Source organism: Cellulomonas aerilata, from assembly GCF_007991755.1.
GTDB lineage: Bacteria > Actinomycetota > Actinomycetes > Actinomycetales > Cellulomonadaceae > Pengzhenrongella > Pengzhenrongella aerilata.
The window spans coordinates 1-57224 of sequence record NZ_BJYY01000012.1 but is presented as its reverse complement, the minus strand read 5'-3'; the positions used below and the strand labels follow the sequence as shown (position 1 = coordinate 57224).

The 57224-nt window shown below is 74.4% G+C and carries 49 protein-coding genes, 1 pseudogene and 1 riboswitch (1 of these 51 running past the window's edge); of the genes and pseudogenes, 31 read left to right on the top strand and 19 right to left on the bottom strand.

The features are described from left to right. The 3 genes from qcrA to ctaE form a co-directional block, all read right to left on the bottom strand. Positions 1-165, bottom strand: the beginning of a protein-coding gene (gene qcrA, locus CAE01nite_RS07235; RefSeq protein WP_146902147.1) for a cytochrome bc1 complex Rieske iron-sulfur subunit. It extends 861 nt beyond the left edge of the window; the window shows 165 of its 1026 coding nt (coding positions 1-165); it begins with the start codon at positions 163-165; the stop codon falls past the left edge of the window. Further along, positions 162-941, bottom strand: a complete 780-nt coding sequence (gene qcrC / locus CAE01nite_RS07230) for a cytochrome bc1 complex diheme cytochrome c subunit (RefSeq protein ID WP_146902144.1) — start codon at positions 939-941, stop codon at positions 162-164. The genes qcrA and qcrC overlap by 4 nt, the downstream gene beginning before the upstream one ends. An 82-nt stretch (positions 942-1023) precedes the next feature. Then, the gene (gene ctaE / locus CAE01nite_RS07225; RefSeq protein WP_186816452.1) at positions 1024-1671 is read right to left on the bottom strand and encodes an aa3-type cytochrome oxidase subunit III; all 648 of its coding nucleotides are present in this window, start codon (positions 1669-1671) and stop codon (positions 1024-1026) included. Between the two features lie 300 nt (positions 1672-1971). Here ctaE and CAE01nite_RS07220 point away from each other — a divergent pair, with 300 nt between their 5' ends. Together CAE01nite_RS07220 and trpD are read left to right on the top strand one after the other, a co-directional pair. Then, the gene (locus tag CAE01nite_RS07220) at positions 1972-2409 is read left to right on the top strand and encodes a response regulator (RefSeq protein WP_146902138.1); all 438 of its coding nucleotides are present in this window, start codon (positions 1972-1974) and stop codon (positions 2407-2409) included. Next, the gene (trpD, locus tag CAE01nite_RS07215) at positions 2406-3446 is read left to right on the top strand and encodes an anthranilate phosphoribosyltransferase (RefSeq protein ID WP_146902135.1); all 1041 of its coding nucleotides are present in this window, start codon (positions 2406-2408) and stop codon (positions 3444-3446) included. The genes CAE01nite_RS07220 and trpD overlap by 4 nt, the downstream gene beginning before the upstream one ends. Before the next feature lie 64 nt (positions 3447-3510). Here trpD and CAE01nite_RS07210 read toward each other — a convergent pair whose 3' ends face one another. Further along, a complete protein-coding gene (locus CAE01nite_RS07210) occupies positions 3511-3792 on the bottom strand; it encodes an Lrp/AsnC family transcriptional regulator (protein WP_146902132.1) in 282 nt (93 codons plus the stop codon). 535 nt (positions 3793-4327) lie between these two features. Beyond that, a pseudogene (locus CAE01nite_RS07205) lies at positions 4328-6013 on the bottom strand (DEDD exonuclease domain-containing protein); the annotation flags it as partial. A gap of 174 nt (positions 6014-6187) precedes the next feature. Here CAE01nite_RS07205 and CAE01nite_RS07200 point away from each other — a divergent pair. Continuing rightward, positions 6188-6442, top strand: a complete 255-nt coding sequence (locus tag CAE01nite_RS07200) for a hypothetical protein (protein WP_146902126.1) — start codon at positions 6188-6190, stop codon at positions 6440-6442. A gap of 86 nt (positions 6443-6528) precedes the next feature. Here CAE01nite_RS07200 and CAE01nite_RS07195 read toward each other — a convergent pair whose 3' ends face one another. Beyond that, a complete protein-coding gene (locus CAE01nite_RS07195; protein WP_146902124.1) occupies positions 6529-8343 on the bottom strand; it encodes an AMP-dependent synthetase/ligase in 1815 nt (604 codons plus the stop codon). A 193-nt stretch (positions 8344-8536) separates the two neighbouring features. Here CAE01nite_RS07195 and CAE01nite_RS07190 point away from each other — a divergent pair, with 193 nt between their 5' ends. Continuing rightward, the gene (locus CAE01nite_RS07190) at positions 8537-9481 is read left to right on the top strand and encodes an ROK family glucokinase (RefSeq protein WP_146902122.1); all 945 of its coding nucleotides are present in this window, start codon (positions 8537-8539) and stop codon (positions 9479-9481) included. Positions 9482-9498: 17 nt separating this feature from the next. Here CAE01nite_RS07190 and CAE01nite_RS07185 read toward each other — a convergent pair whose 3' ends face one another. Then, positions 9499-10053, bottom strand: coding sequence for a hypothetical protein (locus CAE01nite_RS07185; RefSeq protein WP_146902119.1), 555 nt, complete (start codon positions 10051-10053; stop codon positions 9499-9501). Between the two features lie 68 nt (positions 10054-10121). Here CAE01nite_RS07185 and CAE01nite_RS07180 point away from each other — a divergent pair, with 68 nt between their 5' ends. The 3 genes from CAE01nite_RS07180 (at position 10122) to CAE01nite_RS07170 (ending at position 13664) form a co-directional block, all read left to right on the top strand. Continuing rightward, positions 10122-10928, top strand: a complete 807-nt coding sequence (locus CAE01nite_RS07180) for a lysophospholipid acyltransferase family protein (protein ID WP_246131060.1) — start codon at positions 10122-10124, stop codon at positions 10926-10928. 136 nt (positions 10929-11064) lie between these two features. Next, complete coding sequence (locus tag CAE01nite_RS07175; protein ID WP_146902116.1) at positions 11065-12282, top strand: pyrophosphate--fructose-6-phosphate 1-phosphotransferase; 1218 nt, start codon at positions 11065-11067, stop codon at positions 12280-12282. Positions 12283-12338: 56 nt separating this feature from the next. After that, positions 12339-13664, top strand: a complete 1326-nt coding sequence (locus CAE01nite_RS07170) for a class II 3-deoxy-7-phosphoheptulonate synthase (protein WP_246131081.1) — start codon at positions 12339-12341, stop codon at positions 13662-13664. Positions 13665-13771: 107 nt separating this feature from the next. Here the strand turns inward: CAE01nite_RS07170 and pknB are convergent, their stop codons facing one another. Together pknB and CAE01nite_RS07160 are read right to left on the bottom strand one after the other, a co-directional pair. Next, the gene (pknB, locus tag CAE01nite_RS07165; RefSeq protein WP_246131059.1) at positions 13772-15766 is read right to left on the bottom strand and encodes a Stk1 family PASTA domain-containing Ser/Thr kinase; all 1995 of its coding nucleotides are present in this window, start codon (positions 15764-15766) and stop codon (positions 13772-13774) included. Between the two features lie 41 nt (positions 15767-15807). Next, the gene (locus CAE01nite_RS07160; protein ID WP_146902107.1) at positions 15808-17235 is read right to left on the bottom strand and encodes a lytic transglycosylase domain-containing protein; all 1428 of its coding nucleotides are present in this window, start codon (positions 17233-17235) and stop codon (positions 15808-15810) included. A 179-nt stretch (positions 17236-17414) separates the two neighbouring features. On the opposite strand from CAE01nite_RS07160, the gene CAE01nite_RS07155 reads away from it, so the two are divergent. Then, complete coding sequence (locus CAE01nite_RS07155; RefSeq protein ID WP_146902104.1) at positions 17415-17849, top strand: Rv2175c family DNA-binding protein; 435 nt, start codon at positions 17415-17417, stop codon at positions 17847-17849. Between the two features lie 61 nt (positions 17850-17910). Here the strand turns inward: CAE01nite_RS07155 and CAE01nite_RS07150 are convergent, their stop codons facing one another. Then, positions 17911-19020 carry a polyprenyl synthetase family protein gene (locus CAE01nite_RS07150; protein WP_146902101.1) on the bottom strand — a complete coding sequence of 370 codons (1110 nt, stop codon included), beginning with the start codon at positions 19018-19020 and terminating at the stop codon, positions 17911-17913. Between the two features lie 73 nt (positions 19021-19093). Next, a complete protein-coding gene (locus CAE01nite_RS07145; protein ID WP_146902098.1) occupies positions 19094-19672 on the bottom strand; it encodes a hypothetical protein in 579 nt (192 codons plus the stop codon). Between the two features lie 138 nt (positions 19673-19810). Here CAE01nite_RS07145 and CAE01nite_RS07140 point away from each other — a divergent pair, with 138 nt between their 5' ends. The 3 genes from CAE01nite_RS07140 (at position 19811) to CAE01nite_RS07130 (ending at position 23432) form a co-directional block, all read left to right on the top strand. Further along, positions 19811-21055 (top strand): DUF4192 domain-containing protein, encoded by a 1245-nt coding sequence (locus CAE01nite_RS07140; RefSeq protein ID WP_146902095.1) that lies wholly within the window; start codon positions 19811-19813, stop codon positions 21053-21055. A gap of 151 nt (positions 21056-21206) precedes the next feature. Continuing rightward, positions 21207-21638, top strand: coding sequence for a universal stress protein (locus CAE01nite_RS07135; protein ID WP_146902093.1), 432 nt, complete (start codon positions 21207-21209; stop codon positions 21636-21638). Between the two features lie 129 nt (positions 21639-21767). Next, positions 21768-23432, top strand: a complete 1665-nt coding sequence (locus CAE01nite_RS07130; RefSeq protein ID WP_146902090.1) for an RNA polymerase sigma factor — start codon at positions 21768-21770, stop codon at positions 23430-23432. 91 nt (positions 23433-23523) lie between these two features. On the opposite strand, the gene CAE01nite_RS07125 is transcribed toward CAE01nite_RS07130, so the two are convergent. Further along, positions 23524-23802: a hypothetical protein gene (locus CAE01nite_RS07125; RefSeq protein WP_146902087.1), complete on the bottom strand. Its 279-nt coding sequence runs from the start codon at positions 23800-23802 to the stop codon at positions 23524-23526. A gap of 269 nt (positions 23803-24071) precedes the next feature. Then, positions 24072-24146, top strand: a riboswitch (cyclic di-GMP riboswitch). Between the two features lie 15 nt (positions 24147-24161). Here CAE01nite_RS07125 and CAE01nite_RS07120 point away from each other — a divergent pair. Further along, the gene (locus CAE01nite_RS07120; protein ID WP_146902084.1) at positions 24162-24362 is read left to right on the top strand and encodes a hypothetical protein; all 201 of its coding nucleotides are present in this window, start codon (positions 24162-24164) and stop codon (positions 24360-24362) included. Positions 24363-24524: 162 nt separating this feature from the next. On the opposite strand, the gene CAE01nite_RS07115 is transcribed toward CAE01nite_RS07120, so the two are convergent. Further along, positions 24525-24779, bottom strand: a complete 255-nt coding sequence (locus tag CAE01nite_RS07115) for a DUF7455 domain-containing protein (RefSeq protein WP_146902081.1) — start codon at positions 24777-24779, stop codon at positions 24525-24527. 245 nt (positions 24780-25024) lie between these two features. On the opposite strand from CAE01nite_RS07115, the gene CAE01nite_RS07110 reads away from it, so the two are divergent. Both CAE01nite_RS07110 and CAE01nite_RS07105 read left to right on the top strand, forming a co-directional pair. Continuing rightward, entirely contained in the window at positions 25025-27154 is a 2130-nt protein-coding gene (locus CAE01nite_RS07110) for a DNA gyrase/topoisomerase IV subunit B (protein WP_146902078.1), read from the top strand. Between the two features lie 49 nt (positions 27155-27203). Next, the gene (locus CAE01nite_RS07105) at positions 27204-28304 is read left to right on the top strand and encodes a GNAT family N-acetyltransferase (protein ID WP_146902075.1); all 1101 of its coding nucleotides are present in this window, start codon (positions 27204-27206) and stop codon (positions 28302-28304) included. 43 nt (positions 28305-28347) lie between these two features. Here the strand turns inward: CAE01nite_RS07105 and CAE01nite_RS07100 are convergent, their stop codons facing one another. Further along, on the bottom strand, positions 28348-30861 hold the full coding sequence (locus CAE01nite_RS07100; protein WP_146902073.1) for a DNA gyrase/topoisomerase IV subunit A: 2514 nt from the start codon (positions 30859-30861) through the stop codon (positions 28348-28350). Positions 30862-31063: 202 nt separating this feature from the next. Here CAE01nite_RS07100 and CAE01nite_RS07095 point away from each other — a divergent pair, with 202 nt between their 5' ends. From CAE01nite_RS07095 to CAE01nite_RS07080, 4 genes are all read left to right on the top strand, one after another. Next, positions 31064-33937 carry a bifunctional acetate--CoA ligase family protein/GNAT family N-acetyltransferase gene (locus CAE01nite_RS07095; RefSeq protein WP_146902070.1) on the top strand — a complete coding sequence of 958 codons (2874 nt, stop codon included), beginning with the start codon at positions 31064-31066 and terminating at the stop codon, positions 33935-33937. Positions 33938-34055: 118 nt separating this feature from the next. Then, positions 34056-34631 carry a DUF5998 family protein gene (locus CAE01nite_RS07090; RefSeq protein WP_146902067.1) on the top strand — a complete coding sequence of 192 codons (576 nt, stop codon included), beginning with the start codon at positions 34056-34058 and terminating at the stop codon, positions 34629-34631. Then, on the top strand, positions 34628-35833 hold the full coding sequence (locus tag CAE01nite_RS07085) for an alkaline phosphatase family protein (protein ID WP_146902064.1): 1206 nt from the start codon (positions 34628-34630) through the stop codon (positions 35831-35833). Before CAE01nite_RS07090 ends, CAE01nite_RS07085 begins: the two co-directional genes overlap by 4 nt. A gap of 10 nt (positions 35834-35843) precedes the next feature. Next, a complete protein-coding gene (locus CAE01nite_RS07080) occupies positions 35844-36491 on the top strand; it encodes a thymidine kinase (protein ID WP_146902061.1) in 648 nt (215 codons plus the stop codon). A 42-nt stretch (positions 36492-36533) separates the two neighbouring features. Here the strand turns inward: CAE01nite_RS07080 and sepH are convergent, their stop codons facing one another. Next, the gene (sepH, locus tag CAE01nite_RS07075; RefSeq protein ID WP_146902059.1) at positions 36534-37652 is read right to left on the bottom strand and encodes a septation protein SepH; all 1119 of its coding nucleotides are present in this window, start codon (positions 37650-37652) and stop codon (positions 36534-36536) included. Positions 37653-37793: 141 nt separating this feature from the next. On the opposite strand from sepH, the gene CAE01nite_RS07070 reads away from it, so the two are divergent. The 3 genes from CAE01nite_RS07070 to CAE01nite_RS07060 all read left to right on the top strand — a co-directional run bounded on the left by CAE01nite_RS07070 (position 37794) and on the right by CAE01nite_RS07060 (position 39821). Continuing rightward, complete coding sequence (locus CAE01nite_RS07070; protein ID WP_146902056.1) at positions 37794-38459, top strand: trimeric intracellular cation channel family protein; 666 nt, start codon at positions 37794-37796, stop codon at positions 38457-38459. Then, positions 38456-39325, top strand: coding sequence for an inositol monophosphatase family protein (locus tag CAE01nite_RS07065; RefSeq protein WP_246131058.1), 870 nt, complete (start codon positions 38456-38458; stop codon positions 39323-39325). Before CAE01nite_RS07070 ends, CAE01nite_RS07065 begins: the two co-directional genes overlap by 4 nt. Before the next feature lie 196 nt (positions 39326-39521). Then, positions 39522-39821 (top strand): DUF4193 domain-containing protein, encoded by a 300-nt coding sequence (locus CAE01nite_RS07060; RefSeq protein WP_146902053.1) that lies wholly within the window; start codon positions 39522-39524, stop codon positions 39819-39821. A 108-nt stretch (positions 39822-39929) separates the two neighbouring features. Here CAE01nite_RS07060 and CAE01nite_RS07055 read toward each other — a convergent pair whose 3' ends face one another. After that, positions 39930-40418 (bottom strand): DUF3093 domain-containing protein, encoded by a 489-nt coding sequence (locus CAE01nite_RS07055; protein WP_146902051.1) that lies wholly within the window; start codon positions 40416-40418, stop codon positions 39930-39932. Positions 40419-40568: 150 nt separating this feature from the next. Between CAE01nite_RS07055 and dut the strand changes: the two genes are divergently transcribed. From dut to CAE01nite_RS07035, 4 genes are all read left to right on the top strand, one after another. Then, entirely contained in the window at positions 40569-41036 is a 468-nt protein-coding gene (gene dut, locus CAE01nite_RS07050; protein ID WP_281285568.1) for a dUTP diphosphatase, read from the top strand. Positions 41037-41138: 102 nt separating this feature from the next. Then, a complete protein-coding gene (locus CAE01nite_RS07045) occupies positions 41139-41942 on the top strand; it encodes a DUF3710 domain-containing protein (RefSeq protein WP_371862890.1) in 804 nt (267 codons plus the stop codon). A gap of 12 nt (positions 41943-41954) precedes the next feature. Continuing rightward, complete coding sequence (locus tag CAE01nite_RS07040; RefSeq protein WP_146902045.1) at positions 41955-42329, top strand: OB-fold nucleic acid binding domain-containing protein; 375 nt, start codon at positions 41955-41957, stop codon at positions 42327-42329. Between the two features lie 148 nt (positions 42330-42477). Then, positions 42478-43137 (top strand): DUF3159 domain-containing protein, encoded by a 660-nt coding sequence (locus tag CAE01nite_RS07035; protein ID WP_246131057.1) that lies wholly within the window; start codon positions 42478-42480, stop codon positions 43135-43137. On the opposite strand, the gene CAE01nite_RS07030 is transcribed toward CAE01nite_RS07035, so the two are convergent. Continuing rightward, positions 43070-43744, bottom strand: coding sequence for a potassium channel family protein (locus CAE01nite_RS07030; protein WP_146902042.1), 675 nt, complete (start codon positions 43742-43744; stop codon positions 43070-43072). The genes CAE01nite_RS07035 and CAE01nite_RS07030 overlap by 68 nt on opposite strands. Beyond that, positions 43744-44391, bottom strand: coding sequence for a potassium channel family protein (locus tag CAE01nite_RS07025; RefSeq protein ID WP_146902618.1), 648 nt, complete (start codon positions 44389-44391; stop codon positions 43744-43746). The genes CAE01nite_RS07030 and CAE01nite_RS07025 overlap by 1 nt, the downstream gene beginning before the upstream one ends. An 85-nt stretch (positions 44392-44476) precedes the next feature. Between CAE01nite_RS07025 and CAE01nite_RS07020 the strand changes: the two genes are divergently transcribed. From CAE01nite_RS07020 to CAE01nite_RS06995, 6 genes are all read left to right on the top strand, one after another. Next, positions 44477-46480 (top strand): APC family permease, encoded by a 2004-nt coding sequence (locus tag CAE01nite_RS07020; protein ID WP_146902039.1) that lies wholly within the window; start codon positions 44477-44479, stop codon positions 46478-46480. A gap of 139 nt (positions 46481-46619) precedes the next feature. Continuing rightward, a complete protein-coding gene (locus CAE01nite_RS07015; protein WP_246131056.1) occupies positions 46620-47870 on the top strand; it encodes a class I SAM-dependent RNA methyltransferase in 1251 nt (416 codons plus the stop codon). Between the two features lie 101 nt (positions 47871-47971). Beyond that, positions 47972-48157, top strand: a complete 186-nt coding sequence (locus CAE01nite_RS07010; protein ID WP_246131055.1) for a translation initiation factor 2 — start codon at positions 47972-47974, stop codon at positions 48155-48157. Between the two features lie 241 nt (positions 48158-48398). Further along, positions 48399-51263: an aconitate hydratase gene (locus CAE01nite_RS07005; protein WP_146902033.1), complete on the top strand. Its 2865-nt coding sequence runs from the start codon at positions 48399-48401 to the stop codon at positions 51261-51263. 126 nt (positions 51264-51389) lie between these two features. Further along, a complete protein-coding gene (locus CAE01nite_RS07000; protein WP_146902030.1) occupies positions 51390-51848 on the top strand; it encodes a DUF1801 domain-containing protein in 459 nt (152 codons plus the stop codon). Positions 51849-52150: 302 nt separating this feature from the next. After that, the gene (locus tag CAE01nite_RS06995; RefSeq protein ID WP_146902027.1) at positions 52151-55996 is read left to right on the top strand and encodes an endo-1,4-beta-xylanase; all 3846 of its coding nucleotides are present in this window, start codon (positions 52151-52153) and stop codon (positions 55994-55996) included. A 146-nt stretch (positions 55997-56142) separates the two neighbouring features. Here CAE01nite_RS06995 and CAE01nite_RS06990 read toward each other — a convergent pair whose 3' ends face one another. Continuing rightward, positions 56143-57030 (bottom strand): aminoglycoside phosphotransferase family protein, encoded by an 888-nt coding sequence (locus tag CAE01nite_RS06990; protein WP_146902024.1) that lies wholly within the window; start codon positions 57028-57030, stop codon positions 56143-56145. Positions 57031-57224: the final 194 nt, after the last annotated feature.

Genomic DNA, 57224 nt, shown 5'->3' with positions numbered 1-57224 from the left:
GACGGCGAACAGCAGGACGACCTGGCGCTCGGCTCGCTTGTTGGCGGCCGGGTCGGTGTCGGTCCGGCGCAGGCGGTGCGGCCCGTGGCCCGGGTCGGTGAACGTGTCCGGGAGGTTCGCGCCGCCGTAGGTGGTGATGTCGGTGGGCGAGGGGTGGGTGCTCACGAGGACTTGGCTCCGATCCAGACACTGCACGCGATGAGCAGACCGATACCGATGACCCAGGCCCACAGGCCCTCGGTGACCGGTCCGAGCGCCCCGAGCTCGGCGCCACCGGGGCTGCCGACGCGCTGGGCGACGATGTAGGAGATGACGTCGCGCTTCTCGTCGGGCGTGAGGTTCGCGTCGTTGAAGACGGGCATGGCCTGCGGCCCGGTGACCATGGCCTCGTAGATGACCTTCGGGCTGCTGTCCCACAGCGACGGGGCGAACTTGCCCTCGGACAGCGCACCGCCGGCGCCGACGGCGTTGTGGCACATCGCGCAGTTGGTGCGGAAGATCTGCATGCCGTTGGCCTCGTCGCCCTGCTCCGGGTCGATCTGCTCGGCCGTGGGGATGGCCGGGCCGGGGCCCAGCGAGGCGACGTACGCCGCCAGCTGCGCGACCTGCTCGTCGGTGAACTGCGGCGGCTTGGCGAGGGCCTGCGGCCCGTTGTTCTCCATCGGCATGCGGCCGGTGCCGACCTGGAAGTCCACCGAGGCGGCGCCGACGCCGATGAGCGACGGCGCGTCCTGCGTCCCCTCGGCGCTCATGCCGTGGCAGGTGGCGCAGTTCGCCTTGAACAGGTCGGAGCCGGTCTGGATGTCACTCTCGCTCGCCTCGGCCGCGCCGGCCGGGGTGGGCGCGAGTGCGGCGTACAGGCCGCCGGTGACCAGCAGCGCCAGCAGGAGGAGCACGACCGGGGCTGACCGGTGGTGCCTGCGGGCTGCAAGTGCCTTCACGGATGGGTCCTCGTCTCGCTGATCGGGGAGGTGGGGCGGTGGGGCGGCACGGTCGGCGTGTGGCCGGTCCGTGACCAGGCGCTCAGCGCAGCAGGTAGATCACCGCGAACAGGGCGATCCAGACGACGTCGACGAAGTGCCAGTAGTACGACACGACGATCGCCGTCGTGGCCTCGTGGTGACCGAAGCGCTTGGCGCTGAACGAGCGGCCCAGGAGGAAGAGGAAGGCGATCAGACCGCCGATGACGTGCAGACCGTGGAAGCCGGTCGTGAGGTAGAAGACCGAGCCGTACGGGCTCGAGGAGATGGTCAGGCCCTCCTGGACCAGCTCCGCGTACTCGTACAGCTGGCCGCCGATGAAGAAGGCGCCCATGAGGTACGTCAGGGTCATCCACTCGTTCATGCCCCAGTGGCCCACGGCGAAGATCGACCCGGTACGCCGGGGCTGGAACCGCTCCGCCGCCCACACGCCGAGCTGGCACGTCACCGACGACAGGACCAGGACGGTGGTGTTGATGGCCGCGAAGGTCAGGTTGAGCATCTCGGTCCGCTCGGCCCACACCTCCGGGACCTGTGCGCGGAGCGTGAAGTACATGGCGAAGAGGCCGGCGAAGAACATCAGCTCGCTGGCGAGCCACACGATCGTGCCGACCGACACGGGGTTCGGTCGGTTCACGCTCACGTGGACGGAGGTGCTGGAGGCAGCCGTTGCGGTCGACACGTTGCCCATTATGGGGGAGAAGCTGTGAAGAAGAGCGCCAGTGCGGCGGCGCGCGGGGCGGCAAATGTCACACCGTCACGCGCATCCGTGCCCGTCGGCTGCGCCGTAGTCGTGGACGACGGTCCGCTGCCTGCCGGGCGGGTGCCCCGGCGGCCGCGTCGACGGGTGGGCGGGCACGGGCGCGACCGGCGCCGTCGCGCACCGGACGCGGGTGCGGGCACGTGCGCGACCGGCTCCGTCGCGCACCGGACGCGGGTGCGGGCGTGCCAAGATGCCAGCCACACGCGTACGTCGAGGATCGGAGCGGGCATGACCAGCGAGCTCACCGGGGTGACCGGCGCGGCGTCCTCCCAGCGGGCACCGCGCGTGCTGCTGTACAGCGACGACGTCGACACCCGGGCGCAGGTCCGGCTCGCGGTCGGCCGACGCCTGTCCAAGGGCGCGCCGGACATCGAGTGGGTCGAGGCCGCGACGCACACCGTCGTGGTCGAGACCGCGGACGCCGGTGGCCTCGACCTGCTCATCCTCGACGGCGAGGCGGCGAAGTCCGGCGGCATGGGTCTGTGCCGCCAGCTCAAGCACGAGGTGTTCAGCTGCCCGCCCGTGCTGGTCCTGACCGGCCGGCCGCAGGACGCGTGGCTGGCGTCCTGGTCGTTGGCCGACGCCGTGCTGTCCCACCCCCTCGACCCGGTCGAGCTGCAGCGCGTCGTCGCCCGCCTCGTGGGCCGGCAGGTGGCCCAGGGATGACGCCGCCGACCTGGTCCGGGATCCTCGCCGGTCTCGTCGCGGGGCAGGACCTGACGGCCGAGGAGACGTCCTGGGCGATGGCCGAGGTGATGACCGGCAGCGCGTCGCCGGCGCGCCTCGCCGGGTTCCTGGTCGCCCTGCGAGCCAAGGGCGAGACGGTCGAGGAGCTCACCGCCCTGGCCGACACGATGCTCGCGCACGCGGTGCGCATCGAGGTGCCCGGCCGGACGGTGGACCTGGTGGGGACCGGCGGGGACCGCGCGCACACCGTGAACATCTCCACGATGGCGGCGCTCGTCGTGGCGGGCACCGGGACGACCGTCGTCAAGCACGGGAACCGGGCGTCGTCCTCGTCGTCCGGGTCCGCCGACGTGCTGGAGGCGCTCGGCATCCGCCTGGACCAGCCGGCGCACCGGGTCGCCGAGATCGCCGGCGAGGTCGGCATCACGTTCTGCTTCGCCGGGGCGTTCCACCCCTCGATGCGGCACGCGGCCGTCGTGCGCCGGGAGCTGGGCATCGCCACCGCCTTCAACTTCCTCGGGCCGATGACGAACCCGGCCGCCCCGGCGGCGACGGCGGTCGGCGTCGCGGACGCGCGGATGGCGGCGCTGATGGCCGGCGTCTTCGCGTCCCGGGGGACCGACGCCCTGGTCTTCCGCGGTGAGGACGGCCTCGACGAGCTCGCGCCCACCGCGACGTCGCGCGTGTGGGAGGTCCGCGACGGCGGCGTGACGGAGTGCGTGCTGGACTCGGTCGCGGACCTCGGTCTGCCGCCGGCCACGGTCGGCGACCTGCGCGGCGCGGACGCCGCCCACAACGCCGGCGTGGCGCGCCGGCTGCTCGACGGCGAGCGCGGGCCGGTCCGCGACGCGGTGCTGCTCAACGCGGCGGCGGCCCTGGTCGCCGACGGCTCGGTCGTCACGGCGCGCGGGACGTTGACGGAGCGGCTGGCGGCCGGCATGGAGGTGGCCGGTCGCGCGGTGGACGAGGGGGCTGCGGCGACGGTACTGGAGCGCTGGCGCGAGGCGAGCGCCTGACCGTCCGGGCGGGGTGGCGGGCTGCCGCCGAGCCGGCGCCCGGGGCGACGGCCGGCGACGTGCCTCAGTCCTCGAGCCCGAGCGAGAACGCCTGCTCGAGGTCGTGCTTGGAGTAGGTCCGGAAGGCGATGTACGTCTGCGTGCGCAGCACCCCGGGGACCTTGCTGATCTTGTCCGCGATGACGTCCGCGAGAGCGTCGTGCTCGCGCACCCGCACCATCGCGATGAGGTCGACCTCCCCGGTGACGGAGTAGACCTCGCTGACCCCGGTCACGTCCGCGATCCGCGCGGCGACCTCGGGGATCACCCCGGCGTCGACGTCGATGAGGACCATGGCTGTCAGCATGCGAGTCCCTTCGTCGTGCGCCGCCGCCCGGCGGACCGCACCATCATGCCGCGCCGGTGCCCGAGGCACCGACGGGGTCGGACCCCACCGGGAGGTCCGGCACGCCCTCCGGCACGCCCTCCGGCAGGCGGTCGGGCACGGCACGGAGCGTCGGCAGCACGCTGTCCGCGACCTGGTCGACGGGATCACGGGCGTCGGCGGACGCCGGCTGGACGGCAGGCACCCCGGACGCCGGCTGCGCGGCGGGAATCTCCGACGCCGGCTGGACGGCAGGAACCCCGGCCGAGGCGGACGCCGACACCGCCGCTGCTACGGCCACCGCGGCGATCACCGACGCGGCGGCAGGGGCTGGTGCAGCGGCAGAGGCGGGCCTGGTTCCAGGGCGCGGCGCGGCGCGGAGGGCGGGCGTCGCGTCCGAGGCGGCCGCTGCGTCGGGGGCGGCCGCCGAGCCGGGAGCGGCCGCTGCGATCGCCGTCGGCGCCGGCGACGAGGCCGTCACGGTCCACGACGCCGACGTGGCCGGCGGTGCGTCCTCCATGGCGCAGGCGACCGCCTGCGCGACGCGTCCGGTCTCCGTGAACGCCTGCGCCCCACGCACGGGGCAGCTGCGGGCGGGCACCTCGGCCACCTCGGGCCGGACGTCGACCAGTCGGACGCCGGGGGAGTCCAGCCACTCCAGCACCAGGTCGGTCTCCTCGGGGTGCGCGGCCGGCGCGGGGGCGACGGGCGCGGGCACGTGCTCGGCGGTCAGCCGCAGCGACTCGATCGCCGGACGCGGGTCGGTGCGCGCGTCCACCGCCGCGGTACCGGCCAGGCGTCCGTGGCGCACGAGGACGATCTCCCAGCCGCCGCGCTCGGCCCGGCGGGCGGCCACGAGCTCCTCGCAGGCCGCCAGCGGCATGAGGCGCTGCACGCGCGCCGCGCCCCGCAGGAAGGTCTCGAGCCGGTCCCGGACGTCGGCCGCCTCCTCGAAGCGCTCCTGCGCGACCAGTCGTGCGATCCGGGCGGCGTGGCTGTCCACGACCGGCCCGGGGTCCGTCGTCATGGCGGCGTGGACGCGCGCGGCCGCCTCGGCGTCGAGCATCTCCGGCGCCCGGGTGCCCGGTGTCCGCGCGCCGAATGCGGAGTGCAGCGCGTCGACCGCCTGCTGGGCGGCACCGCGGGAGCTGAACGGACCGATGTGCGGTGCGCCGGGGACGACGTCGCGCACGACCTTCAGCCGGGGGCTGGCGCCGTGCACGAGCCGGACCCACGGCATCCGCTCCGGGAACCGCGACCGGCGGTTGTAGCGGGGGGAGTGCTCGGCGATGAGCCGCAGCTCGCGCACCCGCGCCTCGAGCGTCGTCGCGCAGACCACGGGTGTCACCGCGTGCGCGATTCGGACCATCTCCGTCATGCGGCCGCGCTTCTCCGCGGCGGTGAAGTAGGTGCGCACGCGCTTGCGGATGGACGTCGACGTCCCCACGTAGAGCACCTCCTCGCCCGGACCGCGGAAGAGGTACACACCCGGGGCGTCGGGCAGGTCGGTGGCGAGGTGCCGCTTGCGTCGCACGTCGGGCGGGACCGGGTCCGACGCCGTGGCGAGGTCCTCCAGGTGCGTGATGCCCAGCGGCGCGAGGCGCGAGAGGAGGGCGTGCAGGACGTCCACCGTGGCCCGGGCGTCGGAGAGCGCGCGGTGGTCCGGCGTGACCGACGCCCCGAAGAGGGCGGCCAGCGTGCCGAGCTTGTGGTTGGGCGCCTCGTCGCGCAGGACCACGCGGCGGGCCAGCCGGACGGTGTCGACCACCTGGTTCCCCGGCCAGGGGTAGCCGCTCGCGGAGGCGGCCGCCTTGAGGAAGCCGACGTCGAACGGGGCGTTGTGGGCGACCAGGACGGCGCCACGGGCGAACTCCAGGAAGCTCGGCAGGACCTGGGCGATCCGCGGTGCCCCGGCGACCATGCCGGTGGTGATGCCCGTGAGCGTCGAGATGAACGCCGGCACCGGGGTGCCGGGGTTGACGAGGGTCTGGAACTCGCCGAGGACCTCACCGCCGCGGACCTTCACCGCGCCGATCTCGGTGATCGCGTCGGCCCCCGGGGTGCCGCCGGTCGTCTCGAGGTCGACGACGACGAACGTGACGTCGCGCAGCGGTGTGCCCAGGTCGTCGAGCGTGAGCTGCACGGGTGCGCCGCCACCCGTGGACCGGGGTGGGTCGGGGACGAGGGTGCGAGCCGGGAACATGCCGCGGACGCTAACCGGGGGCACCGACACATCCGGCGGTGGCACGCCGGGGCGGGTCGGAAGGTCCGTCGGCTGGTGGGTGACCCGGCCCGGACGTCGCCACGCGGGTCGCGACGCCCGGGTCGTCCGGCGCCGGGGACGTGCGTGTGGGTGGCCCTGCCTACCGTCGCCGCCATGATCATCGACTGCGACAGCTGCACGGTGCGAGGCGCTGCCTGCACCGACTGCGTGGTGACCTTCCTGACCATCCCGGTCCGGCCCGCGGGCAGGCCCGGGCCTCCGACGTCTGCGTCGGCGGCGGCTCACCGGCACGCGCCGGCGTCCGCCGCCGGCCGGCCGGTCGACCTGGACGACGACGAGCGCGCGGCGATCGACGTGCTCGCGTCGTCCGGGCTCGTGCCGCCGCTGCGGATGGTGCGGGCGATGTGAGGGGCGTTGGCGACCGGGTCGGCCGCCCGAGCGCCGGCGACGGCGACCGGAGCAGCGCCGCCCGGTCGCGCGCTGGCAGCGCGCCGTCAGTGCGTGCCGGCCGGCGGCGGACCCTCGTACAGCGCGTCGATCTCGGCCGCGAAGTCCTTGAGCACCACGTTGCGCTTCACGCTCATCTTGGGGGTGAGGTACCCGTTGGCGATGGTGAGGTCCGTGTCGAGCACGCGGTACTTGCGGATCGACTCCGCGCGCGAGACGGCCGCGTTCGCCTTCTCCACCGCCTCGTCGATCGCTGCCACGACGGCCGGTGCGGTGCGTGCCTGCGCCACGTCCATCGCCGGGTGACCGTGCGCGGCCAGCCAGCCCGGCAGCCCCTCCGGGTCGAGCGTCACCAGGGCGCCGATGAAGGGCCGCTGGTCGCCGACCACCACGCACTGGCTGACCAGCGGGTGCGCGCGCAGCCGGTCCTCGAGCACCGCGGGCGCGACGTTCTTGCCGCCCGCCGTCACGATGATCTCCTTCTTGCGGCCGGTGATCCGCAGGAACCCCTCGTCGTCGAGGGACCCCAGGTCACCCGTGCGGAACCAGCCGTCGTCGAAGGCCTCGGCGGTCGCCGACGGGTTCTGGTGGTACCCGGCGAACACGTGCGGACCCTTGACCTCGATCTCACCGTCGGCCGCGAGCCGCACGGCGGTGCCCGGCAGCGGCGGCCCCACGGTGCCGATCTTCGTCCGCCCCGGCAGGTTGACCGTCGCCGGCGCGGTGGTCTCGGTGAGCCCGTACCCCTCGAGCACCTTCAGGCCCACGCCGCGGTAGAAGTGGCCCAGCCGCTCCCCGAGCGGCGCCCCGCCGGAGATCGCCCACTCCACCTGACCTCCCAGGGCGGCGCGCAGCTTGGACAGCACGAGCACGTCGGCGACCCTGTGCTTCAGGCGCAAGGCGACGCCCGGGCCGCCGGGGGTGTCCAGCGCCCGGGAGTAGGCGATGGCGGCGTCGGCAGCGCGGTGGAAGATCGCGCCCTTGCCGCCCGCGACGGCCTTCTGCTCGCTGGAGTTGTAGACCTTCTCGAACACGCGCGGCACCGACAGGATGAACGTCGGCCGGAAGGTCCCCAGGTCCGGCAGGAGGTCCTTGGTGTCGGGCGTGTGCCCGAGCACGGCGCCCGCGGCGACCACGAGCACCTCGACGAACCGGGCGAACACGTGCGCGAGCGGCATGAACAGCAGCGTGCGGGCGCCGGGCGTGGCCACGACCTCGTGCAGCCCCTTCACGGCGTTGACGCTCAGCACGTAGAAGTTCTCGTGCGTCAGCGCCGCGCCCTTGGGCCGGCCGGTCGTCCCGGACGTGTAGATGATCGTCGCGACGTCCGCCAGGTCCGCGAGCCCACGTCGCCGGCCGATCTCCTCGTCGCCGACCGAGGCGCCGTCGGCCACGAGGGCGTCCACGGCGCCGTCGTCCAGGACGAGGACGTCGCGCAGGTCGGGGGTCTCGGCCCGGACGGAGGCCACCGTCGCGGCGTGCGCGGCGGTCTCGACGACCAGCAGCGACACGGCGGAGTCGGTGAGGATCCAGTGCACCTGCTCCGCCGACGAGGTCTCGTACAGCGGGATGGGGACGGCGCCGGCGGCCCAGATCGCCCAGTCCAGCAGGGTCCACTCGTAGCGGGTGCGGGACATGATGCCGACCCGGTCCCCGGGCTGGACGCCACGCGCGACCAGGCCCTTGGCCGCCGCGACGACCGCAGCGTCGAACTCGCGCGCCGTCATGGGGTGCCACCGGTCCCCGACCTTGCGCTCGACGAGGGTGGCGTCCGGCATGGTCCGGACCCGCTCACCGAGGAGGTCGTTCAGGTTCCGCGAGGGGTCCACGTCCACGAGAAGTGGTGTGTGGAACTCGTCCATGCTGGCTCCATCGTCAGTCTGGTCACAGTGGCCACGACCATAGTGGCCGGTCCATCCTGCTCCGGCGGTGGCGCGCACCGTTAGCCTCGTCGCGTCGGTTCACCCCAACGCTGGACGTCGTCCGGCACGCGGGTGCCCGCGTACCGTGACCCCCGCGCCCACCCGGCGCAGCCCCCGGACAGCAAGGACGGACATGCACGCGATCGGTGTGGACATCGGCGGGACGAAGATCGCGGCCGGTGTGGTCGACGAGGACGGCACGATCCTCGCCCAGACGCGCCGAGCCACCGAGCCGGACGACGCCGCGAGCATCGACCGCGCGGTCGCCGACGTCTACGCCGAGCTGTCGCAGAGCTACGAGGTCCAGGCGATCGGCGTGGCGGCGGCCGGCTTCGTCAACTCCGAGCGGTCCACCGTGCTGTTCGCCCCCAACATCGCCTGGCGGGACTACCCGCTGCGGGACCGCGTCCGGGCGCTGCTCGACGACGACGTGCGCATCGTGGTGGAGAACGACGCCAACGCCGCCGGCTGGGCGGAGTTCCGCTTCGGGGCCGGCCGCGCCGTCGACGACATGCTCATGCTGACCGTCGGCACGGGTCTGGGCGGGGCGCTGATCGTCGGCGGCAAGCTCGTGCGGGGCGCCTGGGGTGTGGCCGCCGAGGTCGGTCACATGCGCGTGGTCCCGGGCGGGCACTACTGCGGCTGCGGACACGAGGGCTGCTGGGAGCAGTACGCGTCCGGCAGCGCGCTGGTCCGCGACGCCCAGGCCGCGATCGTGGTCGACGCCGAGCGCGGTGCCACCCTGCTCGCCCTGGCGGGCGGGGACGCGCAGGACCTCACCGGGCCGCAGGTGACCCAGGCCGCGCAGGACGGCGACCCCCTGGCCGTCGACCTGCTCGCGCAGCTCGGGCGGTGGATCGGCGAGGGCGCCGCGTCGGTCGCGGCGCTGCTCGACCCGGCGCTGGTCGTCATCGGGGGTGGGGTGGGCGCCGCCGGCGACCTGCTGCTGGACCCCGCCCGCCACGCGTTCGCCGACCAGCTCTCGGCTCGCGGCCACCGGCCCGAGGCCAAGATCATGCTGGCGTCGATGGGCAACGAGGCCGGCATCGTCGGCGCCGCGGACCTGGCCCGGATCTGAGCCGCCGCCGTACCGCGTCAGACGACGGCGCCCGGTCCGCTGTGGTCGTCGTCGCGGTGGTGCGGCATGCGCCACAGGAGCAGCCCGCAGCTGAGCAGGAAGACGACGCCCGCGGCCTGCATGAGGACCACCGGCGCGTCCCGCCACACGATGAGCGCGACGAGCAGGGCGATGGGCACCCCGGCCGCCCCGAACCAGGCCATGGTCAGCAGCGGGTCGCCGCCGAGCACGGGTCCGGGCTCGGGGGGCACGAAGTGCTCGCGGTCGTCGAGCTCCGCCTCGGCCGCCTCGATGTCGTCGGTGCCGGACCAGTCACGTCCCGACAGCTCGCGCGGCGCCGACTGACCCGGGCGGGCCGACACCCACGGCGCGACCGGGTAGGTTACCGCCGGGCCGGCGCCGGGATCGGGGCTCGCACCGGTGTCCGGGGGCCCGTCGGGGGCGGCGGTGTCGACGCTCTCGTCGGCGTCCAGCGGGCCCAGGTCGGCGATGATCTCGGCCCAGCGCTCGGCGATGTCGTCCCGGTCCGGGCGGTCGGGGGCGTCCCCCGTGTCGTCGTGGCGTGCGGCCATGTGCAGCACTCTAGAGTCGTACGGATGCTGCGCGCGGGTCGCGTCGGCGCAGTGGAAGAGGTGGGGCGTTGTTCTACTGGTTCATGAAGCGGGTGATGGTCGGTCCCCTGCTGCGCCTGGTGTACCGCCCCTGGGTGCGCGGAGTGGAGAACGTCCCCGTGGACGGCCCGGCGATCCTGGCGAGCAACCACCTGGCCGTCATCGACTCGTTCTTCCTGCCGCTCGTGCTGCCGCGGGAGATCGTCTTCATCGGCAAGTCCGAGTACTTCCAGGGGGCCGGGCTCAAGGGCCGGGTCACCGCGGGGTTCATGCGCGGGGTGGGGACCATCCCGGTCGACCGGGGCGGCGGCAAGGCGAGCGAGGCGGCGCTGCGCACCGGCCTGCGCCGGCTGAACGACGGCGGGCTCTTCGGCATCTACCCCGAGGGCACCCGCAGCCCGGACGGTCGTCTGTACCGCGGCAAGACCGGCGTCGCGCGTCTGGCGATCGAGTCCGGCGCGCCGGTGATCCCGGTCGCGATGGTCGGCACGAACATCGCCCAGCCGATCGGGCGGCGGATCCCCAAGGTCATGCGCATCGGGATCGTGATCGGCGAGCCGCTGGACTTCAGCCGCTACCGGGGGATGGAGAGCGACCGCTTCATCCTGCGCTCGGTCACCGACGAGATCATGTACGCGCTGATGAGCCTGTCCGGTCAGGAGTACGTCGACGTGTACGCCGCGACGCAGAAGGCGCGCCTGGCGTCCGGGCACGCCCGCCCCGTCGACGGCGGCGAGCCGGCGACGGGCGTGCCGCTCGCCCCCGGCGGCCGCCCGGCCCCGGAGGTCCACGTTCCGGTACCGCCCGAGGACGACGCGACCCCGTCAGTAGGATGAACGCCGGGTCGCCGCCGGTGGTGGCGATCCCCGTCCCGGCCGCGGGTCGCCGAGCGACCCGGTCCGGCGGTGCGCCCGTGCACACGCCGCCGTCGGCCGCGCGGGCGGAAGAGAAGACCTACGAAGGGTGAGTTCCATGTCGGTTCGTCGTGTCGCGCTGCTGACCGCGGGCGGCTTCGCGCCGTGCCTGTCCTCCGCTGTCGGGGGGCTGATCGAGCGCTACACCGAGGTCGCGCCGGAGGTCGAGATCATCGCCTACCAGCACGGCTACCACGGCCTGCTGACCGGCAACACCGTGGTCGTCGACGACGAGACCCGCGCCAAGGCCGGGCTCCTGCACCGCTTCGGCGGCTCGCCGATCGGCAACTCCCGCGTGAAGCTCACCAACGCCGAGGACCTCGTCAAGCGGGGCCTGGTCGAGGAGGGCCAGGACCCGCTGAAGGTCGCGGCGGACCGGCTCAAGGCGGACGGCGTCGACGTCCTGCACACCATCGGGGGCGACGACACCAACACGACGGCCGCCGACCTGGCCGCCTACCTGCACGAGAACGGCTACGAGCTGACCGTCGTGGGGCTGCCCAAGACGATCGACAACGACATCATCCCGATCAAGCAGTCGCTCGGCGCCTGGACCGCCGCCGAGGAGGCCGCCGGGTTCGCGCGCAACATCATCGGCGAGCACCGCTCGGGGCCGCGCATGCTGATCGTGCACGAGGTCATGGGCCGGCACTGCGGCTGGCTGACCGCCGCCGCCGCCGCGGAGTACCGCCGGTGGCTGGACACCCAGGAGTGGCTCCCGAACATCGGCCTGAGCAAGGAGCGGTGGGACGTCCACGCCGTCTTCCTGCCCGAGCTGGCGCTGGACATCGAGGCCGAGGCCACCCGCCTGCGCGGGGTCATGGACGAGATCGGGAACGTCAACATCTTCCTGTCCGAGGGCGCCGGCATGCACGAGATCGTCGAGCAGCTCGAGGCCGCCGGCACCGAGGTCGCGCGCGACCCGTTCGGCCATGTGCGTCTGAACGACATCAACCCCGGTCAGTGGTTCGCCCAGCAGTTCGCCGAGAAGCTCGGCGCGGAGAAGGTCATGGTGCAGAAGAGCGGGTACTACTCGCGCGCCGCCGCGGCCAACGCCGAGGACCTGCGCCTGATCAAGTCCATGACGGACCTGGCCGTGGAGTGCGCGCTGCGCGGCGAGGCGGGCGTCATCGGGCACGACGAGGAGGACGGCGACCGGCTCAAGGCCATCGCGTTCCCCCGCATCGCCGGTGGCAAGGCGTTCGACGTGTCGCAGCCCTGGTTCGGCGAGCTGCTGGCCGGCATCGGCCAGCAGCTCGTCCCGGCGACGTCGTGACGTCCCAGCAGGGCAGGTCGACGGGCGAGGTCGAGGTCACCCCCGACCCCCAGGTCCTGGCGGGTCTGGACCACTGGCGCACGCTGACCGTCGCCCAGCAGCCGACCTGGCCGGACCCTGACCACGTCCGGCGGGTGGGGGAGCGGCTCGCCGCCCTGCCGCCGCTGGTGTTCGCCGGCGAGGCCGACGTCCTGAAGTCCCGGCTCGCGGCCGCGGGACGGGGGGAGGCCTTCCTCCTGCAGGGCGGCGACTGCGCCGAGACGTTCGCCGAGGCCACGGCCGACAACATCCGCAACAAGATCAAGACCATCCTGCAGATGGCGGTCGTGCTGACCTACGGCGCGAGCCTGCCGGTCATCAAGATGGGGCGGATGGCCGGGCAGTACGCCAAGCCGCGCAGCGCCGACTCCGAGACCCGCGACGGCGTCACGCTGCCGGCGTTCCGGGGCGACATCGTCAACGCGCACGAGTTCACGCCCGAGGCGCGCGTTCCGAACCCCGAGCGGCTGCAGCAGGCGTACCACACCAGTGCCGCGACGCTGAACCTGCTGCGGGCGTTCACCACCGGCGGCTTCGCGGACCTGCGGCGCGTGCACGAGTGGAACCGCGGGTTCATGGCCAACCCGGCGTACTCCCGCTACGAGGAGACCGCCGCGGAGATCGACCGCGCGATCCGGTTCATGGCCGCGTGCGGTGCCGACTTCGACGCGCTGCGCACCGTGGAGTTCTTCTCCAGCCACGAGGCGCTGCTGCTGGACTACGAGCGCCCGCTGACCCGGATCGACTCGCGCACCGGCCTGCCGTACGACTGCTCCGCGCACTTCCTGTGGATCGGGGAGCGCACCCGTCAGGTGGACGGCGCCCACGTCGACTTCCTGTCTCGGGTCCGCAACCCCGTGGGGGTCAAGCTCGGCCCGACGACGTCCGCGGACGACGCGCTGACGCTGATCGACAAGCTCAACCCGGCGGGCGAGCCCGGGCGCCTGACGTTCATCACCCGCATGGGAGCCGGCACGGTCCGCGACGCGCTGCCCGCGCTGGTGGAGAAGGTCACCGCGGCCGGGTCGCCTGTCACCTGGGTCTGCGACCCGATGCACGGCAACACGATCACCTCGGCGAGCGGGTACAAGACGCGCCGCCTGACGGACGTGCTCGACGAGGTCCGGGGCTTCTTCGAGGTGCACCGGGCGCTGGGGACGGTGCCCGGCGGCCTGCACGTCGAGCTCACCGGTGACGACGTCACCGAGGTGCTCGGGGGCAGCGAGGAGATCGATGACGCCGGTCTCGCGCTGCGCTACGAGACGCTCGTCGACCCGCGCCTGAACCACCAGCAGTCGCTGGAGATGGCCTTCCAGGTCGTCCAGCTGATGCGCGGCGCCTGACCCCGACGGCGGCACGCGCACGAGGTTGACGGCGGGCGGTCCGGGGCAGACCCGGGCCGCCCGCCGTCCGTCGCCGGCGCGGGTCGGTACCGCGGCCGAGGCCGGGATCAGACGACGGTGAGCGTGATGGAGGTGCCCCGGGGCACCATCTGACCGGGGGCGACGGTCTGGTCCCGCACGGTCCCGAAGAACCCGCCTAGGACGTTCTGCCGCTGCGGGACGAACCCGAGCTCGGTGAGCCGCTCGGCCGCCGCGTCGTACTGCTGGGAGACGACGCTCGGGACCTCGACGAGCTCGGGTCCCTTGGACACCACGATGGTCACCGGGTCGCGCCGGTGCCCCGCCGTGCCGGTCGTGGGGTCCTGGTCGACCACCGTGCCGGCCGGGACCGTGTCGCTGAACGCCTCGGTGACCGTGGGGACGAGGCCCTCGCTCTCCAGGTCCTTGGTCGCCTGCTCCCGGGTGGCGCCGATGACCTGCGGGATCGTGACCGGCGCGGGCCCCTGCGACACCGTGAGGACGACCTCGGACCCCTTGGGCAGCGCGGTGTCGGCCGGCTGGGAGGCCGCCATCACCGAGCCCTTCGGCGCCTCGTCGTCGTACGGGGTCTCGGTCTGGCCGAGGACGAGCCCGGCGGCCTGCAGCGCCGCCTGGGCGTCGTCGAAGCTGGCGCCGACGAGCCCGCCCGGGACGGTCGTCATCTCCGGTCCCTGGGACACCGACAGGACGACCGAGCCGTCCTCCAGGATCCGCGCACCGGGCTCGGGCTCGCTCCCGATGACCGTGCCGGGCGTCGTCTCGTCGAAGACCAGCGTGACGCTCGAGCCCAGCCCGGAGCCGTCGAGCTCCTCGACCGCGGCCGCCTGGTCGTCGCCGACCACGTCGGGCACCGACGTGTAGGCCCCGGGGCCGACCGTCTGGAACCACCACGTCCCCGCGGCGCCGGACGCGAGCAGCAGCGTGACGACGGCGGCCCAGCGACGGCGGCGTCGGCGTCGCTGGGGGGCGTGGGCCGCGCGCTCCTGCTCGGCCTGCTCCTGGGCGGTGCGGATGCCGGCGCCGATGGGCAGCGCCACCGTGGAGCCCCGGGCCCCGACGTCCAGGCGGGTGGTGGCGCCGCCCGCCTCGTCCTCGTGGTCGTCGGCGCCGTCCGGGGACGGCGGGCTGTCGGGGTCCACGGTGGCGGGGTGCAGCGCGATCGTCGGCTCGACGTCGGCGCGACGGGCGAGCGTCGACGCGTCGAGGCTCGCCCGGGTCCGGCGCAGCGCGGCGAGCGCGGCCCCGGCGTCGACCGGCCGGTCGTCCGGCTCGCGCGCGGCCAGCGCGCCGACGAGCTCGTCGACCTCCTGCGGGATCCACGGCAGGACGGTGGAGGGCGCCGGGATGTCGGAGTTGACGTGCTGGAACGCGACCTGGATCGGGGTCTCCCCGACGAACGGCTGGCGCCCGGTGAGCATCTCGTACAGCAGGATCCCGGTCGCGTACACGTCGGTGCGCGGGTCGGACACCCCCTTCGCGACCAGCTCGGGGCCGAGGTATGCCACCGTGCCCAGGACGGTCCCGGTCGTCGTCGACGTGACCTCGGTGACCGCCCGGGCCAGCCCGAAGTCCGCCACCTTGACCCGGCCGTCGGACGCGATGAGCACGTTCTCGGGCTTGATGTCGCGGTGCACGAGCCCCGTGCGGTGGGCGGCGGCGAGCGCGTCGAGGATGCGCTCGAGGACGGAGAAGGACTCCTCCACGGACAGGGCCCCGCGCTCGCCGAGGTGGCGGCGCAGGTTCGTCCCGTCGATGTACTCCATCGTCAGGTAGCTGGTGTCCCCGTCCACACCCTGGTCGTAGACGCCGACGAGCCCCGGGTGGGTCAGGCGGGCGGCCGCCCGGGCCTCGCGGCGGAACCGCGCGACGAACGCCGTGCCGGCGGCGCCCTCCGCCAGGTGCGGGTGCATCACCTTGACCGCGACCTCGCGGTCGAGGCGCCGGTCGACGGCGAGGTACACGGTCGCCATGCCACCACGCGCGATGCGGGAGACGACCTCGTAGCGCCCGTCGACCAGGCGGCCGACCAACGGGTCGCTGATGGTGGTTCCCACGGCGGTCATCCTACGGTCGCGCGTGCGACGGGCCGGTCAGGCGCGGCGGTTCAGCGGAAGCGCGTCATGTGGGTCTGCACGCTGGCGACGTACCGGCGGGTGTCGGCGAACATGCCGTTGCGCTTGACCGACGACGCGCCCTGGTAGTACCCGGCGATGGCGCTGGGCAGGTCCGGGCTGATCCGCACGAGCTGGCGCAGGATGGCGACGCCGGCCACCACGTTGTCGTCCGGGTCCAGCAGGTTGAGCGGACGCCCCACGAGGTCACCGGCCCACTGGCCGGAGGAGGGGATGACCTGCATCGTGCCGATCGCGTTGGCGGGGGAGACGGCGGTCTGGTTGAACCCCGACTCCTGGTACGCGATCGCGAGCGCGAGCGCCGGGTCGACGCCCATCGCGCGGGCCGTCGCGGCGACCTTGGCGCGCATGGCGTCCTTGGACGGGACCCCCATCGACAGCAGCGTGGCCTTGTTCGCGTTGGCCGAGGAGACCACGGCGTCGGAGTAGGTCCGGCCGGCGAACGTGTTGCCGACCAGCTGGGTCGTGGGCGCCTTCGTGGCGGCTGGGGCCGCTCCGGGGACGGTGAGCTTCTGGCCGATCCGCACGAACGCGCGCGAGTCGAGGCCGTTCGCCGCCACGATCGCCGCGACCGTCGTGCCGTGCTTGGCGGCGATGCGCGAGACGGTGTCCCCGGACGCGACGGTGTACGTGCCGCTCGCAGCAGCGACGGGGGCGGCGGCGGCGGGCGCGGCGGCGGCTGCGCCACCTGCACCGGGGATCGTCAGGGTCTGGCCGATGCGGATGCGGGCGCGGGAGTCCAGGCCGTTGGCGGCCACGATGGCGGCGACCGTGGTGCCGTGCCGGGCGGCGATCCGGGAGACGGTGTCGCCCGAGGCGACCGTGTAGGATCCGCCGGTCGCGGCACGCGCGGGCGCGGCCGCCGGGGCGGGTGCCGTCGCGCCGCCGGCGCCCGGGATGGTCAGCGTCTGGCCGACCCGGATGAACGCGCGCGAGTCGAGGCCGTTCGCCGCGACGACGGCGGACGCGGTCGTGCCGTGCTTCGCGGCGATGCGCGACACCGTGTCGCCGGACACGACCGTGTAGACGGCGGCGCGCGCCGGTGCGGCCGCCGGCGCGGGGGCGGCGGACGGCGCCGCGGCCCCGGTCGGGATCGTCAGGGTCTGGCCGATCCGGATGCGGGCCGAGGCGGGCAGGTCGTTGGCCCGGGCGATCGCGCCGACCGAGGCGCCGCTGCGTGCGGCGATGTGCGACACGGTGTCGCCGGCGCGGACCGTGTACTGCTCGTCGGCCTGGGCCGCGCCGGCACCGGCGACGGATGCGACGGCGAGCACGAGCGTGGCGCCGGTCCCGGTGGTCACCCGGTGGCGTGCGGTGCGCGGCGACGTCGTCGGGGCCTGGCCGAGCTCGTCGCTGAGGCGCGCGGACGCGTCCGAGCGGGCGGTGGCGGGCTGGGTCATGGGTCGAACCTCGGCAATGTGAGAGATGAAGACTGCTGGGACGGCAGTTACTGATGTGACTGCTGGGACTGGTGCGAACGTAGCCGACGTCCCTGGCCGTGGAAAGCGGACGACGGTAATTGCGTCGGTGTAACTCACCCGATGCGAGTAGGTGGTCCCTGCTGCGTAGGCTTGTCGCCGTGACGGACACCGCAGCTCTCGACGCCCTCGTCCACGACTGGCTGACCATCCCGGACGTGGCCGAGCGTCTCGGGATCGACGTCGGCAAGGTGCGCCGCCTGGTGCAGGAGGGCCGTCTGGTGGCGGTCCGGCGCGGTGAGCGCAACGTGCTGTCGGTCCCGACGGACTTCCTCGTGCCGGCTCACCTGGCCAACCCCGCCGCGCCGTCGTCCCCCGCCGGGGAGGACGACGACACCGAGGGCACGGCGCCGCAGTGGGCCGTGCTCGCGGCGCTGCGCGGGACCCTCACGCTGCTCGACGACGCCGGGTACGACCCGGGCGAGGCGATCGAGTGGCTCTTCTCGCCGGACGACGTCCTGGGGCGCACGCCGATCGAGGCGTTGCGGTCGGGGTCGAAGACCGAGGTGCGCCGCCGCGCGCAGACCCTGCTGTAGCCGGCGGCCGCCGGTACCCCGCCGTCGGTCGCCCGCCGTCCGGGTGCGCCGTCGCGAGGGGTCAGGCGGCCCGGTCGACGGCGGCGTGGGCGAGCTCGGCGATCATCGACTTGCCCGGCTCGGCCAGCGGGGCGTCGTCCAGGGCCGCGAACGCCGTCGCGGACAGCGCGGCGATCAGCCGCTCGACCTGGTCCGGCGCGCCGGTCGAGGCGATGGTGCGGGCGACCAGCGCGACGTCGTCGTCGCCGAGGTCCCGGACGCCGAGCCGTTCCCGCAGCGTGGCGCGCTGGCCTGCGTCGCCCGCCGCCATCGCCCGGGCGACGAGCACCGTGCGCTTGCCCTCCCGGACGTCGTCACCGGCCGGCTTGCCCGTCGCGGCCGGGTCGCCGAACACGCCCAGCAGGTCGTCCCGCAGCTGGAAGGCCTCACCGAGCGGCAGGCCGAACGTGGTGCACGCCCGGCGGGCCGCGACGTCGGCGCCGGCGAGCGCCGCACCCAGGACGAGCGGGTGCTCCACGCTGTAGCGGGCCGACTTGGCGCGGATGACCTCGCGGGCCCGCACCTCGTCGCCCTGCGGGTCCTCGCCCCACGGCAGCGCCTGGGCCAGGACGTCCAGGTACTGCCCGGCGGTCACCTCGGTGCGCATGAGGTCGAACACCTGGCGGGCACCGGTGGCCACGTCCTCGGGCAGTGCGGCGGTCGCCCGGCTGAACTGCGCCTCGCTGGCGATGAGCGTCAGGTCCCCGAGCAGGATGGCCGCCGCCTCCCCGAACCGCTCCGCGTCGCCCGACCAGCCGGACCGGCGGTGCCGGTCGGCGAAGGCGCGGTGCGCGGCCGGCTGGCCGCGGCGGGTGTCGGAGTCGTCCATGACGTCGTCGTGGAACAGCGCGGCGGCCTGGAAGAGCTCGAGCGCCGCGCCGACGCCCAGGACCGCGTCCGCGTGCGCGGTGCCCGGCTCGCCGCCGTGCGCGCGGAAGGACCAGTAGCAGAACGCGGCGCGCAGCCGCTTGCCGCCCGACAGCATGCGGGCCACCGCGTCGGTGAGCACGGCGCTGTCGGCGCCGAAGCCGGTGAGCAGCGCGCGCTCGCTCGCGACGTAGCGGGCGAGGAGGGCGTCGACGCGTGGCCGGACCTGCTCGACGTCGACCAGGGCGGCGGCGGTGGGGGTCACGGCGGCAGCCTACGGGCGGCACCCGGCTGCGTCCGGTCGCCCGCGGGCCGGCGCCGCGGCGCGCGCCGGCCGGTCACGCAGGTGCCAGGACCTGCCCGCCGGCGGTGACGGTCCGCGTGCCGTCGCGGTCGAGCACGCCGACCACGACGATCTCCTGCCCGCCGGACCGCGTGAAGGTGGACTCCGCGCTGAGCGACCCACCGGGTCCACCGGTCGTCTCGGCGAACCCGGCACCGACCAGGGCGGCGCGGTAGAGCGCCACGGCCTCGGCCACGGCCAGGTCGGTGCGCACGTTGAGGCTCACCGCGTACGGCGCGCCGGGTCCCGCCTCGCCCTCGGGCGCGTAGCTGGCCACCAAGATCTCGGCGCCGGGCGGCACCGGCAGCAGCGCGCTCGGGAAGCCGTCCGGCAGCGTGCCGACCGCGGAGTGCTCGTCCGCCGCCGGGACCGACGGGGCGGGCTCGGGAGACGCCGACGACGGCGCGCTGACCACGGGACCGGGAGGGGTGCCGTCCGACGGCCGGGCCGGGTCGGTGCACCCGCCGAGAACCGTCATCCCCAAGACCGCCACGGCGGCGCGCCGGACCACCGCCGCTCGGCCGCCGTGGCCGCGTGCCGGACGGCGCACGCGGGAGTCGGTGGGCGCGGGCACCGGCACACGGTAGCCGGGCGGCGCGGCCCCCTCGGGACTCACCCGCAGCCCGCCCCCAGCCACGGGGCGCAGGGCCGCATCCACAGCACGCCCCCCGGGCCCGGACGCTGAGCCCGGGGGTGCGGTCCTCTCGCTCCCATGGACGCCACCACCATCCGGGTGCGGGAGCCGCGCGAGCTGCTCGCGCTGCTGCCCTACCAGCTCGGCTTCCGGCCCGAGCACAGCGCCGTCGCGGTCGCCCTGCGACCCCCGCGCGGCCGCGTCGGGCTCGTCGCCCGGGTCGACCTGGTCGACCTGGCCGACCACGAGGGCGGACCGCAGCTCGCGCGGCGCCTGGTGACGCACCTCGTCGGCGACGGCGCCGACCGGGCGGTCCTGGTCCTGTACACGGGGGCCGACCCGCGGGGAGGTCAGGGCCCCTGCCAGGGCCAACGCCCGGTGCCGGGCCCGACGCCCGGTCCGGTGTCCGTCGCGACGTCCGGACCGGGATCGGGCCGCCGGCCAGTCGAGCACCCACCGGCGGCATGGGTCGACGTGCCCCCGGCGGTGCGCCACTTCCGCTCGGCGGCCGGGGCGTTCCTCGGCGAGGTCCCGGTCTGGGTCGTGTGCGCCCAGGGCTACCTGTCCCTGGACTGCGCCGACGACGCCTGCTGCCCGCCGGGCGGGCGCCCGCTGGTCGAGCTCGAGTCGACGGAGGTCGGCGCGCACATGGTGCTGGCCGGGGCGATGGTCGCCGACTCGCGCGAGCTGCTCGTGCCGGAGCCGTCGGTGGGAGCCCAGGCGCGGCGCAACGCCGTGCGGGCGGCGGCGCGGTGGGCGGCCCAGAGGTCGGCGGCCGAGCAGGCCGGGCCGGCGGCGCTCGCGGCGTGGCGGCTGAGCGGTCTGCGGGCGTGGCGCAGCGAGGTGGCCACCGCCCGCACCGGCGACGCGGGGGTGCGCGCTGCGGCGCTGGCGCGCGTCGGCGTCGCCCTGGCGGACGTCGCCGTCCGCGACGCCGTCCTGCTCTCCCTCGTCGCCTCCGCCGGGGACCTCCCGGAGCGGTCCCTCGCGCCGCGCGCCCCCGACGACGCGGCGTTGTCCGGGCGCATCGCGGACCTCCTCGGGTCGATCCTCAGCCCCCGCGACGGCGTGCCGCCGGACGAGGCCCTGCACGCGTCGTCGGCCGCGGTGCTGGACCGGGTCGCGGCTCACCAGCGGCCGTGCGAGCGGGCGCCCACCCTGACCCTCCTGGCCCTGCTCGCCTGGTGGCACGGCGACGGCGCGCGGGCTGGGGTGCTGCTGGACCGCGCACGGGGCGCCGAGCCGGGGTACCGCCTCGGGCGACTGCTCAGGGAGGCGCTGGCGGCCGGGCTGGCGCCCGGGTGGGTGCAGGCGCAGCCCTGACCACGGCGCACCGGACGGGCGGACGGGGAACGGCGGGGAGCGACCGGCGGCGGCGAGCGGGGGGCGGCCGGGGTCCGGGTCGGGTCCCCGGCTCCGGTACGGTCGAGGCCCGCGGCCCGCTGCCGGGCCGGGCGAGTGCAACGGAGGACGCATGACCATCGTCGTCGGTTTCCTGGCAACACCCGAGGGCCGGGCGGCGCTCGACGCGGCCGCCGCGGAGGCGGAGCGCCGCTCCACCGGCCTGCTGCTGGTGGTCAGCGACCGCGGTGCGGGCGCGTCGCCGGAGGCGTCCGCCGAGCAGTCCCGTGCCCTGGACGCCGTCCGCGCCGAGCTCGACGGTCGGGGACTGCCCTACGACGTCCGGGAGATGCCGCAGGGCCGCGACGTCGCCGAGGACCTCATCGGGGCCGCGGAGGGGAGCGACGCGGCGCTCATCGTGATCGGCCTGCGCCGGCGCAGCCCGGTCGGCAAGCTGATCCTCGGGGTCAACGCGCAGCGGATCCTGCTGGACGCCCCGTGCCCCGTGCTGGCCGTCAAGCCGCGCGGGAATGAGGCGTCGTCCGGAGCCGTTGTCACCCAGTGAGCACGGCCGCCGCGAGGCTCACGTCACCTCGTCCACGGCGTCGACCGGCCCGTCGGTAAGCAGGGCGGCCGGTACAATATCTGTGTCCAGGGGCTCGTCCGCGAGCCTGGCGCTGCCGAAAGGTTGTTCGTGTCATCCCTCTCCCCGATTCCTGCACTTCCGCGCGAGTTCGAGCACCCGGCGCTCCAGGAGCTCGTCGTACGTGGACGCACGCACGGCACGGTCGACGCCGAGGCGTTCCGTGCAGCCTGCGAGTCTGCGCAGGTCAATGACGCCAAGCGGCTGAAGGTCGTGTACCGCGGCCTCGCAGCCGCCGGTGTCAGCGTCGCGGAGCCGGTGGTCGGCACGGTCAAGGTCGCCGCCGCCACCACCACGGCGCGCAAGACCGCCAACGCGACCGTCGACCCCGCCGACCCGGCCGCTGCCGCCCCGGCGAAGCGTCGTGCACCCGCCAAGAAGGCCGCGACCGTCGACGGTGACGCCGACGTCGTCGCCAAGGCCACCAAGCCCGCCGCGAAGAAGGCCACGACCGCCAAGGCGACCACGGCCAAGGCGACCACCGCGAAGGCGGCCACCGCCAAGTCCGCCGCCGGCGAGGTCGCCGCCGCCAAGGTCGGCGCGGACGGCGACGCCGACGTCCCCGCGGACGCCGAGGTCGACCCCGAGGTCGACGTCGAGCCCGCCGACCTCGAGGTGGTCGAGGACCTGGTCGTCGAGGACGTCGAGGTGGCCCCGGTCGCGGACGTCGCCGACACCGACGAGGTCGCGGCCGGCGACTCCGTCGCCGCGCCGACCGAGGAGAAGGAGACCGAGGAGGCCGGCGGCTTCGTCTACTCCGACGCGGACGACGACGACGCCCCGGCCCAGCAGGTCGTCACCGCGGGTGCGACCGCGGACCCGGTCAAGGACTACCTCAAGCAGATCGGCAAGGTCGCCCTCCTCAACGCCGAGCAGGAGGTCGAGCTCGCCAAGCGGATCGAGGCCGGCCTGTTCGCCGAGGAGCGGCTCAACTCCGGCATCAAGCTCGAGCCGAAGATGCGCCGCGAGCTGGAGTGGATCGCGGGCGACGGTCGTCGCGCCAAGAACCACCTGCTCGAGGCGAACCTGCGACTCGTCGTCTCCCTCGCCAAGCGCTACACCGGCCGCGGCATGCTGTTCCTGGACCTCATCCAGGAGGGCAACCTCGGACTCATCCGCGCGGTCGAGAAGTTCGACTACACCAAGGGCTACAAGTTCTCCACGTACGCCACCTGGTGGATCCGGCAGGCGATCACCCGCGCCATGGCCGACCAGGCCCGCACCATCCGCATCCCGGTGCACATGGTCGAGGTCATCAACAAGCTCGCGCGCGTCCAGCGGCAGATGCTCCAGGACCTGGGCCGCGAGCCCACCCCGGAGGAGCTCGCCAAGGAGCTCGACATGACCCCGGAGAAGGTCGTCGAGGTCCAGAAGTACGGTCGCGAGCCGATCTCGCTGCACACCCCGCTCGGTGAGGACGGGGACAGCGAGTTCGGGGACCTCATCGAGGACTCCGAGGCCGTCGTCCCGGCCGACGCGGTCAGCTTCACGCTGCTCCAGGAGCAGCTGCACCAGGTGCTGGACACGCTGTCCGAGCGGGAGGCCGGCGTCGTGTCCATGCGGTTCGGCCTGACCGACGGCCAGCCCAAGACGCTCGACGAGATCGGCAAGGTCTACGGGGTCACGCGTGAGCGGATCAGGCAGATCGAGTCCAAGACGATGTCGAAGCTGCGTCACCCCAGCCGCTCGCAGGTGCTGCGCGACTACCTGGACTGATCCACCACGACGACGAGCCCCCTCCCGGACCGGGAGGGGGCTCGTCGTCCGTCCGGTGGTCGGCGCCGCGCGGGGCGGGCGCCGGGCGCCGTCAGCCGGCCTGGAGGGTGGCCATGACGACCGCGCCGAGGACCATGCCGAGCACCGTGGCGGCGATGGCGACGATCAGGGCCGCCTTGGCCAGCCGCTGACGCTTGGACAGCGCGACGGCGGCGAGCACGATCGCGACCACGCCGAACACGATGGGCAGGAAGAACAGCGCAACCGCGGAGAACACGAAGGAGAGGATGGGCAGCACCGGGGTCGAGCTCGCGGGGGTCACGGCTCCCGGGGTGGTGGGCGCCACGGGGCTCTGGCCATGTCCGGACATCGGGTCTCCTTCGTCGTCGCTGCGGCGCGCTCGCGCCGCCGTGGCGCCGAAGATAGGTGAGCGTCGCCGCTGCGGCACCCGGAGCGCGCGGCGGGCACCCGAACGGGCGAGCGGCGCAGACGGGGGCGAGGGGACGGGTCGCCCGGACGTCGGTCGCGGGCCCGACCGGCTGACGACGGATCGTGCTCACGACCCGGTGCTGGGCGGAACGGGTGAATATCCCCCCGCACGACCGGGATGCCCGATTCGTGAGGTACGTTCACTGCTGTCAGCGAGAAGGGCAAACCCGTCGAGAGGCGGGGACGCAAAGCCACGGGACCGTCCAGGTCAGCCGGGCCACCGAACGACAGGAGCCGCTCATGTCCGACCTCCCCATCCCCGCGCGTCGCACCGGCCGTGACGGCCTCGGCGGCCCCGAGCAGGCCACCCAGCGCACGATCTCCGGCGCCGGCCCGACCCGTCCGGAGGAGGGCTCGCCGCTCGCCCTGCTGCTGTCGCGTCAGGCGGTCCGGTCCGCTCCCGGTCGCCTTCTCGGCTTCGTGCCGGCGCAGGTGCGCTGAGCGCCTGCCGGACGCACCCGGCCGCGGCGCCGCCGCCGCGGTGCACGGCGCACCAGGCCCGAGCCCCGCAGGTGTGGTGCACGACAGAGGGCCCGACCGTGACGGTCGGGCCCTCTGTCGTGTCCGGGTGGTCCTGGCGGGCGCACTGCCCCCCGGCGGCGGTCAGCGGACCGCGCCGGCCCCCGCTCCGTGCTCCGCGAGGAGTCGGTCCGTCTCGTCCTGGACGTGGGTCGCCAGGGCCGTGAACTTCGGGGCGTGCTCTCGGGCGTGGTGGGCGCAGAACAGCAGCTGGCCGCTCGGCATCACCACGCGGACGTAGGCCTGCGCGCCGCAGCGGTCGCAGCGGTCGGCCGCGGTCAGGGGGTCGGTCGTCGTTGCAGTCACGATCACATGTAACCACCGCCCACGAGGATGCATGCCGCGGGGAGGGGGTGGTTCGCTCACCGCGAAGCAGCAGGCGCCCGGCCTGTCCCGGAAAGCACCGATCTGCCCGGCGCGCGAGCGCCGGCTGTGACGCAGGCCACTCACCCGTCCGGGTGCCGGGCCGGTGGCGAGCCGGGCGCCGGCGAGGCGTCGCGACGGGTGGCGCGCGACGAGGTGGCGCGCGGCGGGTGCCCGCGCCTCCCGGGTCGTGTCGGACCCACCGATTACGCTGGGGCCTCGTGTCGACCGCATCCGCTGAGTCCAGCTACACCGCCCGGCACCTGTCGGTCCTCGAGGGCCTGGAGGCGGTGCGCAAGCGCCCCGGCATGTACATCGGGTCCACCGACTCCCGCGGCCTCATGCACTGCCTGTGGGAGATCATCGACAACTCCGTCGACGAGGCCCTCGCGGGGAACTGCTCGACCATCCACGTCGTCCTGCACGAGGACCAGTCCGTCGAGGTGCGCGACGACGGGCGCGGCATCCCGGTCGACATCGAGCCCAAGACCGGACTGACCGGCGTCGAGGTGGTCTTCACCAAGCTGCACGCGGGCGGGAAGTTCGGCGGCGGCTCGTACGCGGCGTCCGGTGGCCTGCACGGCGTCGGCGCCAGCGTGGTCAACGCCCTGTCGTCCCGCCTCGACGTCGAGGTGGACCGCGGCGGTCGCACCCACCGCATGACGTTCCACCGCGGCGAGCCCGGGGTCTTCGACGACGGTCCCGCCGGGCCCCGCCCGGACGCGCCCTTCGTGCCGTTCGTGGAGAACTCCGAGCTGGCGCTGGTCGGCAAGGTCGCCAGGGGCCGGACAGGGACCCGGGTGCGCTACTGGGCGGACCGGCAGGTGTTCCCCGCCAACGCCGTCTTCTCCTACGACGAGCTCGTGACCCGCATCCGCCAGACGACGTTCCTGGTCCCGGGCCTCACGGTCTCGGTGCGAGACGAGCGCAGGCTCCCGGGCACGCCCGGCGCCGACGGGCCGCACGAGGAGACCTTCGTCCACCACGGCGGCACCCGGGACTTCGTGGAGTTCCTGGCGCCGGACGCCCCCGTCACCGACACCTGGCACCTGACCGGGTCCGGCACGTTCACCGAGACGGTGCCGGTGCTCGACGACCGCGGGCACCTGCTGCCGCAGGCGGTCACCCGCGAGTGCGAGGTCGACATCGCCCTGCGGTGGGGGACGGGCTACGACACCGAGGTCCGCACGTTCGTCAACGTCATCGCGACGCCCAAGGGCGGGTCGCACCTGGCCGGCTTCGAGGCCGGCCTGCTGCGCACCGTCCGCAAGGCGGTCGACGCGAACGCCCGCCGCCTCAAGGTGTCCAGCAAGGACACCTCCGAGCGGATCGAGAAGGACGACGTGCTGGCCGGGCTCACCGCGGTGCTGACGGTCCGGCTGGCGGAGCCGCAGTTCGAGGGTCAGACCAAGGAGGTCCTCGGCACCGCGCCGGTCCGCGCGATCGTGGCGAAGGTGGTCGACACCGAGCTCAACCGGCTGCTGACCTCCCCGAAGCGCGACGAGAAGGCACAGGCGAGCCTCCTGCTCGACAAGGTCGTGGCGGAGATGCGCGCCCGCCTGTCGGCACGCAAGCAGAAGGAGATCTCGCGCCGCAAGAACGCGCTGGAGACGTCGTCCCTGCCCGCGAAGCTGGCCGACTGCCGCAGCGACGACGTCGACCGCAGCGAGCTGTTCATCGTCGAGGGCGACAGCGCCCTGGGGACCGCCAAGCTCGCGCGCAGCTCGGACTTCCAGGCGCTGCTGCCGATCCGCGGCAAGATCCTCAACGTCCAGAAGGCGTCCGTCACGGACATGCTGAAGAACGCCGAGTGCGCCGCGATCATCCAGGTGATCGGGGCGGGGTCCGGGCGGTCCTTCGACCTGGACGCCGCGCGCTACGGCAAGATCGTCCTGATGACCGACGCCGACGTCGACGGCGCGCACATCCGCACCCTGCTGCTCACCCTGTTCTTCCGGTACATGCGCCCGCTGATCGACTCCGGCCGCGTGTACGCCGCCGTCCCGCCCCTGCACCGCGTGGAGGTGATCGGCGCGGGCTCGCGCAAGAACGAGTACCTGTACACGTACTCCGAGGAGGAGCTGCGGGCGACGCTCAAGCGCCTGGACAGGGCCGGCAAGCGCTACAAGGACGACATCCAGCGCTACAAGGGCCTGGGGGAGATGGACGCCGACCAGCTCGCCGAGACCACCATGGACCCGCGGCACCGCACGCTGCGCCGGGTCCGGATGGAGCACGCCGAGGTGGCCGAGAGAGTGTTCGAGCTGCTCATGGGCAGCGACGTCGCGCCGCGCAAGGACTTCATCGTCGCCGGCGCCCACCAGCTCGACCCGAGCCGCATCGACGCCTGACCGCAAAACGCCTGGCACGCGGGCGGACGCCGTCGTTACGGTGCCGCGCATGAGCGAGACGACGGCAGCGCCGCCTGCCCCGACCGACGACCCGGCCCGCACCGACGGCCCGGCACCCACCGCCGACCTGGCCCCGATCGCCGACCGCGTCGACGCCCCCGCGCACCTGGACCCGCCCGCCGCGGCGCTCGGGCTCCGGTGGCGGCCGATCACCGGCGCCGACGTGCCCGCGCTGCACGTCCTGATGACCGCGGTCGAGGAGGCCGACGCCGCCCCGTTCCGCACGGACGTGGACGAGGTCGCCGAGACCCTCGAGGGCGGGTGGAAGGACGTGCCGCGGGACTCGCTCGTCGGCCTCGACGCCGACGGCGTGCCCCGCGCCTGGGGGTTCGTCGAGGTGCGCCCGGGCGACTCGCGGACCGTCCGGGCGTTCCTGCAGGGCGGCGTGCACCCGCAGTGGCGCGGCCGCGGGATCGGCCGGGCGCTGCTGGCGTGGCAGGAGGGGCGCGGGCGGCAGAAGCTCGCGGAGTCCGGCAAGGCGGTCCCGGCGCGCCTGGTGGTGTTCGTCGAGGACAGCTCGGCCGGGACGCGCCGGCTGGTCACGGCCGCCGGGTTCAGCGCCGTGCGCTACTACCGCGCGATGCGGCGGGACCTCGCCGTGCCGCTGCCGGACGTCGCGCCGCTGGGCGGTCTGCGGGTGGTGCCGTGGTCCCCGGACCTGGACGACGACGTCCGCGAGGCGCACAACGACGCCTTCCGCGACCACTGGGGCAGCGAGCCGGCGACCGTCGAGAGCTGGGCGGGCGGCCGGTCCAAGTTCGCACCCGCGTGGAGCTTCCTCGCGCTGGACCAGACCGGCGACCGCCCGGTCGTCGCCGGGTACGCCCTGTCGAGCCGGTTCGACCAGGACTGGGCCGTCAACGGGTACACCAGCGGGTACACGGGCACGCTGGGCGTCCGTCGCGCGTACCGGCGGCGCGGGGTGGCCCCCGCCCTGCTGGTGGCGTCGATGTCCGCGTTCCGGGACGACGGGATGCAGTACGCCGAGCTCGACGTGGACAGCGAGAACCCCTCGGGTGCGCTGGGCCTGTACACCCGCCTGGGGTACGAGGTCGTCCACGGCTCGGCCATGTACTCCGTGGAGCTGTAGGGCGTCGCCCGGCGCGTCACCGCGCCGGGCGACCTACCCGTCGTCAGCCGATGCCGTGCACGGGCGCCGGGAGCACGACGCCGGAGCCGTCGCGGCGCGGGTCCACCGGCGGCAGGTCGATCGGCTGACCCGCCGAGCCCGTCGCGCGCGGCGGGGTCGGACCGACCCAGGCGAGCACCAGGGCGTCCTCGCCCTTGAGGAACCGGTGCGCGCGCACCCCGCCGGTCGCCCGTCCCTTGCCGGGGTACAGGTCGAACGGCGTCGTCTTGACCGTCCCCACCTCGGTGCCGGGCAGCGCGGACGATGACCCGGCGATCGTCACGACCGCGAGCCCGCGGCCGGTGCCCACCTCCCCGGTTCCGTCCGCCGGGTCCTGCGTGCCGTCTGACCCCTCGGGGCCGGCCGGCGGGCAGACGCCGAAGAACACCACCCGCTGACCGTCGGCGAGCTTGATCCCGGCCATGCCGCCCGCGGCCCGGCCCTGCGGTCGCACGAGCGCGGCGGGGAAGTGGAGCAGGGACGCGTCGGAGCTGACCAGCACGAGCTCGTCGTCGTCGGTCGCCGGGGCGGCGGACACGACCTCGTCGCCGTCCTTGAGGGTGATCAGGTCCCAGGCGTCCCGGTTGGCCGGGACGTCGCCGGGGACGACGCGCTTGACCACGCCGCCCGCGGTGCCCAGCGCCAGCGACGGCGCGGCCGGGTCCAGGGACGCGAGCCCGACGACCGACTCCCCGGCGTCGAGCACGACCACCTCGCCGACCGGCACGCCGCCGGACAGGCTCGGCGCACCGTCGGTGGGCGGCAGGGACGGCAGGTCCAGGACCGGCAGGCGGACCAGCCGCCCGCGCGAGGTCACCGCGCCGATCTCGCCGCGCGCCGTCGTCGGGACGAGCGCACGCAGCACGTCGTGGCGGTGCCGCGCGCCGTCGCGGGCCGGGCGCGCGTCGTCGGTCGTGCGGGCCAGCAGCCCGGTCGCGGACATCAGCGCCCAGCACGGCGTGTCCGGGATCTCCAGCGGCGTCGCCGAGCGGGCGGACACGACCGCGGGCCCGGGCCCGCCGGCCGAGTCGAGCAGGATCGTGCGGCGCGGGGTCCCGTGCGCGCGGGCCACCTCGGCCATCTCGTCCGAGACGACGCCCCGCAGCCGGGCCTCGTCCGCGAGGACGGCCTGGAGCTCGGCGATCTCCGCCGCGAGCGCGGCCTGCTCGCGCTCGAGCTCGATCCGCGAGAAGCGGGTCAGCCGGCGCAGCCGCAGCTCGAGGATGTACTCGGCCTGCGGCTCGGACAGGTCGAAGATCTCCCGCAGCCGGGTGCGGGCGGTGTCGGCGTCGTCGGACGTGCGGATGACCTGGATGACCTCGTCGATGTCCGCGATCGCCAGCAGCAGGCCCTCGACGAGGTGCAGCCGCTCCAGGCGCCGGGCCAGCCGGAAGCTGCTCCGGCGCCGCACGACGTCGATCCGGTGGTCCACCCACACCTGCAGCAGCTCGACCAGGCCCAGCGTGCGCGGCTGCCCGTCGACCAGCGCGACGTTGTTGATGTTGAAGGACTCCTCGAGCGGGGTGTAGCGGTACAGCTGCTCGAGCACGGCCTCGGGGTTGAACCCGGTCTTGATCTCGATCACCAGCCGCAGCCCGTTGGCCCGGTCGGTGAGGTCCATGACGTCGCTGATCCCGGAGAGCTTCTTGGCCTGCACGCCCTCCTTGATCTTCTCGATCACCTTCTCGGGGCCCACCAGGTAGGGCAGCTCGGTGACGACGATGCCCCGGCGCTTGGCGGTCACGTTCTCGATGCGGGTGGTGGCGCGCGTCCGGAACGCCCCCCGACCGGTCCGGTACGCGTCGCGGACCCCCCCCAGGCCGACGATCTTGCCGCCGGTGGGCAGGTCCGGGCCCGGCACCAGGCGCATGAGGTCCTCGAGGGACGCGTGCGGGTGCGCCACGAGGTGCCGGGCGGCGGAGATCACCTCGACGAGGTTGTGCGGGACCATGTTGGTCGCCATGCCCACCGCGATCCCGGACGCGCCGTTGACCAGCAGGTTCGGCATCGCCGCGGGGAGCACCTCCGGCTGGCGCAGCCGGTTGTCGTAGTTGGGGACGAAGTCGACGACGTCCTCGTCCAGCCCGGCGGTCATGACCAGTGCGGCCGGGGCCATCCGGGCCTCGGTGTAGCGGGACGCCGCCGGGCCGTCGTCGAGCGACCCGAAGTTGCCGTGCCCGTCCACCAGCGGGACGCGGAGGGCGAACGGCTGCGCCAGGCGCACGAGCGCGTCGTAGATCGACGCGTCGCCGTGCGGGTGCAGCTTGCCCATCACCTCCCCGACGACGCGCGCGGACTTCACGTGCGCGCGGTCCGGTCGCAGGCCCATGTCGGCCATCTGGTAGACGATCCGGCGCTGGACCGGCTTGAGACCGTCGCGGGCGTCCGGCAGCGCCCGGGTGTAGATGACCGAGTACGCGTACTCCAGGAACGACCCGCGCATCTCCTCCGAGACGTCGACGTCGACGATCTGCTCGGTGAAGTCCTCGGGGACCGGCGGGGTGGTGCGACGCGCCATGGGTGATGCGGCTCCTCGGTGGTCCGGCCGTCGCCCGGCGGGGCGCGGGACGGTCCGTGCGGTGGTGCGGGGTCGGTCCGGCACGCGGCGGGGACGCGGGCCGCCGCCCATTGTCCCGCCTCGTCGCACCGGTCCCGTGCGGGACGCGCCGCCACGCCCGCCCCACCGGGCGAGGCCCTGGCCACCCTCTAGCCTGTGGCACATGGCTGGACCGACCGATCCGCGCCCCGAGCCCGCCCCGTACCCCGAGGGCTGGGAGGCCGACGTCGTCCTGCGCGACGGCGGCACCGCGCACATCCGGCCGATCACCCCGGCGGACGCGCCCGCCCTGCAGGCGTTCCACGTCGCCCAGTCCGAGCACTCCATCTACCTGCGGTTCTTCGCGGCGCTGGAGCGGCTCCCCGACCGCGACCTGGCCCGGTTCACCCAGGTCGACCACGTCGACCGGGTCGCGCTGATCGCCGTGCAGAGCGCGCACGCCGAGCACCTCGACCCCGGGTCGGCCGAGCCCGGTGAGCCTCGCGAGCCCGAGGAGGCCGGCCGGCCCGGTCGGCTCGACACCGCGGACCCCGGCGAGCCGGCCGAGGTGATCATCGGCGTCGCCCGCTACGACCGGATCACCGCGGACGAGGCCGAGGTCGCGTTCAACGTGTCCGACGCCCACAGCGGCCGTGGGCTCGGCTCGGTCCTGCTGGAGCACCTGGCCGCCGCGGCGCGCGAGGTCGGGGTGCGCCGGTTCACCGCCGACGTCCTGCCGCAGAACGGGCGGATGATCGCGGTGTTCCGGGAGGCCGGGTACGAGGTCCGGCAGACCGTGGACGACGGCGTGGTGACCGTGGTCTTCGACATCGACCCCACCGACCGGTCGCTGGCGGTCACCGCCGACCGCGAGCACCGCGCGGAGGCGCGCAGCATGCAGCGGCTGCTGGGCGCCCGCTCCGTGCTCCTCGTCGGCGCCGCACGCGCCCCGGAGGACTCCGCGCTGGACCTGGTGGTCAAGCGCGCGTTCGCGAGCCTGTCGCGCAGCGGGACCCGCGAGCTGCACGTCGTGGGCCTGCCGGAGACGCACGGCCACGGGCACCTGCCGCTGCAGGAGTGGTGGTCCCAGCCGGGCAGCGCGCCCGGGGAGCCCACGCTGGTGGAGCGGTGGGAGCGCCTGGCCGACGTGCCACGCACGATCGAGCTCGCGGTGGTGGCCCTGCCGCCGCGGGACGTCGTCTCGGTCGTGCGCCGCCTCGGGCCGCTCGGCGTGCGCAGCGTAATCGTGCTGTCGACCGGCTTCGCCGAGACGGGGGAGGGCGGCCTGGTGCTGCAGCGTGAGCTGGTCCGTGCCGCCCACTCCGCCGGGATGCGTCTGGTGGGGCCCGCGTCGTACGGGCTGTTCGACGCGGCGGCCCAGCCGCCGTTCAACGCGTCCCTGACCGAGGAGCTGCCACCGCCGGGCTCGCTGGGCCTGTTCTGCCAGTCGGCGCCGATGTCGGTGCCGATCCTCGCGTCCGTGGCGAACCGGCGCCTGGGCGTGTCGTCGTTCGTGTCGGCCGGCCACCGGGCGGACGTGTCCGGCAACGACCTCATGCAGTTCTGGGAGGAGGACCCGGCGACCGAGGTCGTCGGGCTCTTCCTGGAGTCGATCGGCAACCCGCGCAAGTTCTCCCGGATCGCGCGGCGGCTGGCGACGGCCAAGCCGGTCGTGGTCGTCACGGCGGGCAAGTCCGGCCAGGTCGTGCCGCCGGGGCACGCCGTGCGGGCCACCCGCTCGCCCCGCCGGACCCTGGAGGAGGTCTTCCGCCAGTCCGGCGTCGTCCGCGCCGCCAACACCCACGAGATGCTCGACGTCGCCCAGCTGTTCGCCAGCCAGCCGCTGCCCGCCGGGCGCCGGGTCGGGATCATCGCCGGCGCGTCGTCGATGGCGGCGCTGGTCGCCGAGGCCGCTGCGGCGGCCCAGCTGGACCACCGCGGCCGCGTCGTGTGGTTCGGCGACGACACGCCCGAGGAGGACCTGCGGGCGTCGGTCCGGGACCTGTACCGCGGTGGGGAGTGCGACGCCGTCGTCGTGGTGCACGTCCCCACGGTGGGCACCGCCTCGCCGCGCGTGGTCCGTGCGGTCGCCGACGCCGCCGCGGGCTCGGCGGTCACGACGGTCGCGTGCGTGCTGGGGCTGCACGGGATCACCGACGCCCTCACGGCCACCGACGACGAGGGCCGCCGGTGGACGGTGCCCGCGTACTCGACGCCGGAAGGTGCGGTGACCGCGCTCGGCGCCGTCGTCCGGTACGCGACCTGGCGGTCCACCGACCGGGGCCGCCCGGTGACCCCGGCGGGCATCGACCGCAACCGCGCCCGCCGCCTCATCCAGGGGCACCTGGCCGCCGCCGTGAGCGGCAACGGGCCGGTCCGGCTGCTGCCCGCCGACGCCGCGGAGCTGCTCGGCTGCTACGGCGTGCGGCTGTGGCCGTCGCGGACGGTGGCGGGGCCCGACGAGGCGGTCGCGGCCGCACAGGAGCTCGGCTGGCCCGTCGCGGTCAAGAGCACCGCGTCCCGGCTGCGCCACCGCGCCGACCTCGGCGGGGTGCGGCTGGACATCGACGGCCCCGACGAGCTGCGCAGCGACATCGCGCAGCTGCAGGAGCGGGCGGCGCACCTGGGCGCGCCGTACGCGCCGCTGGAGGTGCAGCGGATGGCCCCGTCCGGGGTGGCGTGCGTCGTCCGGACGACCGAGGACCCGCTGTTCGGCCCGGTCGTGTCCTTCGGCCTGGCCGGGGACGCCACGGAGCTGCTCGGCGACATCGGCTACGGAATCCCGCCGCTGACCGACGTCGACATCGCCGAGATGGTCCGCTCCGTGCGGGCGGCACCGCGGCTGTTCGGCTACCGCGGACTGCCGCCGGCCGACATCGACGCGCTCGAGGACGTCATCGCCCGGCTCTCGGTGATGGCGTCCGACCACGCCGAGCTGCGCGTCCTCGAGCTGCACCCGGTCGTGGTCGCCGAGCACGGCGCCGCCGTGCTCTCCGCGCGCATCGACCTCGCGTCGGCCCGGCGCACGGACACCTCGCGGCGGTCGCTGCCCACCTGACGGGCGCTGCCGACGGCCCGACCCGCGCCGGCCGCCCCCAGGGCACCTCACCCGCCCGCCGCACACCGGCCCGGCGTCCGGGTGCTCGCGCCCGCGCCGGTGGTGGAAGGATGCTCGGGTGACCGGAGCAACCACCGACCTGCAAGCCGACCTCCACCGCGCCGGGTACTACCCGGAGCTCGTCGCCGACGTCCTGGACGTCGCGCTCGCGGACGAGGCGGTCGTCGCTCATCTCGTGCACCCGGAGACGACGTTCGACGCGAGCGAGGTCCGTCGTCACGTGACGGTCCTGGTCCTGACGCCCACCCGCCTCGTGGTCGCCCACGTGGACGACCACCCGGCCGACAGCGACCACCCGGCGACGAGCGCGTCCGCCACGACCGAGTCCGTGCCGCTGTCCGAGCTGCGGTCCGTCGCGCTGACCCACGTGATCGACAACCCCGAGCGGCACACCGCCGGCACCGTCGCGGCGGAGCTGACCCTGGCGGTCGGGTGGGGTGCCGTCTCGCGCATCGACCTGGAGCCGGCCACCTGCCCCGACCCCACCTGCGACGCGGACCACGGCCTGACCGGCACGATGACCCCCGACGACATCGTCGTGCGGATCAGCTCGAGCGCCGAGGGGCCCGGTGCGGTGCGTGCGGCGGCGGACTTCGCCCGCCGGCTCTCGGCCGCCAGCGCACGCACCCGATGAGCGGCGCGCTCACCGGGAGCAGCGTCCTGCCGGGGTTCGCCGAGGCCGGGTTCGTCGCGCCACGGTACGAGGGCGAGACGCTGGGTTCGGTCCTGCCGGCCCTGGCCGACGTCCTGGGCGTGCCCGCGGCCGGCGGCGACGAGGCACGGTCGGCCGGTGCCCGGGCCACGCTCGGCCTGCCGACGGCGGACCGCGTGTGCCTGGTGCTGGTGGACGGGCTCGGGCTGGAGAACCTGGCGGAGCGCTCGGGGCACGCGCCGTTCCTGCGGTCGCTGCTGCCCGGGGGGCGCCGCCTGGTCACCGGGTACCCCTCGACGACCGCGGCGTCCCTGGGCCTGCTCGGCACGGGCGCCGGACCCGGCCGCACCGGCATGGTCGGCTACTCCGCCCGGAACCCGGCGACCGGCGCGCTGGCCAACCTCGTCTCGTGGACCGACGCGGGCCCCGCCCGGGACTGGCAGCGCGAGCCCACGCTGCTCGAGTCCATCCAGGCCGCCGGCGTCGAGGTGACCTCGGTCGGTCCGGCGCGCTTCGCCGGCTCCGGCCTGACCGAGGCCGTGCTGCGCGGCGGGTCCTACATGGGCGCCGAGAGCCTGGCGGACCGCGTGGACGCGACCGTGTACTCCCTCATGGCACCCGGCCTGGTGTACCTCTACTGGGGCGACGTCGACAAGATCGGCCACCACCACGGGTGGGGCTCGTGGCAGTGGGGCGAGGCGGTGACCGAGCTCGACCACGAGCTCGCGCGGCTGGCCCGCAGCCTGCCGCCGCGCACCCTGCTGGCCGTCACCGCCGACCACGGCATGGTCGACGTCGACCGGTCCAGCCGCTGGGACGTCGCCACCACCCCGGCGCTCGCGCAGGAGGTCGAGCTCGTGGCGGGAGAGCCCCGCGCCGTGCACGTGCACACGCGGTCGGCGGCGCCCGAGGCGGTGGACGCGGTCGCCGCGCGCTGGCGCGACACCCTCGGCCCGGCCGCCGTCGTCGCCACGAGGGACGAGGCCGTCGCGGCCGGGTGGTTCGGTCCGGTGGCCGACCACGTGCGGCCGGTGATCGGGGACGTCGTCGTCGCGGCGACCGGGCGGAGCACGATCGTCGACTCCCGCACGCAGAGCGCCGCCTCGCTGGAGCTCCTCGGGGTGCACGGGTCCTTCACGTCGCGGGAGATGGTCGTGCCGCTGCTGACCCAGCAGGGCCGGTAGGGCCGCTCCCATGGCCGAGCTGGTGTTCTTCTCCGGGACCATGGACTGCGGCAAGTCGACCCTGGCGCTGCAGATGGACCACAACCACGCGGCACGCGGCCGCAGCGGGGTCATCTTCACCCGGGACGACCGCGCCGGCAGCGACGTGCTGTCCTCACGGCTCGGGCTGCAGACCCGGGCGCACGAGGTGCTGGACACGACGGACTTCTGGGCCGAGGTGGTCGACCGTCGCATGCACGGCGACCGCGTCGACTACCTCATCTGCGACGAGGCGCAGTTCTACACCCCGGCACAGGTCGAGCAGCTCGCGCGCCTGGTCGACGAGATGGGTGTCGACGTCTTCGCGTTCGGCATCACCGCCGACTTCCGCACCCGGCTCTTCCCGGGCTCCCAGCGGCTGGTCGAGCTCGCCGACCGGGTCGAGGTCCTGCAGGTGCAGGCGCTGTGCTGGTGCGGCGCCCGGGCGACGCACAACGCCCGCACCGTGGACGGGATCATGGTGGTCGAGGGGGCGCAGGTCGTGCTGGGGGACACCGTCCCGCACGACGACGACGTGGCCTACGAGGTGCTGTGCCGCCGCCACCACATGCGCCGGATGACGGCGACCGCGGCCCGGGCGGCGTCGCCGTCCCCGGACACCCTGCCGCTCGGCGACTGAGCTGCCGCCCGGCGGCGGAGGCGCCGCCCGGCGACCGAGCCGCTACTCCGGCTTCGCCCCGAAGACGATCTCGTCCCAGCTCGGGACGCTCGCCCGGCCGCGACGGATGCGCGGGCGCTCGGCCAGCGGCGGCGGCGTGTCGTCGTCCGGCACGGGCTCGTCCGGCTCCAGCGCGACCGGCGTCTCGGCGCGCAGCCGCCGGGGTCCGGGTCGGGCGAGCACCCGGGTGTCGGTCGCGGACGCCGGGTCGGAGTGCGCCGGGTGCGCCGCCGGCGGCTCGTCCACGGCCGTGAGGTCGGCGGCCGCGCCGACGTCAGCAGGGGAGAGGTCGGTCGAGCCGAAGTCGAACGTGTGCTGCGGCCCGAAGCCCTCGAACGTCTCGCCGTCGTCCTCCTCGAGCTGCTGACGGATCCCCCGCTTGGTGCTCAGGTCGTCCAGCAGCGCGGCGGTCGCCTCGGCGGGGTCCGGCTCGGGCTCGGCCTCCAGCACGTACCCGTCGTCCAGCGGGGTCAGCGGGCGCACGGCCCCGTCGGCCTGCACGTCGAAGACGACGTCGCGGACGGCGGCCAGGTGCCGGCGGGGGATCGGCTCGTCGGCGAGCTCGGTCTCCGAGAGCCAGCGCGCCTCGTCCTCGAGCGCCGTCACGGCGCGGGTCTGCAGGTTGAACGTCCACAGCGCCTCGCGCTGCTCGTCGTTGACGAGGAACCGCACGACCACGGTCCACGGCGACTGCCCGTCGCGGAACGCGTCCCACTGGATCGAGCCGAGCGGGACGCCCCGCGCGGCGAGCCGGTCGGTGACCAGGTCGCCCAGGACGGGCGCACCGGCGTCGCGGCCCACCCGCGTGCCGCGGGCCTGGCCGGCGATGTGCTCGCGCTCGGCGAGCACCGGACCCTCGTAGCGCCGGACGTGCTCGACGGGGATGTCGGCGCTCTCCGCCACGGTCTGGGCCGACTGCCCCGACCGGATGCGGGCCTGGATCTCCCGTGGCGCGAGCGTGCCGTACCGCTCCGCCCGCAGCTGCTCCAGCTTGGGCCGGTCGCGGCGTACGGCGGCGCGCAACGGCTCGTCGATGCGCAGACGGAACCTCTGCCCGTCCGGGCCCACCAGGACCAGGTGCTCCCCGTCCTCGTGCAGACCTGCCAGCTCTAGCTCTCCCATGCGTCCTCCCGGTACCTCACGACGAGGGTGCCACCCTCCGGGCCCGATCCGTGACATCTCGTCCGGTGCGCCGCCCTCGGCGGGGCACGGGCGGCGCGGGCGGGCACCCGGGCACGGCGGTGCGGCTGGGAGGATCGCCCGGTGACCCCCGCCTTCCCCATCGAGCCGTCCTTCGAGCTCCTGGCCGTGTTCATCGGGGCGCTCTCCGGGGGCCTGGCCGCCGTGCGCAAGCAGTTCGACGTCTTCGGCGTGCTCGTGCTGGCGTGGGCGACGGGGCTGGGCGGCGGCGTGCTGCGTGACGTGCTGATCGGCGCGACGCCGCCGGTCGGCGTCGCGGACTGGCGGCTGCTCGCCGCGGCCTGCCTGGGTGGGGTCGTGATGTACCTGTTCCACCCGCGCCTGGAGCGCGCCCGCCGGATGATCGCCGTGCTCGACGCCGGCGCCCTGGCGCTGTTCACCGTCGCCGGGACCATCAAGGGGGCCGAGCTCGGTGCCGGGCCGGTGGCGGCGGTGTGCGTCGGGCTGCTGACCGGCGTCGGCGGCGGCGTGCTGCGCGACCTGCTCACCGGTGAGGTGCCCGCGGTGCTGCACCAGCGCGAGCTCTACGCGGTGCCGGCGCTCGCGGGCGCCGGCCTCACCTCGGTGCTCTGGTCCACGCAGACCCTGTCGCTGGCGTCCGGGGTCGTGGCCGTCGCACTCGTCTTCGGCCTGCGCATCGTGGCGCTGCGGTTCCGCATCCAGGCGCCCGGGCCGTGGAACGGCGTCACCTGGGGCCGGGGGCGCGGCTCGGGCAGGATGGAGCCGTGACCTCCCCGACGCCCGACCTCTCGCCCGACACGACCGCGGGCCTGCCCGACGCGGCGGCCACGGCCGCCCTGGTCGACCTCGCCGCATTCCTGGCCCGCGCCGCGGGGCAGCTCGTGCGCGAGGGCCGGCCGGACCGGGTCGACGTCGCCGCGACCAAGTCGAGCCCCGTCGACGTCGTCACCGAGCGCGACCTCGCGGCCGAGGCGCTGCTGCGCTCCCTGATCGCCCGGCACCGTCCCGACGACGCGATCCTCGGCGAGGAGGAGGGCCACTCCGGCGGCACGTCCGGCCTGACGTGGGTGCTGGACCCGATCGACGGCACGGTGAACTACCTCTACGGCATCCCGGCGTACGCGGTCTCGGTCGCGGTGGTGGCCGGGGGGCGGGTGCCGGAGGAGTGGACGGCCGTCGCCGGAGCGGTGCACTCGGTGCCCGAGGGGCGCACCTGGACGGCCGGACGGGGACAGGGTGCGTTCGTGGACGGCCGCCCGCTGCACGTGGCGGCGGCCCGGCCGCTGGCGCAGTCCCTCGTCGGGACCGGGTTCGCCTACACCAACCCGCGGCGGGCCGAGCAGGGCCGGCTCGTCGCCGAGCTGCTGCCGCTCATCCGGGACATCCGTCGCATCGGGTCCGCGGCGCTGGACCTGTGCTCGGTCGCGACCGGCACCCTGGACCTGTACTACGAGCGCGGGCTCAAGCCCTGGGACGTCGCTGCGGGCGCCCTCGTCGCCGCCGAGGCGGGCGCCGTGGTCACCGGACTGCACGGGGCCCCCGCCGGTGAGGCGATGACCGTCGCCGGCCCCACCGGGAGCGTCGAGCAGCTCGTCGCGTTCCTCGAGGAGCACGGCGCGGCGTCCGGCGCCTGAGGACCTCCGGCGACCGCGGCGACCTGCGCGCGAGGGGTCGGCCTCCACGATCGACGCCCTGCGCAGCAGTCCGTGCGGCCGCGCGGAAAATGCGGCACAATCCGCAGCGCCCAGGGGGGAACAAACCGGTGCGCCCATGCATTGAGTCCGTACCTCATCACGCACGAACGAACCGACACGGAGTGTGACCGCACAGATGGCAACCGACTACGACGCCCCGCGCAAGACCGAGGAGGACCTCAGCGAGGACTCCCTGGAGGAGCTCAAGGCGCGCCGCTCTGACAAGAGCTCGGGGGTCGTGGACGAGGACGAGACCGAAGCCGCCGAAGGGTTCGAGCTCCCGGGAGCCGACCTCTCGGGCGAGGAGCTGTCCGTCCGCGTCCTTCCCCGTCAGGCAGACGAGTTCACGTGCTCGAGCTGCTTCCTGGTCCACCACCGCAGCCAGCTGGCCTTCGAGAAGAACGGTCAGCCGGTCTGCACCGAGTGCGCCGCCTGACCCTGCTCGCCCCGCGGGGCTGAGCACCGGGCAGGACGCAACAGCGCCGGGCACCACGAGCGCCGGGCACCACGACGCCACCGCAGCGTGACGGCCGGTCGCGCGGGACTACCCGTCCTGCGCGGCCGGCCGTCGTCGTCCCGCCACCAGTGCGGCGGCCAGCCGGTCGGGGTGGCGGGTCGACACCACCCAGTACGGGGTCGGGTCGGCCGGGTCCAGGACGGGAACCCGGACCGCGGTGCGGGCCCAGGCCCGCAGGCACAGGTGGGCGCGGGCGTCCAGCCGCGGGCCCAGCTCGGCGCGCGTCGCGGCGGCGTCCAGAGCGACCGGGTCGCCGAGGAGGTCCAGCGGGATGTGCGCCGCCCCCGCGACGAGCTCGCCGCCGGCCACCCGGACGCGGGTCGCGGCCGCGGACGCCGCCGCGAGCCCGACCGCGAGGGCGAGCACCCCCGCCACCACGGCCGCCGTCCGGCCCACGGGGTACAGCGAGATCGCGGCGACGAGGGCGAGACCCACCACGCACAGCCAGCCCGTCGGCCCGAACCACAGGCGCTCGGCGTAGGCGGCGGGCACGGAGGTGCGGGTGCTGTCGACCATGACCCCAGCATCCCAGGTGCTCGCGGACGGATGTGCCGGTGCCCGACGGACGTGACGGTGCCCGACGGACGTGCCGCAGCCCCGACGGACGTGCGGGTGCCCCGCCGCGTCGTGCCGCCGTCCGGACGGTGCGGACTACAGTGCTGCGTCGTGCCACCCGACGCCCCGCTCGAGGTCCTCCTGGTCATGCTCGACGACGAGCTCCCCGAGCCCTCGTACGCCCATCCGGGCGACGCCGGCGCCGACCTGGTCAGCCGGGTGGACGTGGTGCTGCCGCCGCAGGGCCGCGCCACGGTCCCGACCGGGGTCGCGATCGCCTTGCCGGACGGCTACGCAGCCTTCGTCCACCCCCGCTCGGGGCTGGCGAGCCGGCACGGGCTGACCGTCGTCAACGCACCAGGCACCGTGGACGCCGGCTACCGCGGCGAGATCCAGGTCACGCTCCTCAACACCGACGCGCACGAGCCGATCAGCCTGCGACGCGGGGACCGCATCGCCCAGCTGGTCGTCCAGCGGGTGGAGCGTGCGCGGTTCCTGCGTGCCGAGCGGCTGCCCGGCTCGCACCGCGGTGAGGGTGGCTTCGGGTCCAGCGGTGGGTGGAATGCGGTGGGCGGGTAGGACGCTCCACCGGAGGGCGATTAGTGTCGACATGGCGGTACCTGCGCAGGCGTGCCCGTCCCGGGCGGTCCGCGGGTCCGTGCGAGCTGAAGGAGAGCACCCGTGGGTCTGTTCCGACGTGGCGGGAACGTCCGCGACACGGACGAGGTGACGGGCGCCGCCGCGGTCACCCCCGCTGACGACGCCGTCGCCCCGGTCGAGCCGGCCGGTGACGACGCGGCGACCGCCGACGACGCCGTGACGGGCGACGAGGCCGACGTCGCCGGGACGACGCCGCCCCGCCCCGCCCCGGGCGGGCCCTGGGACGTGTCGGAGGTCGACGGGCTCGGGCGGCGGGTCGACCTGGGCGCCATCTGGCTGCCCGGCGTGCCCGGCATGGAGCTGCGCATGGAGATCGACAAGTCGAGCAACCAGGTGACCGGCGTGGGCGTCAGCCTGGCCGGCTCGGCGCTGCAGGTGCAGGCGTTCGCCGCCCCGCGCACCGACGGCATCTGGGACGAGATCCGCGGCGAGATCGCGGAGTCCGTGACCAAGCAGGGCGGCGCGGTCGACGAGGTGCCCGGGCCGTTCGGGCGCGAGCTGCTCGCCCGGCTGCCCGTGCGCACCCCCGAGGGACGCACCGGGCACCGCCCGGCACGCTTCATCGGCCACGACGGTCCCCGCTGGTTCCTGCGTGGGGTGCTGACGGGCGCCGCGGCCGTGGACCCGGCGCAGGCGACCACCCTGGAGACGCTGTTCGCCGACATCGTCGTGGTCCGCGGCACCGAGGCCCGGGCGCCCCGCGACCTGCTCGCGCTGCGCCTGCCGGGCCAGATGAGGCCCCCCGCCCCGGCGCCCGCGGCCGCCCCGGCCGCACCCGACTTCGACCCCCTCACACGGGGCCCCGAGATCACCGAGATCCGATAGGGACGATGGGTCATGAGCAAGCTGGACGTGAAGGGCGCACTGCACCGTGCGTTCGCCTCGCAGGAGGAGCTCGAGGCTGACGAGGAGCGGACCGAGGCGATCCGCTACGGCTGCACCCCGGTGTCGGACCTGCCGGAGCGGCGCCGCGCGACCGTGCACGGCGTCATCCGGTCCGTGACGCTGCGCCCTCGCCAGGGGGTCCCGGCCCTGGAGGCCGAGGTCTACGACGGCACGGGGTCCCTGGACGTCGTGTGGCTGGGCCGCCGGGAGATCAGCGGGATCGAGCCGGGACGGCGTGGCTCCTTCGAGGGCCTGGTCTGCGGCGTCGACGGCCGCCGCACGCTGTACAACCCGCGCTACGAGCTGCTTCCCCGACCGGGTGAGTGAGCGCGTGGAGGGTCCGCTGAGCGAGCCCGCGGCGGACGGGCGTCCCGCGCGGGGCACCCTCCCGGGGACCACCCCGGACGCGGCGCCCGCACCGGGCACCACGCCGGGTTCCACGCCAGGCACCTCGCCGGTCCAGACGCCGGTCCCTGTGCCGGTCGCGACGACGCGCGGCGTCGGGTCGCTGCTCGGCGACGACTTCTCCGTCGCCGACGCGGTCGGCGGCGTGCGCGGCATGGTCGAGTCGGTCGCGCCCGGGGTGGTGTTCGTCGCGGTGTACGTGGCCACGTCCGCGCTGACCCCGGCGCTGATCGCGGCGGTCGCCGTCACGCTGGCCGCCGTCGTCGCCCGGCTCGTCCAGCGCACGCCGGTCACGCAGGCCCTGGCCGGTGTGGTCGGCGTCGGCATCGGCGTGTTCTGGGCGTGGCGGTCCGGGGACGCGCAGGACTACTTCGCCTACGGGCTGCTGACGAACGTCGCCTACGGCGTCGCGTGCCTGGTGTCCGTCGTCGTCGGCTGGCCGCTGGTGGGGCTCGTGGTCGGCATGCTGCGCGGAGAGGGCACCGCGTGGCGACGCGACCGCGTCCAGCGCCGCCGCTACACCTGGGCGACCTGGGTGTGGGTCGCGATGTTCGCCCTGCGGCTGCTGGTCCAGGTGCCGCTCTACCTCGGTGCCTCCGTCGGCTGGCTCGGCACGGCCCGCCTGGTGATGGGTGTGCCGCTGTGGGCCCTGACCCTGTGGGTCACCTGGTTGCTGGTCCGGACCCCAGGATCTTCTCCAGCTCCGTCTCGTCCGCCAGCCGCCCCGTGACGAACATGAGCTCGTCGCGCTCCTCGAGCGTGTCGTCCGCGCTGGGGGCGATCGGCTGGTCCCCCCGCACGATGCAGGCCAGCACGGTGTCCTGCGGCCACTCGACCTGACCGACCCGGGCCCCCGCGAGCGGGGACCCCACCGGCAGGGTGAGCTCGAGGATGTCCGCGCCGGACTGGTGGAACGTGAAGATCCGCACGAGGTCGCCGACGGCGACGGCCTCCTCGACCATCGCGGTCATGATCCGCGGGGTGGAGACGGCGACGTCGACGCCCCACGCCTCGTCGAACATCCACTCGTTCTTGGGGTTGTTGACCCGGGCCACCGTGCGCGGCACGCCGTACTCGGTCTTGGAGAGCAGCGAGATGACGAGGTTCGCCTTGTCGTCCCCGGTGGCCGCGACCACCACGTCGCACTCGTCCACCTTCGCCTCGGTGAGGGTGGGCAGCTCGCAGGCGTCGGCCAGCAGCCACTCGGCGTCGGCCACCTGGGCCACGCGCATGGCGCTCGGCTGACGGTCGATGATCGTGACCTCGTGGCCGTGCCCCAGCAGCTCGCGGGCGATCGACCGGCCGACGGAGCCGGCACCGGCGATGACGACGCGCATCAGGAGACCTCCGGGGCCCGGGTGAGGATCCGCTCGACCGTCGCGGTGTCGGCGGCGCGGACGAGCACGTGCAGGACGTCGTTCTCCTGCAGCACGCCGTCCGGTGAGGGCAGCACGCCGTCGCCGTAGCGCTGCAGGTAGGCCACGCGGGCTCCGCTGGCGGTCTCCAGCGCGCGCAGCGGGCGGCCGACCCAGCCCGGGTGCACGTCCGCCTGCACGAGACGGATCTGCCCGGAGGCGTCGCGGTACTCGTCGGTCGCGCCCATGGGCAGCATGCGCCGCAGCACCTGGTCGGCGGTCCAGCGCACCGTGGCGACGGTCGGGATCCCCAGGCGCTGGTAGATCTCGGCGCGGTGCGGGTCGTAGATGCGGGCGACCACGTTGGCGACCCCGAAGGTCTCCCGCACGACGCGCGCGGCGAGGATGTTCGAGTTGTCCCCGTCGGACACCGCCGCGAACGCGTAGGCGTCCTCGATGCCCGCCTGGCCGAGGGTGTCCCGGTCGAAGCCCAGGCCGGTCACCTTCTTGCCGGAGAAGTCCGCGTCCAGCCGGCGGAAGGCGTCGGGGTTCTGGTCGATCACGGCGACCGAGTGGCCGCTCCCCTCGAGCGACACGGCGAGCGTGGCGCCCACCCGGCCGCAGCCCATGATGACGAAGTGCACAGCCGTGAACGCTACCTCCTCGCCGCTGCGCCGCTCCCGCACCGCTGCGGACTGCCTAGCATGGTGCCTCGTGTCTGACATCGCGGATGCCGCCAAGCGGCTCCTGCTCGGCAAGCCCGTCCGCAGCGACCGACTGGGGCACACCCTGCTGCCCAAGCGGATCGCGCTGCCGGTGTTCGCCTCCGACGCGCTGTCCTCGGTGGCCTACGCGCCGGACGAGATCCTGCTGACCCTCGCGCTGGCCGGCCTCACCGCGACGGTCATCTCCCCGTGGGTGGGCCTGGCCGTCGTCGCGGTGATGCTCACCGTGATCGCGTCGTACCGGCAGAACGTCCACGCCTACCCGTCCGGCGGCGGGGACTACGAGGTCGCCACCGTGAACCTCGGCCGGACGGCGGGCGTCACGGTCGCCAGCGCCCTGCTCGTCGACTACGTGCTCACGGTCGCGGTCTCGGTGTCGGCGGGCGCGCAGTACGCGGCCTCGGCGGTCCCGGGGCTGCGCGGGCACGAGACGCTGTTCGCGGTCGTCGTCGTCGCGCTGCTGACCCTGGCGAACCTGCGCGGGGTGCGCGAGTCGGGCGCCGCGTTCGCGATCCCGGTCTACCTGTACATGCTCGGCGTGGGGTCGGTCGCCGTCGTCGGCCTGATCCGGTACCTCGCCGGGGACCTGCCCCGGGCGGAGAGCTCGGCGCTGGAGATCGTGCCGACGTCCGGCTTCGACCAGGGCCTGACCGGGCTGGCCGGCGCGTTCCTCATCCTGCGGGCGTTCGCGTCCGGGTCGGCGGCGCTCACGGGGGTCGAGGCGATCAGCAACGGCGTGCCGGCGTTCCAGAAGCCGAAGTCCCGCAACGCGGCGACCACGCTCGCGCTGCTCGGGGTCATCTCGATCACCTTCATCCTGTCGATCCTCGTGCTGGCCCGGGCGACGGGCGTGCACTACGTCGAGGACCCGGCGTCCCAGCTGCTGCGCGACGGCGTCCCGGTGGGCGAGGACTACGTGCAGCACCCGGTGATCAGCCAGCTCGCCGAGACCGTGTTCGCCGGGTATCCCGTCGTCTTCGTCGCGATCGCCGTCGTCACCGGGCTCATCCTCATCCTGGCTGCCAACACCGCGTTCAACGGCTTCCCCGTGCTCGGGTCGATCCTGGCGAAGGACGGCTTCCTGCCGCGCCAGCTGCACACCCGCGGCGACCGGCTCGCGTTCTCCAACGGGATCATCACCCTCGCGCTGGCGGCGATCGCGCTCATCTGGGCGTTCGACGCCGAGGTCACCCGCCTGATCCAGCTGTACATCGTCGGGGTCTTCGTCTCGTTCACGCTCAGCCAGCTGGGGATGATCCGGCACTGGACGCGCGAGCTGCGCACCGAGCCCGACCCGGCGGGGCGCAAGCGGATGCTGCGCTCGCGGGCGATCAACGCGGTCGGGTTCGCCATGACCGGGGTCGTGCTGGTCATCGTCCTCGTCACCAAGTTCGCACTCGGCGCGTGGATCGCCATCCTCGCCATGGGCGCGGTGTTCGCGCTGATGAAGGGCATCCGCAAGCACTACGACCTCGTGCGCGAGGAGCTCGCCCTCGGGGACGACCCGACGTCGGCGCGGGCCCTGCCCAGCCGGGTGCACGCGATCGTCCTGATCTCGCACCTGCACAAGCCGACCATGCGGGCGATCGCCTACGCGCGGGCCTCGCGTCCCCAGCTGCTCGAGGCGGTCACCGTGGGGGTGGACCACGACGACGTCGCCCGGCTGCGTGCCCAGTGGGACGCCATGGACCTGCCGGTCCCGCTGCGGGTGCTGGACTCGCCGTTCCGGGAGATCACCCGCCCGATCCTCACCTACGTCCGCTCGGTGCGGCGCGAGAGCCCGCGCGACCTCGTGGTCGTCTACATCCCCGAGTACGTCGTCGGGCACTGGTGGGAGCAGCTGCTGCACAACCAGAGCGCCCTGCGGCTCAAGGGCCGCCTGCTGTTCACCCCGGGCGTGGTCGTGGCGTCGGTGCCCTGGCAGCTGGCCTCCTCCGAGGGGCAGACCGGCCTGGAGGACTCCGTGCGGGGTACGGTGCCGGGTGGCTACTGAGCACCCCCGCCGACCCGACCGCCGACGCACCGACGGCCCCGAGGACCGGCGCACCGACCGGCAGGCCGGCCCTCGCCGGCAGGCTCGTCCGCCCCGGACCGCGCGCCCCGCGCGTGCGACCGGCGAGGCCGACGGCCGCGTGGTCGAGCTCGAGGTCGGACCGGTCGCGCACGGCGGCCACTGCGTCGCCCGGCTCGAGGACGGGGCCTCGCCGGGGGGGCGGGGCCGCGTGGTGTTCGTCCGGCACGCGCTGCCCGGCGAGCGTGTGCGTGCGCGGCTGTCCGAGACCGGTCCGGCCGCCTCGTTCTGGCGCGCCGACGCTGTCGAGGTGCTCCAGGCGTCGCCGGACCGGGTGCCCTCGGCGTGGCCCGAGGCGGGTCCCGGGGGCGTGGGTGGCGGCGAGCTCGCGCACGTCGCGCTGCCGGCGCAGCGGGCGTGGAAGGCCGCCGTCGTCGCCGAGCAGCTGCGCCGGCTGGCGAAGGACGAGCGCGACGTCGTGGTGGAGGCCGCGCCCGGGGACGACGAGCGCGGCGGCCTGGGCTGGCGCTCGCGCATCGACCTGGTCGCGGACGCCTCGGGGCGGGCCGGGATGCTCGGGCACCGGTCGCACGAGGTGCACGCGCTGACCGCGATGCCGCTGGCCGCCGAGGCGATCGCCGACCTCGGTCTCTTCGACCGCCGGTGGCAGCCGGGCGCCCGCATCGAGGCGGTCGCGCCGGCGGGGGACGCGCCCCTCGTCCTCGTCGACGGCGTCCCGAACGTGGGCGGCCGCGCCGACACGCGCCCCAACGCCCGGACGGTCGTGCGCGAGCACCTGCGCCTGGGGGACCGCGAGTACACCTACCGGGTGGCCGCGGACGGCTTCTGGCAGGTGCACCGCGAGGCGCCGGCGGTGCTCGCCGGTGCGGTGCTCGAGGCCCTCGGGGACGTCGACGGCGCCACCGTGCTGGACCTGTACGCCGGGGCCGGGCTGTTCACCCTGCCGCTGGCGGACGCCGTCGGGCCGACCGGTGAGGTGGTCAGCGTCGAGGGGGACGAGCGCGCGGTCCGCGACGCCCGCCGCAACGTGCACGACCGGCGCAACGTCGAGCTGCACGCCGGCGAGGTCGCCCGGGTGCTGTCCGGCGCGGTGGACGCCGACTCCGACGTCGTGCACGCCGACGCGGTGGTGCTGGACCCGCCGCGCGTCGGTGCCGGGCGCAAGGTCGTCGCCGCGATCGCCGAGCTGCGGCCGGAGCGGGTTGTCTACGTCGCGTGCGACCCCGCCGCCCTGGCCCGTGACGTGTCCTACCTGGCCGAGGCGGGGTACGGCCTGACCGGGCTGCGGGCGTTCGACCTGTTCCCGATGACCCACCACGTCGAGTGCGTCGCGGTGCTGCAGCGGGGCTGAGGTCCCGCGCCCGCGCGGCTGGCCCCGCGTGCCCGGGCGCAATAGCGTCGACCGCGTGGCGCCCGGGCCCCACGGGCGCTCGACGGAAGGGGCGTGGACCCGTGACAGAGACGCACGTGAGCGAGGCGGCCAAGCGGTACGTCGAGGCCGGGCGCATCGCGGCGGCCGAGGCTCGCAAGGCCGGGACGCCGGAGTACGACCACCGTGCGCACGACCGCGCGGTGGAGCACGAGCGCCGGGCCGCCGAGGCGCTGGCGGCGGAGCAGGCCTCGACGACGCCGGGCTGAGCACGCCGGCACGAGCACGTCGGTGCAGCGCACGACGGCGTGATCGGTGCGTCCCGGACCGGCCGGCCCGTCCGGTCGGTCCGGGACGCGCGCTGCCCGGCGTGTCCGTACCCCGCCGGACCGGTACGATGTATCTTGACGTCAAGATATCTAGCGGCCGCCCGCCACGACGCGGACCCGGCCCCCCGCCACGGCCGGCGACCCTCTCGGTCGCCGTGCACTCGTCAGCGAAGGAGCACTCGTGAGCAACGTCGACACGTTCGGGTCGAAGGGGACCCTGGAGGTCGGCGAGACCTCCTACGAGATCTACCGGCTCTCCGCCGTGCCGGGCCTGGAGCGGCTGCCGTACAGCCTCAAGGTCCTGGCCGAGAACCTCCTGCGCACGGAGGACGGCGCGAACATCACCGCCGAGCACGTCAACGCGTTCGCGACCTGGGACCCGTCCGCCGAGCCGGACACCGAGATCCAGTTCACCCCGGCCCGCGTGGTCATGCAGGACTTCACCGGCGTGCCCTGCGTCGTGGACCTGGCCACCATGCGCGAGGCCGTCGCCGACCTCGGCGGCGACCCGAACCGCATCAACCCGCTCGCCCCGGCCGAGCTGGTCATCGACCACTCCGTGCAGATCGACGTCGCCGGCCGTCCCGACGCGTTCGAGCGCAACGTCGAGCTGGAGTACCAGCGCAACTTCGAGCGGTACCAGTTCCTGCGCTGGGGCCAGACGGCGTTCGACGACTTCAAGGTCGTCCCGCCCGGCACCGGCATCGTCCACCAGGTCAACCTGGAGTACCTCGCCCGCGGCGTCATGACGCGCGACGTCGGCGGCGTCGTGCGCGCCTACCCCGACACCTGCGTGGGCACCGACTCCCACACCACGATGGTCAACGGCCTGGGCGTGCTCGGCTGGGGCGTCGGCGGCATCGAGGCCGAGGCCGCGATGCTGGGTCAGCCCGTGTCGATGCTCATCCCGCGCGTGGTCGGCTTCAAGCTCTCCGGCGCCATCCCGGCCGGCGTGACCGCGACCGACGTCGTCCTGACGATCACCCAGCAGCTGCGCCAGCACGGCGTCGTGGGCAAGTTCGTGGAGTTCTACGGCGACGGCGTCGCCGAGGTCCCGCTCGCCAACCGCGCCACCATCGGCAACATGAGCCCCGAGTTCGGCTCCACCTGCGCGATCTTCCCGATCGACGACGTCACGATCGACTACCTGCGGCTGACCGGGCGCAGCGACGACCAGATCGCGCTCGTCGAGGCCTACGCCCGCGAGCAGGGGCTGTGGCACGACCCGTCCGCCGCGGACTACACCGAGCCCACGTTCTCGGAGTACCTCGAGCTGGACCTGTCGACCGTGGTGCCGTCCATCGCCGGACCCAAGCGCCCGCAGGACCGCATCGAGCTGACCGAGGCCAAGGAGTCGTTCGCGACCTCGATCCTCGACTACGTGAACCAGGACCCGTCCGAGTCGGTCGTGGCGAGCGGGCTGGAGAAGCCGCCGGCCATCTCGACCACCGGCCTGGACGAGTCGGTGGAGGAGACCTTCCCGGCGTCGGACCCGATCGCCGCCGGCGAGCACTACGACGCGACGGACGCCCCGGCCCACGTGACCGGCGGTGACGCGTCCCAGCGGCCGCACAAGCGGGTCCCGGTGACCCTGGAGAGCGGCACGCAGACCGAGCTCGACCACGGCCACGTGGTGATCGCCTCGATCACGTCGTGCACGAACACCTCCAACCCGTCGGTCATGCTGGCCGCCGCGCTGCTGGCGAAGAAGGCGGTCGCCAAGGGCCTGACCGCCAAGCCGTGGGTCAAGACGTCCATGGCGCCGGGCTCGAAGGTCGTCACCGACTACTACGAGCAGGCGGGCCTGTGGCCGTACCTGGAGAAGCTCGGCTTCCACCTGGTCGGCTACGGCTGCGCGACCTGCATCGGGAACTCGGGCCCGCTGCCCGAGGAGGTCTCCGCGGCGGTCAACGAGCACGACCTGTCGGTCGTGTCCGTGCTGTCCGGCAACCGGAACTTCGAGGGCCGCATCAACCCCGACGTGAAGATGAACTACCTGGCGTCCCCGCCGCTGGTGGTCGCCTACGCGCTCGCCGGGACGATGGACTTCGACTTCGAGAACGAGCCGCTGGGCACCACCGAGGCCGGCGAGCCGGTCTTCCTGCGCGACATCTGGCCGTCCCCGGCGGAGGTCCAGGAGACGATCGACTCCTCCGTCCAGCGGTCCATGTTCACCAAGGACTACGCCGACGTCTTCGCGGGCGACGAGCGCTGGCAGGGCCTGCCGACGCCGGAGGGTGCGACGTTCGAGTGGGACGCGCAGTCGACCTACGTGCGCAAGCCCCCGTACTTCGACGGCATGGGCGCCACGCCGGAGCCGGTCACGGACATCTCCGGCGCCCGCGTCCTGGCCAAGCTGGGTGACTCGGTCACCACCGACCACATCAGCCCGGCCGGCTCGATCAAGGCGGACAGCCCGGCCGGCGCGTACCTCGCCGAGCACGGCGTCGAGCGCCGCGACTTCAACTCCTACGGCTCGCGCCGCGGGAACCACGAGGTCATGATCCGGGGCACCTTCGCCAACATCCGGCTGCGCAACCAGCTGGTCCCCGGGGTGGAGGGCGGGTTCACCGTCAACCACCTCAACGGCGAGCAGACCACCATCTACGAGGCGGCGCAGGCCTACGCCTCGTCCGGCATCCCGCTCGTCATCCTCGGCGGCAAGGAGTACGGCTCGGGCTCGTCGCGCGACTGGGCGGCCAAGGGCACCAGCCTGCTGGGCGTCCGGGCGGTCATCACCGAGAGCTTCGAGCGCATCCACCGCTCGAACCTGATCGGCATGGGCGTCCTGCCGCTGCAGTTCCCGGCGGGGGAGTCCGCGGACTCCCTGGGGCTGGACGGCACCGAGACGTTCGACATCGCCGGGGTGACGCAGCTGAACGAGGGGACCACCCCGCGGACGCTGCGCGTCACGGCGACGAAGGCGGACGGCTCGACGGTGGAGCTCGACGCGGTGCTGCGCATCGACACCCCCGGCGAGGCGGACTACTACCGCAACGGCGGCATCCTGCAGTACGTGCTGCGCTCGCTGGTCAGCCAGGCCTGACACCCGCTCGCGCGGTCGCGCGGACGTCGACGGGGCGTCCACCCCTGCGGGGGTGGGCGTCCCGTCCGTCTGCCCGGGACCCCGCGTGGCTGGCCCCTCGGGCGCTGGCCGCGGGAGGATGCCGCCATGGCCACCACCGAGTCCTCCGGGTCCACGCCGGGCACGTCGACCGTGCCGACCGGCGCCGACGTCGCCCGGTTCGTCGCCGGCGTGGAGCACGACGTCCGGCGCCGGGACGCGCAGACGCTGCTCGAGCTGATGCAGCGCGCGACAGGCGAGCCGCCGCGCATGTGGGGACCGTCCATCGTCGGGTTCGGGTCGTACCACTACGTGTACGCGACCGGGCGCGAGGGCGACATGGCCGCCGTCGGGTTCTCGCCCCGCAAGGCGTCCACCACGGTCTACCTCATGGAGGGGTTCGAGCAGCACGCCGACGACCTGGCCCGCCTCGGACCGCACACGCTGGGCAGGTCCTGCCTGTACCTCAAGGACCTGGCGAAGGTCGACCTCGGGGTGCTCGAGGCGATGGTCGCGCGCTCGTACGCGACCACCACGCAGCGCGCCTGGCCGCCCGCGCGCGACTGACGCCCCACCGACGGCCGGTCCGGACGGCGCGGGGCCACCCGTCCGGACGGCCTCGGCAGCACTCGTCCGGGTGACCCCGGTCGACCCGTCGCGCGTGCGATCGGGTCCGACGGCAGGTCCGCCCCGACACGCGCGCGTGACGCGTCGGCAGGGGACGCGATCGTCCCGACGTCAGATCAGGTTCTTGACGGACGGAACGTTCCCGTGTTCGACTGCGATAACGGTTTCGATAACGGTATCGAAGTCGCGGGCCGCGCCGCGCCCTGAGCGCGGGCCCCCCTCACACCCAGGAGCACTCACTGATGAGTCGACCTTTGACCGCGCTGATGGCCGTGTGTGCCGTCGTCGCCTCGCTCGTGACAGGCGTGGGCTCCACCGCCCAGGCCGCCGACGTCACCGTCCTGAGCACGGACTTCGAGAACGGTGACGTGGCACCGTGGACGCAGAGCGGCGGCCCGACCCTGTCGGTCGTCGACGCTGACGGGGACAAGGCCCTGCTGGTGAGCAACCGTGCGAACGACTACGACGGCATCACGTCGCCCGCCAACCTGCTGCGGGCCGGCACGGCGTACACGTTCTCCATGCAGGCGAAGCTCGCGCCCGGCACCGAGGGCTCGGCGGGCATCCGCTTCGTCGTGCAGCCGGCCTTCACCTGGGTCGGCAACACCACGATGACGGCCGACGCCTGGACGACGGTGACCGGCACGTTCACCGCCCCGGCGGGCGCGGACCCGGCGAGCCTGCGTGCCTACATCGGCACCGGCGACCTCGGCGCTGCGTACAGCTACCTCGTCGACGACATCCGCATCACCGGGCCCGCGGCGGGCCCCACGACGGTCAGTTCCGACGACTTCGAGGACGCGTCCTTCTCGCCGTGGACCCAGAGCGGTGGACCGGCGCTCTCGTTCCCGGACGCCGACGGTGACACGGCACTGCTGGTGGCCGGCCGGGCGAACGACTACGACGGCATCCAGTCGCCGGCCGGGCTGCTGAAGCCCGGGACCCAGTACACGCTCTCGATGCAGGCGAAGCTCGCCGAGGGGACCCCGGGCTCCGCGGGCATCCGCTTCGTGGTGAAGCCCGCCTTCGACTGGGTCGGCAACGCCACGATGACCGCCGCCGGGTGGACGACCGTCTCCGGCACCTTCACCGCGCCCGCCGGCACCGACCCTGCGGCGCTGCAGGTCTACATCGGCACGGACGCGCTCTCGGACGGCACCACCGCTGCGTACAGCTACCTCGTGGACGACGTCCGGATCACCGCGCCCGCCGGCACGAGCGTCGCGGAGCCGTGGACGCCGACGCCCGACCCGGCCTTCGTGCCCGGCGGTGCGGTGGACCCGACCACGACGCCGGTGTCGGCTGCGCGAGGCAACGGGAACGTGGCGGCGCTCACCTTCGACGACGGGCCCAACACCGGCGGCGAGACCGCAGCGCTGCTGGACGTCCTCAAGGCCGAGGACGTCAAGGCCACGTTCTGCGTGATCGGCTCGCAGGTGCGCGCCCCGGGAGGCGCCGAGCTGCTCAAGCGGATCGTCGCCGAGGGTCACACCCTGTGCAACCACAGCGCGACCCACGCCGACATGGCGTCCTGGACGCACGCGCAGGTCGAGACGGACCTCAAGGCGAACCTGGCCATCATCCGCAGCGCCCTGGGCGACCCGCAGCAGAAGGTCCCGTACTGGCGTGCGCCGAACGGCAGCTGGGGCGTCACCGGCGAGGTCGCCGCAGCCCTGGGCATGCAGCCGCTCGGGCTCGGCAACGTCATCTCCGACTGGGACGGCAACGACCTGAGCGAGGCCACGCTGACCGCGAACCTCCGCAAGGCGGTCACGCCGGGCGCGGTCGTCCTGGTCCACGACGGTCCGGCCAACCGTGCCAACGGCATCGCGGCGGTCCGGACGGTCGTGTCCGAGCGGCTGGCCGCCGGGTGGACCTTCGCGCTCCCGCAGGGCGGCATCGCCCCCGCGACCGCGCCGACCACGGTGACCTCCACCTTCGAGGACGGCACCGACGGCTGGGGCCCCCGCGGCGGCGCGACGACCGCGCTGAGCACGGACGCGCACCAGGGCACCGGCAGCCTGTCGGTGACTGACCGCGCCCAGGCGTTCGAGGGCGCCACGCTGGACGTCACCGGCGCGCTGCCGGTCGGCACGACCGTCGGGATCTCAGTGTGGGCCAAGCTCCCGGCCGGGGCACCTTCGGCTTCGCTGAAGGTCTCGGTCCAGCGCAACACGGGCACGGCGGAGAACTACGACAGCGTGGTCGGCGGGGTCGTCACCGCGGGCGGGTGGACGCAGCTGAAGGGCACCTACACGCTCGGAGGGCGGGTCGACCGGGCTCAGGTGTACGTCGAGGGCGACGCCGGCGTGAGCTTCCTCATCGACGACTTCTCGCTCGCGCCGATCGTGCTGACGCCGATCCAGGACATCCCCGCGCTCAAGGACGTGCTGGGTGCCCAGGGCATCGAGCACGTCAGTGCCGCGATCGACCAGCGGGAGACCGTGGGGCGCCCGTCGCAGCTGTTCCTCAAGCACTTCGACACGTTCTCCCCGGAGAACGACGGCAAGCCCGAGGTCGTCCAGCCGACCGAGGGGACGTTCAACTTCACCAACCTCGACCGGCTGCTGGACTACGCCGACGCCAACGACGTGCAGGTGTACGGGCACGTGCTGGTGTGGCACTCGCAGACCCCGGCGTGGTTCTTCAAGGACGGCGCCCGCGACCTGACCAGCAGCCCCGCGGACCAGGCGATCCTCCGGGCCCGCATGGAGCGCCACATCAAGGGCATCGCGGACCACATCGACGCGCGGTACCCGAACGGCGACAGCCCGATCTGGGCGTGGGACGTCGTCAACGAGGTCATCGACGACGGCGAGACCGACAACCCGCACGACATGCGCAGCAGCCGCTGGTTCCAGGTGCTCGGTGAGTCGTTCGTCGACGACGCGTTCCGCCTCGCCGACACCTACTTCCCGGCCCAGAAGCTGTTCATCAACGACTACAACACCGAGATGCCGACCAAGCGGGCCGACTACCTCGAGCTGGTCGCCGCGCTCCAGGCGCGCGGTGTCCCGATCGACGGCGTGGGGCACCAGGCCCACGTCGACTTCGCCCGGCCTGTCCAGTGGCTCGACGAGTCGCTGACGGCCGTGGAGCAGCTCGACCCGACGCTGCTCCAGGTCATCACCGAGCTCGACGTCAGCAGCTCCAAGGAGAACAACGGCGCGGACGTCAGCGCCGGCACGGTCCCGCAGCACTCGGCGGCGATGCCGGCCGGTGACGCGGAGACCGAGGTCGGGTACTACTACCGCGACATGTTCGCCATGCTGCGCACGCACGCGGACTCGCTGGAGTCGGTGACCTTCTGGGGCCTGGACAACGCCCGCAGCTGGCTGCGGACGTGGCCGGCGGCCCGCCCGTGGGAGTCGCCGCTGCCGTTCGACGACGACCTGCAGGCGACCCCGGCGTACTGGGGCATCGTGGACCCGGCCAGGCTGGCCACGCGTCCTGCCGACGTCCTGCCGCCCCGCATCGGCGGGCACGACACCGTCACCGCCGTCGCGTCGGACAGCACGGGTGCCGTGGTCCGCTACGACCTCCCCGAGGCCGGGGACACCCGGGACGGCGTCCTGACGCCGACCTGCTCGCCGGCCTCCGGCTCCCGGTTCCCCGTCGGCACCACCACGGTGACCTGCTCGGCGACCGACGCCGCCGGGAACGCGGCCCGGCCCGGGACGTTCCGGGTCGTCGTGACCAAGCCGGTGGTGGACCTCACCGCCGTCGTCACGGGTCCGTCCACGGTGCGCGCCGGGGGGACGGCGAGCTACGCCCTCACGGTCACCAACGCCGGACCGTCGACGGCCGAGGGCGTCACCGCGGTGCTGTCCACCACGGGCCTGAGCAAGATCACCGCCGGCACGGGCGCCGGCGCCGGCTCGGCGACGGTGAACGGCACCAAGCTGACCGGCATGCGGGTGGTCGTGCCCACGTTGGCGCCGGGCGCCTCGGTGACCGTCACGGTCACCGGCAAGGTGGACGGCAAGAAGGGCAGCACCGTCACCGCCGTCGGCGGCGCGGTGTCGACCACGACGGAGCAGGCGCCGGCCGACAACCTCAGCCGGCTGGTCACCACCGTCACCCAGTGACGCCACACCGATGACCCTCGGCCCCGCACGGGCCGAGGGTCACCGGCTCTGACGTGGACGGAGCCCCGTTCGCCCTCGGGCGAGCGGGGCTCCGGTGCGTCCGTGGTCACCCCGGCGCCCCGGGCCGGGGCGCCGGGGAGGGCACGTCAGTCCGCGAGCACCTGCGCGATCGTCTCCCGGCCGAGGAGCGCGAACGCCGGGTCGTCGTCCGAGTGCGCCAGCAGGGCGGTCGCCATCGCCAGCGCCCACCCACGCGCGCGCACCCAGGTGGCGCCGTCGGTGCCGGTCAGGTCGGTGACCCGGTCGCGGAACACCCGGCGTGCGGCCGCGTCGAAGGTCAGCCACGCGGTGGCCAGGTCGGTGGCCGGGTCCCCGGCGGTCAGGTCGCCGAAGTCCAGCACGGCCGCCAGGTCACCGTCCGCGGTGAGCAGCAGGTTGGCAGGGTGCAGGTCGCCGTGCAGCCACACCGGAGGGCCCGAGCGCCCCGGGACGGCGGCCGCGTCGGCCCACACCGCCAGGACGTCGTCGGGGGCGGGCACGGCGCCGGACGCGACCCGCTCGTGCACGACGGCGTCCCGGTCGCGCAGGGTGCCGCCGCGGAAGGGGTTGTCGGGTGCGTCCGGCGGCGCCGCGACGTGCAGGCGTGCCACGACGTCCGCGAGCGGGACCGCCAGCCGGCCGCGGTCGCCCCGCGGGACGCCCGCCGCCGGCAGACCGTCGAACCAGGGCACCACGGTCCACGCCCACGGGTACCCCGCGCCCGGACGTCCGGCACGGACGGGGACCGGGATCGCGACGCCGAGCCGGTCGGCCATCTCGGGCAGCCATCGCTGCTCGTGCAGGGCGAGCCGGGCGGCCGTCTCCCGGCGCGGCACCCGGACGGCCAGGTGGTCGCCCAGGCGCACGATCACGTTGTCCCACCCGCCGGAGACGATCCTCAGCGGCAGGTCCGCGAGGTCCGGGTGCTGCTCGCGCAGCAGGCGCCGCACCAGGTCGGTCGTCACGTCGAGCTCCGCCGGGGGACGGGTCGCCACGGGTCCTCCAGCGTTCGGGGGGGTCGGGACGGGGCACGGTGGGCGGGCCCGCCTTGCGGCGGCCCCGGTCGGGAGGCTCCCACGCCGGGGCGGCGTGGCGCACGCCGCCCGCAGCGGCGTGCCTCCGTGCGCCCCGCCGCCCGCAGCGGCGTGCCTCCGTGCGCCCCGCCGCCCGCAGCGGCGTGCCTCCGTGC

Coding starts and splice junctions, on each gene's coding strand:
- ctaE (WP_186816452.1), bottom strand. CDS start 1,671: ATGGGCAACGTGTCGACCGCAACGGCTGCCTCCAGCACCTCCGTCCAC.
- CAE01nite_RS07220 (WP_146902138.1), top strand. CDS start 1,972: ATGACCAGCGAGCTCACCGGGGTGACCGGCGCGGCGTCCTCCCAGCGG.
- trpD (WP_146902135.1), top strand. CDS start 2,406: ATGACGCCGCCGACCTGGTCCGGGATCCTCGCCGGTCTCGTCGCGGGG.
- CAE01nite_RS07210 (WP_146902132.1), bottom strand. CDS start 3,792: ATGCTGACAGCCATGGTCCTCATCGACGTCGACGCCGGGGTGATCCCC.
- CAE01nite_RS07200 (WP_146902126.1), top strand. CDS start 6,188: ATGATCATCGACTGCGACAGCTGCACGGTGCGAGGCGCTGCCTGCACC.
- CAE01nite_RS07195 (WP_146902124.1), bottom strand. CDS start 8,343: ATGGACGAGTTCCACACACCACTTCTCGTGGACGTGGACCCCTCGCGG.
- CAE01nite_RS07190 (WP_146902122.1), top strand. CDS start 8,537: ATGCACGCGATCGGTGTGGACATCGGCGGGACGAAGATCGCGGCCGGT.
- CAE01nite_RS07185 (WP_146902119.1), bottom strand. CDS start 10,053: ATGGCCGCACGCCACGACGACACGGGGGACGCCCCCGACCGCCCGGAC.
- CAE01nite_RS07175 (WP_146902116.1), top strand. CDS start 11,065: ATGTCGGTTCGTCGTGTCGCGCTGCTGACCGCGGGCGGCTTCGCGCCG.
- pknB (WP_246131059.1), bottom strand. CDS start 15,766: ATGACCGCCGTGGGAACCACCATCAGCGACCCGTTGGTCGGCCGCCTG.
- CAE01nite_RS07160 (WP_146902107.1), bottom strand. CDS start 17,235: ATGACCCAGCCCGCCACCGCCCGCTCGGACGCGTCCGCGCGCCTCAGC.
- CAE01nite_RS07140 (WP_146902095.1), top strand. CDS start 19,811: ATGGACGCCACCACCATCCGGGTGCGGGAGCCGCGCGAGCTGCTCGCG.
- CAE01nite_RS07135 (WP_146902093.1), top strand. CDS start 21,207: ATGACCATCGTCGTCGGTTTCCTGGCAACACCCGAGGGCCGGGCGGCG.
- CAE01nite_RS07125 (WP_146902087.1), bottom strand. CDS start 23,802: ATGTCCGGACATGGCCAGAGCCCCGTGGCGCCCACCACCCCGGGAGCC.
- CAE01nite_RS07120 (WP_146902084.1), top strand. CDS start 24,162: ATGTCCGACCTCCCCATCCCCGCGCGTCGCACCGGCCGTGACGGCCTC.
- CAE01nite_RS07115 (WP_146902081.1), bottom strand. CDS start 24,779: ATGCATCCTCGTGGGCGGTGGTTACATGTGATCGTGACTGCAACGACG.
- CAE01nite_RS07105 (WP_146902075.1), top strand. CDS start 27,204: ATGAGCGAGACGACGGCAGCGCCGCCTGCCCCGACCGACGACCCGGCC.
- CAE01nite_RS07100 (WP_146902073.1), bottom strand. CDS start 30,861: ATGGCGCGTCGCACCACCCCGCCGGTCCCCGAGGACTTCACCGAGCAG.
- CAE01nite_RS07095 (WP_146902070.1), top strand. CDS start 31,064: ATGGCTGGACCGACCGATCCGCGCCCCGAGCCCGCCCCGTACCCCGAG.
- CAE01nite_RS07085 (WP_146902064.1), top strand. CDS start 34,628: ATGAGCGGCGCGCTCACCGGGAGCAGCGTCCTGCCGGGGTTCGCCGAG.
- CAE01nite_RS07080 (WP_146902061.1), top strand. CDS start 35,844: ATGGCCGAGCTGGTGTTCTTCTCCGGGACCATGGACTGCGGCAAGTCG.
- sepH (WP_146902059.1), bottom strand. CDS start 37,652: ATGGGAGAGCTAGAGCTGGCAGGTCTGCACGAGGACGGGGAGCACCTG.
- CAE01nite_RS07060 (WP_146902053.1), top strand. CDS start 39,522: ATGGCAACCGACTACGACGCCCCGCGCAAGACCGAGGAGGACCTCAGC.
- CAE01nite_RS07055 (WP_146902051.1), bottom strand. CDS start 40,418: ATGGTCGACAGCACCCGCACCTCCGTGCCCGCCGCCTACGCCGAGCGC.
- CAE01nite_RS07040 (WP_146902045.1), top strand. CDS start 41,955: ATGAGCAAGCTGGACGTGAAGGGCGCACTGCACCGTGCGTTCGCCTCG.
- CAE01nite_RS07030 (WP_146902042.1), bottom strand. CDS start 43,744: ATGCGCGTCGTCATCGCCGGTGCCGGCTCCGTCGGCCGGTCGATCGCC.
- CAE01nite_RS07025 (WP_146902618.1), bottom strand. CDS start 44,391: ATGGGCTGCGGCCGGGTGGGCGCCACGCTCGCCGTGTCGCTCGAGGGG.
- CAE01nite_RS07000 (WP_146902030.1), top strand. CDS start 51,390: ATGGCCACCACCGAGTCCTCCGGGTCCACGCCGGGCACGTCGACCGTG.
- CAE01nite_RS06995 (WP_146902027.1), top strand. CDS start 52,151: ATGAGTCGACCTTTGACCGCGCTGATGGCCGTGTGTGCCGTCGTCGCC.